At 72.2% G+C, this 57671-nt stretch carries 15 protein-coding genes (2 of these 15 only partly in view); 4 read left to right on the forward strand and 11 right to left on the reverse strand.

The window, feature by feature from the left end:
• Positions 1–1135, reverse strand: partial view of an AAA family ATPase gene (locus ACQP2Y_RS16140; RefSeq protein WP_433728932.1) — the start only. 1688 nt of this gene lie to the left of the window's left edge; only the first 1135 of its 2823 coding nucleotides appear in the window; it begins with the start codon at positions 1133–1135; the stop codon falls past the left edge of the window.
• A 321-nt stretch (positions 1136–1456) separates the two neighbouring features.
• Here ACQP2Y_RS16140 and ACQP2Y_RS16145 point away from each other — a divergent pair, with 321 nt between their 5' ends.
• The 3 genes from ACQP2Y_RS16145 to ACQP2Y_RS16155 all read left to right on the forward strand — a co-directional run bounded on the left by ACQP2Y_RS16145 (position 1457) and on the right by ACQP2Y_RS16155 (position 4611).
• Entirely contained in the window at positions 1457–2512 is a 1056-nt protein-coding gene (locus tag ACQP2Y_RS16145; RefSeq protein WP_433728934.1) for a helix-turn-helix domain-containing protein, read from the forward strand.
• Positions 2513–2953: 441 nt separating this feature from the next.
• Positions 2954–3808, forward strand: a complete 855-nt coding sequence (locus tag ACQP2Y_RS16150; protein WP_433728936.1) for an AfsR/SARP family transcriptional regulator — start codon at positions 2954–2956, stop codon at positions 3806–3808.
• 47 nt (positions 3809–3855) lie between these two features.
• Positions 3856–4611 (forward strand): thioesterase II family protein, encoded by a 756-nt coding sequence (locus ACQP2Y_RS16155; RefSeq protein ID WP_433728938.1) that lies wholly within the window; start codon positions 3856–3858, stop codon positions 4609–4611.
• A 145-nt stretch (positions 4612–4756) separates the two neighbouring features.
• Here ACQP2Y_RS16155 and ACQP2Y_RS16160 read toward each other — a convergent pair whose 3' ends face one another.
• The 10 genes from ACQP2Y_RS16160 to ACQP2Y_RS16205 all read right to left on the reverse strand — a co-directional run bounded on the left by ACQP2Y_RS16160 (position 4757) and on the right by ACQP2Y_RS16205 (position 56464).
• Positions 4757–9334, reverse strand: coding sequence for a type I polyketide synthase (locus ACQP2Y_RS16160; RefSeq protein ID WP_433728940.1), 4578 nt, complete (start codon positions 9332–9334; stop codon positions 4757–4759).
• 33 nt (positions 9335–9367) lie between these two features.
• Positions 9368–20773 (reverse strand): SDR family NAD(P)-dependent oxidoreductase, encoded by an 11406-nt coding sequence (locus tag ACQP2Y_RS16165; RefSeq protein ID WP_433728942.1) that lies wholly within the window; start codon positions 20771–20773, stop codon positions 9368–9370.
• Positions 20770–32217, reverse strand: a complete 11448-nt coding sequence (locus tag ACQP2Y_RS16170) for an SDR family NAD(P)-dependent oxidoreductase (protein ID WP_433728944.1) — start codon at positions 32215–32217, stop codon at positions 20770–20772. The genes ACQP2Y_RS16165 and ACQP2Y_RS16170 overlap by 4 nt, the downstream gene beginning before the upstream one ends.
• 44 nt (positions 32218–32261) lie before the next feature.
• On the reverse strand, positions 32262–50564 hold the full coding sequence (locus ACQP2Y_RS16175) for an SDR family NAD(P)-dependent oxidoreductase (RefSeq protein WP_433728946.1): 18303 nt from the start codon (positions 50562–50564) through the stop codon (positions 32262–32264).
• 109 nt (positions 50565–50673) lie between these two features.
• Positions 50674–51477, reverse strand: a complete 804-nt coding sequence (locus ACQP2Y_RS16180; protein WP_433728948.1) for a thioesterase II family protein — start codon at positions 51475–51477, stop codon at positions 50674–50676.
• Complete coding sequence (locus ACQP2Y_RS16185; RefSeq protein WP_433728950.1) at positions 51474–52568, reverse strand: alpha/beta hydrolase; 1095 nt, start codon at positions 52566–52568, stop codon at positions 51474–51476. Before ACQP2Y_RS16185 ends, ACQP2Y_RS16180 begins: the two co-directional genes overlap by 4 nt.
• The gene (locus ACQP2Y_RS16190; RefSeq protein WP_433728952.1) at positions 52561–53316 is read right to left on the reverse strand and encodes a 2-oxo acid dehydrogenase subunit E2; all 756 of its coding nucleotides are present in this window, start codon (positions 53314–53316) and stop codon (positions 52561–52563) included. The genes ACQP2Y_RS16185 and ACQP2Y_RS16190 overlap by 8 nt, the downstream gene beginning before the upstream one ends.
• Positions 53313–53540, reverse strand: coding sequence for a phosphopantetheine-binding protein (locus ACQP2Y_RS16195; RefSeq protein WP_433728954.1), 228 nt, complete (start codon positions 53538–53540; stop codon positions 53313–53315). The genes ACQP2Y_RS16190 and ACQP2Y_RS16195 overlap by 4 nt, the downstream gene beginning before the upstream one ends.
• Positions 53537–55429 (reverse strand): HAD-IIIC family phosphatase, encoded by a 1893-nt coding sequence (locus ACQP2Y_RS16200; RefSeq protein ID WP_433728956.1) that lies wholly within the window; start codon positions 55427–55429, stop codon positions 53537–53539. The genes ACQP2Y_RS16195 and ACQP2Y_RS16200 overlap by 4 nt, the downstream gene beginning before the upstream one ends.
• A 3-nt stretch (positions 55430–55432) precedes the next feature.
• Entirely contained in the window at positions 55433–56464 is a 1032-nt protein-coding gene (locus tag ACQP2Y_RS16205; RefSeq protein WP_433728958.1) for a 3-oxoacyl-ACP synthase III family protein, read from the reverse strand.
• A 245-nt stretch (positions 56465–56709) separates the two neighbouring features.
• Between ACQP2Y_RS16205 and ACQP2Y_RS16210 the strand changes: the two genes are divergently transcribed.
• Positions 56710–57671: the 5' portion of an aldo/keto reductase gene (locus ACQP2Y_RS16210; RefSeq protein WP_433728960.1), read on the forward strand. Its footprint extends 37 nt past the window's final position; the window shows 962 of its 999 coding nt (coding positions 1–962); its start codon is at positions 56710–56712; its stop codon lies beyond the right edge, outside the window.

Consider the following 57671-nt stretch of genomic DNA (forward strand, 5'->3'; position numbering starts at 1 on the left):
CGTCGACCATCCACGGCTCGTCGAGCTCACCGCCGAGCGCCAGGTGCCGGGCCACGAGCTCGCTGGCGGCGCCGTCGCCGTGCAGCGTGGCGGCGGCCCGGCGGTGCAATGCAGTCACCTCGCCGGCTGTCATGCTGTCCAGCACGGCCTGCTGCACCGCGTTGTGCCGGAACCAGTCGTCCCGCAGCAGCCCGGCCAGCGTGAGGGTGTCGTACGCCGCGTTCACCGTGGACATGCCCTGCCGCACCACATCGGCGACGAGTGACCGCCGGGCCCCGTCGCCGAGTACGGCGATCGCCCGGGCCGTCGCCATGACCGGGCAGTCCGCGCGGTAGAGACAGCTGAGCACGGCCCGGACGAACGCGTCACCGATCGCCGGCTCGGCCGCCGGTGCCGGGCCGGTCGCGCGATGGTCCTCGACAAGCGCTCTCACCAGCAGCGGATTGCCACCGCTGATGTCGTGGAACGCCCGCTGGAGACGATCGGCGGCGGCCCGGCCGAGGTGCTCGCCGATCAGCTCGCCGACTGCTCCCGCGGGCAGCAAGGAGAGCCGCATCAGCCGGCAGTGCGGCTGGCGGAGCAGCTCTCCCTGGAGCAACGGGTGGGTCAGCTGCGGCGGCATCCGGTCGGTGAGGATGAGCAGCATCCGCGCGCGTTGCATCCGTCGCGCGACATAGAGGATGCACTGCAGCGATAGTTCGTCGGCGTGGTGGACGTCGTCCACCGAGATCAGCACCGTGCGATCCGCCGCCAGGTCGAGAAGCTGCAAGCACAGCCCGTGCAGCACCGCCGCCAGGGCTGCCTGCGTCTGACCCGGATCGTCCGCGGCGGCCGACGCCAGCCGGATGCCCTCGTCGAGCAGGGCCACCGCCCGGCGCGCCTGTTCCGGTGCCTCGATGTGCCGCACCAACTGCCCGATCACTGCCAGGGGCAGTGCTTGTTCGTCCGCGGATGCCACGGCGCTCACCACGAGCGCACCCGACTTCTCGGCATGCTCCGACCAGCTCTGCAGCACCTCGGTCTTCCCGCTGGCGATGGGGCCACTGACGAGCACCACCCGTCCGGCGCCTTCATCGCTGTCCGCCAGCACTCTGTGCAGGAGCGCCAGCTGCTCATGTCGATCTACCAACGTCACTTCCGCGTTCCCCCATGACTGTCCATCACGCCGAGTTCTCAGTTGGATGCCGGACTTCTCCTCCGAACTCCCCTCCGCCGATGTGCGGCCCACGCGTGTGTGTCCGAGCGCGTCCGGGCGATGCCGGCCGATCGCGCTCGAGGCCTGTCGTCAGCGGCGGTCGCCGGTGAGGACAGTGGACTGTGTCAGCTGAGTGATTCTGGCATTACGCATGGTCGACATCAACGCGCTTGTCCCACCCTGCAGAGCGCGGCACCAGACTAAGATCGTCTTCTCGTCACTTGAGTCGAAAGTCCAGTGAAGTCGGCTACCGTCGCCCCCATGGGGAGAGGGCAGTCGATGCCGCCGCTCGTCGTCCGGGACGATGAGCGGGAGGTTCTGCTCAGGTGGACCCGGCAGGCCACGGTCGGGCAGTCGCTCGCCCTCCGCGCCCGGATCGTGCTGGCCTGTGCCGCCGGGGTGAGCAATCGCGAGGTCGCCGACCAGCTCGGTGTGTGGCCACAGACCGTGGGCAAGTGGCGCGCCCGGTTCGCCAAGGACGGCCTGGCCGGCCTGCGTGACGGCCCACGCGCGGGTGCCCCGCGCCGGATCTCCGACGAGCGGATCGCCGAGGTCGTCCACCGGACCCTCGATGAAGAACCGCCGGGGTCGTACTGGACGACCCGCGCCATGGCGGCGGCCACCGGGATCTCCCAGACGATGGTCAGCCGGATCTGGCGCAGCGTCGGCCTGCACCCGGCACACGCCGCCTCGTGGCGGGTGGCCGCCCATCCTCGCTACGTTGCCGCGGTACGGGGCCTTGTCGGGTTCTATCTGGACCCGCCCTGCCGGTGCCTGGTCCTCGCGCGGGACCCGGCGGCCGACGGGGATGGCGACGGTGCCCGGGCGCCGCACTGGACCTGGGAGGCGGAGCAGCAGGAACCGGGACGCCCGCGGTACGCGCCCGGCGGCGACGCCGCGCTGGAAGCCACCCGGGACCTGGCCGGACGGCGGCGCTTCCACCGTCGCCGGCAGCTGCTCGCCTTCCTGGAGGAGTGCGGCCGGCGTACGCCGGGTGACCTGGAGCTGGACCTGTTCTTCGATCCACCGCCCGCGGCGGACAGTCTCGTGCCGGACGCCTGGCTGGAGCGCAATCCGCGGTTCCGGGTGTTCGTCCTGCCCGCCGGCTCGATGTGGACCACGCTGGCGGCCTTCTGGATCGACGATCTGGCCGGGCGGCTGTCCGAGAAGCACCGCCGCCGCATCGCCGCCCTGGAGGGTGAGGTGATGGCCTGGGCCTGCGAGTGGGGTGAGCAGGCCGCTCCGTTCACGGCCGTCTGGGACTCCCATCTCGATCCCGGTAGGGCGGCAAGCCTCGACCAAGATGAACGAACTTAGGACTCAAGCGAACGGATCCGTCCCCTATTACAAACGTAAATTTTTTGCGGCCAGAAAATTTCGTGAGGGTTTAACGGGTTAATGCCGTAAAGGTCCACTGTGGCATTTCATATCTTCCTGACGCTTCGCCGGATTAAGTCGAATTCATCCATCCGACCTGTCTGAGCAAGATCAGCACGCTGTGGTGGATTTACCCTTTTCCCGGGTTGCGGGGCCGTCCCGGCTAGGGGTGGGGAGGCCGGTGATGTGGGGTTGAGGGTGCCCAGGGGCGTCGTTACTGTTCGGGCATCGACACCGGTGGACCCGTCCGCCCGCAACGGGGCCCGCGGACGAGGAGCGAGCCGGTGAGAGCAGCGTTGCCGCTGCGTCCACCGATCCTTTCCGGAGGGGGGATCGGCATGCCCGGTCCACCCGCATGACGAATTGATCCGGAGGTGCATCATGACGTCCTTCGCTGACCGGCTGTACGAATCGGCCGTCTCTCTGAAAACCGTCGACCGGGAGCACGGCGGGAGCACTCCGCGGCTGCGATACCAGATCATGGGGCCGCTGCGGGTGCTCGGCGGACGTGAGGGGTCGTCCATCAGCGCCCACAAGATGGAAGTCCTCCTCGCTGTCCTGCTCACCCGGGCCGGCCAGGTGGTGCCCCTGGATCAGCTGGTGAGCGAGGTCTGGGGCGGTAACCCGCCGTTGCGGGCCCGGGCGGCGGTGCACGTCTACGTCTCCCAGCTGCGCCGGTTCCTCAGCGTTCCGGGCCGTACCGAAAGCCCCATCGTCACCAAAGCGCCCGGATACCTGCTCGACATCGGCTCCGACGAGCTCGACCTGGAGTCCTTTCACAGCGCGGTCCGCCGCGGTCGTGGCTTCGCCACCGACGGCCGTCACGATCTGGCGACCGAGTCCTTTCACGATGCCCTGCTGCTGTGGCGCGGACCGGCGCTGGAGGGGCTCTGCGACAGCCCGGCGATCAGCGCGTTCGTCACCTGGCTGGAAGAGATCCGGCTGGATTGTGCGGAGGCCGTGGTGGAGTCCAGCTTCGCGCTGGGCCGGCACCGGGACATGGTCGGCTTCCTGCGCCAGCTCGTCGCCGAGCACCCGCTCCGGGAGACTTTCCATCGCCAGCTGATGCTCGCGCTGTACCGCTCGGAACGGCAGGCGGACGCGCTCAAGGTGTACGCCGCGGCCCGTCAGACTCTCAACCGCGAGCTCGGGCTGGAGCCGTGCCGGGCGCTGCAGCACCTGCACCGCGCGATCCTCAGCGACAACGACGATCTGCACGCCGGGGAAGCGGCTTGAACCGCGGTGCCACGCCCATCACACGCGATCTGAACGGGGGGAGTGCCATGTCGGCCACCATCAAGGAGAACGACGCCTGGGTCAGGCGTTACCACCCGATCGGCCGGCCGGGGGTGCGGCTGGTGTGCTTCCCGCACGCGGGCGGATCGGCGTCGTTCTACCGGCCGATGTCGGCGGCGCTGGCCGGAGCCGTCGACGTGTTGGCGCTGCAGTATCCCGGGCGGCAGGACCGGCGCACCACACCCTGTGTCGACAGCGTCGACGAGCTGGCGGAGCAGATCCTCGAAGCCCTGCTGCCGTGGGCCGACGAGCCTTTCGCGTTCTTCGGGCACAGCATGGGCGCGGTTCTCGCCTACGAGGTGGCAAGGCGCATGGAACAGCGGCACCTGCCGTCCCCGGTCCGCTTGATCGTCTCCGGCCGGCGCGCACCGACCCGCCGGCGTCCGGCCCGGGTGCACCTGCTCGACGACGACGGCATCGTCGCCGAACTGCGCGCCCTCAGCGGCTCGGACCCGCGGGTGCTGGGCGACGAGGAGCTGCTGCGGATGATCCTGCCCGCCGTCCGCAGCGACTATGCGGCCATCGAGACCTATGTGTGCGCCGATCCGGCCCCGGTGAGCTGCCCGGTCACGGTCCTGACCGGTGACCGGGACCCGCAGGTGACCCTCGATGACGCCCGCGAGTGGCAGTCCCACGCCCGCGGCGGCTTCTCGATGCACATTCTCCGCGGCGGTCACTTCTTCCTCATGGAGCAGCCGGACGAGGTGGTCCGCATCGTGCGGGAGTCGCTGGTGGGCCGCTGACCGTCCGCCGTACTGGTAGCCCGCGAGGCACCGGTGAGCCTGGGTGGCCGCCGGTGCCCTTTCGCGCGTCCGGGTCCGGGCCGCACACCCGGTGGGCGCCGGTGCGTTCGGCTTCACGAGCCGTCGGCACCGGCGCCCGTCGTGTTCACCGGCCGGCCGTTGCCAGGTCGTCCGGGGCCGTCGTGAGGCTGGTGTGCAGGAACTCGGTCAGGGCCAGTGGGGTGCGCAGTTCGAAGATGACCACGGGCGGCAGATCGAGTCCGGTGGAGGCGGCGAGCAGATTGCGCAGCTCCAGGGCGGTGAAGGAGGAGAAACCGAGATCGAGGAACTCGCTGCCGATGTCGATCGCCTCCGTGGAACTGTGGCCGAGGACGTTGGCGGCGTGGGTGCGTACCAGCTCGAGCAGGAGGGTCTCGCGCTCCTCGGCGCTCTCCGAGAGCGCCAGCCGGCGGCGCAGGGCCCCGGGATCGTCGATGCCCCCGGTGGGCTCGATCGCACCGGTCGGCTGGGCGGCCTCGGACAACGCACCGAGCAGCGGCGGGCAGTCGTCGGCCGGCAACGCGGGATCCAGGTCCAGCACCGCCACGTCGGGTTCGCCCTTCCCGGCCGCGTGCCAGACGAGGGGCAGACCGTGCGAGGCGTCCAGAGTCCGCAACCCCGGGTGCTCCCACGGGCCGGCGGCCGATCCCGGTGCGCTCCCGGTCCACGGGCCCCAGGCCACCGACAGGGCGGGCAAGCCGGCGAGCCGGCGTTGCCGTACCACCTCGGACAGTCGCAGGTGCGTGACATCGTCGGACAGGCCGAGGCCCAGCGCGCCGGCCGCCGCGGAGAAGACGATGAACGCCGCGACGTTGCTGTCCCGGGTGGCCTCGTCCAACCGGTACGCCTGTTCGACAGCGACGCTGTGGTCCTCGGCCGTCTGCACTCCGGTCGTGTGCACCACGGCGGTCAGCGGGCGATCGGCGGGCAGCCCGGCCAACAGGCCCTGCAGTTCCCCCGCATCGCGCAACGCGGTGGCCACCACCGTGACCGCCGAGCCGGCGGAACGCAGGTCGCCGAGCAGTTCCTCGGCCTCCGCCTCGTCCCGTTCGCTGTCGACGGTCAGCAGCAGGTGGGCGGCGCCGGCGAGTGACCGGGCCACCTGAGCGCCCAGACCGTGGATGCCCTCGGTGATCAACACCGTTCCGGCCGTCCAGGGCCGGGGCTCGTCCCCCTCGGGTTCGAGCATCGCGGGCACCAGTCGCCGGGCGTAGCTCCCGGACGTGCGTACCGCCACGTCGTCCGGTCCTGATTCCCGGACCAGCACAGCCGCGATCCGTGCGCCGGTCCGCGCGTCGAGCGGCCGAAGGGGAAGGTCGAGCAGCCCGATGCCCGGCCCGGACCGCGCGGCCTCGAGCAGCGCCGTGCGGTGGCGCGACTGCCACTGGTCGACCTCGTCCCCGCCGACCGCGGTGACCGCTCCGCGCGTCACCAACCACAGGGGAGCGTCGATGCCGGCGTCGCGCACGGACCGCGACACCAGGCCGGCCGGTTGCCACGCCGCTTCCCCGTCGGGAGCGTCCGACACCAGCAGCATGCCGGCGATCGCCGCACCGGCCGCGGCCTCCTTCACCCGATCGGCGAGACGGTCGAGATCCGGGTGCCCGGTCAGATCCAGGTGTACGACGTCGGCACCGTGCTCACGCAGGATCTGCTCGTACGGTGATCGGCCGGTGCTCGCCACCAACCAGGTGCCCGTCAGCAGGCCGGTCGCCGGCTCGTCGATCGGGACCCAGGCGAACCGGTAGCCCCAGTGCCGCCGGCGGCGCCAGGCGGACAGCGTGGGCAGCAGCGCCTTGAGGGCGTCCCGGTCGGCCGCGCCGACGCCGAGCACCGCCGCCGCCGTGGCGAGATCCTGGTTCTCCACCGCGGTCCAGAGCTGGTGCTCGGAGCTGTGCCGGGTGGCCGAACCGGTGGTGGTGGTACCCACGTCCAACCAGTAGCGCTCCCGCTCGAAGGCATACGTCGGCAGCTGCACGGCGCGCCCGGTGGCGGGCAGCGCGGGCGAGCCGGCCCACTCGATGTGCGTACCGCGGACCCACAGCTGCGCGAGGACCGCGAGCACGGTCCGGGTTTCCGGCTGATCCCGGCGCATGACCGCGGTCACCAGTCCGGGTGCCTCGTGCGGTCCGTTCGTCACACCCGACAGGCACTCCAGGGTCATGGGGGCCAGCACCGGGTCGGGCCCGAGTTCGAGATAGGTGGAGGTCCGGACTGTGGTGAGGTGGGTGATGGCGTCGGCGTAGCGGACGGTGCCGCGGAGTTGCCGGGTCCAGTACGTGGGGTCGGTCAGGTCGGTGTCCGGTTGCCCGGTCAGGGTGCTCACGATCGGGATCGCCGGTGGGTGGTAGGTGAGGGTGGCGGCGACGGTGGCGAGTTCGTCGAGCAGCGGGTCCATGTGGTGGGAGTGGAAGGCGTGGCTGACCGTGAGGACGCGGGTGCGGACGCCTTGTTCGCGGAAGGTGGCAGCGAGGGTGCGGACCGCGTCCGGATCACCGGAGATCACGGTGCTGGTCGGGCTGTTGACCGCCGCGATGCAGACGTGGTCGGTCAGGGCGGCGCGGACGGTCTGCTCGTCGGTGTTGATGGCGGCCATGAGGCCGCCGGGTGTGCTGATGTGTTGCATGAGCCGGGCGCGGGTGGTGACCAGCAGGGCGGCGTCGGTGAGGTCGAGGACGCCGGCGACGTGTGCGGCGGACAGTTCACCGATGGAGTGTCCGACGAGGTGGTCGGGGGTGACGCCGTGTGCGGTCAGGAGCCGGTAGAGGGCGACTTCGACGGCGAACAGTGCGGGTTGGGTGTAGAGGGTCTGGTGCAGCAGGTCGGGGTCGTCGGCGGTACCGAGGATCAGGGGGAGCAGCGGTTGCGGTAGGTGGGGGCCGAGGGCGGCGCACACGTCGTCGAGGGCCGTGGCATAGACCGGGTAGTGCTGGTACAGGTCGGCGCCCATCCCGGGACGCTGGGCGCCCTGCCCGGTGAACAGGAACGCGGTGCCACCGTTGTCGCTGTCGGCCGTACCGGTCACCAGATTGGGCGCGGCGCTGCCCGCGGCCAGAGCTTCCAGCCCCCAGCGGAAGCCCTCCGCATCGTCGGCCAGCACCGCGGCCCGATGGGTGAAGGCGGAGCGGGCCGTGGCCAGCGCCCGGCCGACCTCGGCCGGTGTCGCCGGTGCGTCAGGGACGGCGAACGTCTGCAACCGCTCGGCCTGAGCGCTGAGCGCGTTCCGGCTCTTGGCCGACAGCAGCCAGGGCATCAGCGGTGGCGCCGCGGCGGCCGGCACGGGCCGCGGATCCTCCGTCGCCGGTGCCTCCTCCAGGATGACGTGGGCGTTGGTGCCGCTGATGCCGAAGGACGAGACGGCGGCGCGGCGCGGCCGGTCGGCGCGGGGCCAGTCATGGGCTTCGGTGAGCAGGTTGACCGCGCCGCTGGTCCAGTCGATGTGGGGGCTGGGTTCGTCGGCGTGCAGGGTTTTCGGCAGCACGCCGTGCCGCATGGCTTGGATCATTTTGATGATGCCGGCGACGCCGGCGGCGGCTTGGGTGTGGCCGATGTTGCTTTTGATGGAGCCGAGCCATAGGGGTTGGTTGTCGGGGCGGTTCTGGCCGTAGGTGGCGAGCAGGGCTTGGGCTTCGATGGGGTCGCCGAGGGTGGTGCCGGTGCCGTGGGCTTCGACGGCGTCGATGTCGGTGGTGCTGAGTCCGGCGTCGGCCAGTGCGCGGCGGATGACGCGCTGCTGGGCTGGTCCGTTGGGTGCGGTGAGGCCGTTGCTGGCGCCGTCCTGATTGACCGCGGAGCCACGCACCACCGCCAGGACGCGGTGGCCGTTGCGCTCGGCGTCCGACAACCGTTCCAGCAGCAACAGGCCGGCACCCTCGCCGAACCCCGCGCCGTCGGCGTCGGCGCCGAACGACTTGCACCGGCCGTCGGCCGACAGCCCGCGCTGCCGGCTGAACTCCGTGAACAGCCCCGGGCCGGCCATGACGGTGACCCCGCCGGCCAGCGCCAAGGTGCACTCACCGCGGCGCAGCGCCTGCGCCGCGAGATGCACGGCAACCAGCGAGGACGAGCAGGCGGTGTCCACGGTGACTGCGGGACCTTCCAGGCCGAAGGTGTACGCCAGCCGGCCCGACGCCACGCTGCCGGCGCTGCCGTTGCCCACATATCCTTCGAGATCCTCCGGGACCTCCCGGACCCGGCTGCCGTAGTCGCTGTACATCACGCCGGTGAAGACGCCGGTGGAACTGCCGCGCAGGCTGTCCACGTCGAGCCCGGCCCGCTCGAAGGCCTCCCAGCTCGTCTCCAGCAGCAGGCGCTGCTGGGGGTCCATGGCCACTGCCTCGCGCGGGCTGATGCCGAAGAACCCGGCGTCGAACCGGGCCGCGTCGTACAGGAAGTAGCCCTGCCGGGTGTAGGTCTTGCCCGGTGCGTCCGGGTCGGGGTCGTAGAGGTTCTCCACGTCCCAGCCCCGGTCCCCAGGGAAGTCACCGATCGCATCGGTCTCCGCCGCCACCAGGTCCCACAGGTCCTCCGGAGTGCCCGTCCCGCCGGGATAGCGGCAGCTCATCCCGATGATCGCGACCGGCTCGTGCTGACGGCTCTCCGCCTCGGCGAGCCGCTCGCGGGTCCGGTGCAGATCGGCCGTCACCCACTTGAGGTAGTCAACCAGCTTTTCCTCGTTCGTCATGCCTGACTCTCCTTGACGGTGTGTCCCGGGCGATCAGCGATGGTGCCGGCCGAACTCCGTGTCGATCAGCTCGAACAGCTCGGCGGCGCCGGCCGACTCCAGCCGGACGTCGAGGTCGGCCACGACCTCCGAGGGCCGGCTCGCGTTCCACTGGTTCAGCAGCGACTGCAGGCGCGCCCCGATCTCCAGCCGTTCGTCGTCGTCCACGGTGAGCGTGGCCAGCGAGGCGGCGATCCGGTCCAGTCCCGCCAGGACGGGCAGGCCGTCGCTGCCGGGTGCCAGTTCGGTCAGCAGGTGGTCGACCAGCGCGCCGGGGTTGGGATGGTCGAAGACCAGGGTGGCGGGCAGCCGGAGGCCGGTACTGCCGTTGAGCCGGTTGCGCAGTTCCACCGCGGTCAGCGAGTCGAAGCCCAGATCCTTGAAGGCGCGGCCCGGATCGATCTGGTCGGCGGCGCCGTGCCCGAGCACCGTCGCGATCGTGCCGCGCACCAGCGACAACAGTGTGGCGTGCTGCTCCTCCGGTCCGAGGGCCGAGAGCCGTTCCACGAGCGAACCCGGATCGGTGGCACCGACCGCCGCGCGCCGGGCGGGCAGTTTGATCAGACCCCGCAGCGGTGGTGCGACCATGCCCGAGGCGGCGAGGCCACGCAGGGCGGGCAGATCCAGCCGCGCCGGTGCGAGGGTCGGCCGGTCCAGCAGCAGCGCGGTGTCGAGGAGCGTCAGCGCCTCCTCGGTGGGCAGCGGTGTCACGCCGCCGCGGTTGATCCGGGCCAGATCCGCCTCGTCCAGATGACCGGTCATCGAGCTGGCCTGCGCCCACAGGCCCCAGGCGAGAGCCACCGCGGACAGTCCCTGCGCTCTGCGGTGCAGAGCCAGCAGGTCCAGGAACGTGTTGGCCGCCGCGTAGTTGGCCTGTCCCGGGTTGCCGAGGGTGCTCGCCAGCGAGGAGAACATGACGAAGGCCGCCAGGTTCAGGTCACGCGTGAGGTCGTGCAGATGCCAGGCCGCGTCGACCTTGGGGCGCAGGACCCGGGCCAGCCGGTCCGGGGTCAGCGAGGCGAGGACCCCGTCCTCCAGCACACCGGCGGTGTGGACGACAGCGGTCAGCGGATGCTCGGGCGGTACGGTGCCCAGCAGCGCGGCGACGGCATCCCGGTCGGCGATGTCGCAGGCGGCCACGCTGACGGACGCGCCCAGCGCGCGCAGCTCGTCGGCCAGGTCGCCGGCTCCCGGCGCCTGCGCGCCACGACGGCTCACCAGGAGCAGATGGCGCACGTCGTGCCGGCGTACCAGGTGGGCGGCGACCAGCCCGCCGAGCGTGCCCGTGCCGGTGATCAGCACCGTGCCGTCGGTGTTCAGCCCCGTGGCGGAGGTTGTTGCCGTTTTCTGGTCGGTGTCGCGGGGAACCCGGGCCAGCCGCGGCACGTGGACGACGCCGTCGCGGACGGCGACCTGAGGCTCCTCGGTCGTCAGGACGGCCGGTAGCGCCCGCAGGCTCGCCGCACTCCCGTCCACGTCGACAAGGACGATCCGGCCGGGGTTCTCCGCCTGCGCGGTGCGGGCGAGCCCCCACACCGGCGCCGAGGCCAGGTCGGTGACCGTGCCACCGTCGGGTGCCGTCGCACCCTGCGTCATGAGGACCAGCAGCGTGCTCTCCAGCCGTGGCTCACTGAGCCAGCCCTGCAGCAGCGCCAGCACCCGCTGAGTACCGGCATGTGCGGCCGTCACCACGTCGGCTTCGGGATCGCCTACGTGCGGCACGAGCACCACTGCCGGGGCGCTGCCACCGGCGTCCAGCACGGCCCGCAACGCGTCCAGATCCGCGTGACAGACCAGTTCTCCCCAGTCGCCGGCTGCCCGGTCCGCCGACCCCGCCGGCCGGGAGCCGAGCAGCGACCAGGTGCGCTCCACCGCAGTGGCCACACCGTCCGGCAGCGACACCTCCGGCCAGGTCATCGTGTAGAGCGAGTCGTACGAACCGCCCCGGGCCACGGCCAGCTGGTCCTCCGCGATCGCCCGGACAGCCAGCGACTCGACGGTCACGACCGGGTTGTCGGCCTGATCGCGCACCTCGACCCGGAACGCGTCGGCACCGGCCGGGGTCAGGACGGCGCGCACCTCGCGTGCACCGGTCGCGTGCAGGGTCACCCCCGACCAGGCGAACGGCAGCTGCACCGGCCGGTCGTCGCCGGCGCCGTCGGCCACCGCGCCGGCCCCGAGGGTGTGCAGAACGGCATCGAGCAGAGCGGGGTGGACACCGAACGCGTCCGCCCGCTCGTGTTCCTCTTCCGGCAGGCGTACCTCGGCGTAGAGCCGGTCCTCCTCGCGCCAGGCGCGGTGCAGCCCCTGGAACGCCGGCCCGTAGTTCAGGCCGTGGTCGTTCATCCGTCCGTAGAAGTCCGTCAGGTCGATCGGCGACGCCTGCGGCGGCGGCCAGGCCGTGGCGGTCCGGCCGGTCACGGACGTGCGGCGGTCCGAGAGAGTGCCGCTGGCGTGCCGGGTCCAGGACCCGTCGTGGCCGGGGTCGTCCGGCCGGCTGTGGATGGTGACGCCGCGGGTGGCCGGGCTGCCGGGATCGGCGGAGACGGTGACCTGGATGGTGGTCGGGGTCTGCGGATCGAGGATGAGCGGGGTTTCCAGGGTGAGGTCGTTGAGGTGTGGCGTGTCGGTGTGCCGGCCGGCGGTGAGCGCGAGCTCGACGTAGGCGGTGCCGGGCAGCAGCGTGGTGCCCGTGACGGCGTGGTCCGCCAGCCACGGGTGACCGGTCGCCGAGAGCCGGCCGGTCAGCAGCAGGCCGTCGCCGTCGGCGAGCGACACTGCGGCGCCCGCCAGGGGATGGCCTGCGTCGGTGAGCCCCAGCCGGGCGACGTCGCCGGTGGGCACGGTCTCCTCGAGCCAGTAGCGGCGGCGCTGGAAGGGGTACGGGGGCAGCTCGGCGCGGTCGGTGCGGTCGCGGAAGTGCCCGGTCCAGCCGGTGTCGTTGCCGTTGACCCAGGTGGTGGCCAGGGAGGTGAGGAAGCGGGTGTGGTGGCCCTCGTTGCGGCGCAGGGTGCCGGTGCTGCTGATCGGGTGGTCACCGGCCTCGGCGGTGCCCTGGATGGCGGTGATCAGCACCGGGTGCGGGCTGATCTCGACGAAGTGGGTGTGGCCGTCGGCGAGCAGGTTGGCGATGGTCTCCTGGAAACGGACGGGCCGGCGCAGGTTGGTGTACCAGTAGTCGGCGGTGAGGGCGGTGGTGTCCTGCGTCGTCGTGGTGACGGTGGAGTAGAAGGTGATCTGCGCGGGCTGCGGGTGGGTGTCGGTGAGTAGCGTGGTGATGGTGGCCCGTAGCTCATCGACGTGCGGTGAGTGGGAGGCGTAGTCCACCGGGATCGCCCGGGCCCGGATGCCGCTCCTGTCGCAGTGCGCGAGCAGCTGCTCGACGGCGGTCGTGTCGCCTGACACCACCGTGGCGGTGGGCCCGTTCGTGGCGGCGATGGAGATGCGGGGCTCCCATGGACCGATGAGAGTCGCGGTGTCCGCAGGACCGAGGGTGACCGAGGCCATGGTGCCCTGCCCGGTGATGGCGTGCAGGGCCTGGCTGCGCAAGGAGACGATCCGGGCCGCGTCGGCGAGCGACAGCGCGCCGGCGATGTGCGCGGCGGCGATCTCCCCCTGGGAGTGTCCGACCACGGCGTCGGGCTGGATGCCGTGGTGCTGCCAGAGCCGGGCCAGGCTGGTCATGACGGCGAACAGCGCGGGTTGCACCACGTCGGGACTCTCCAGCGCGGGCGCGCCGTCCGCGCCGGTGATGACGTCGAGCAGGTTCCAGCCGGTGTGCGGGGCGAGGGCCGCGGCGCAGGCGTCGAGGTGCTCGGCGAAGGTGGGCGAGGTCGTGTAGAGATCGTGGGCCATGGTGGCCCACTGGCTGCCCTGGCCGGGGAACACGAAGACCGTCCCGCCACTGCGGGGCTGCTCGGTGGTGCTGAGACCCGGGTGTGGTTCGTCGTTGAGCAGGGCCGTGAGCGCGGCGCGGAAGTCGTCCAGGTCGCGGCCCAGCGCCACGGCCCGCCACGGGAGGCTCCCGCGTACCCGGGCCAGGGCCAGGCCCACGGACTGCGGGTCGGCATCCGGTTGCCGGGCGGTCAGCTCGATCAGCTGAGCCGCCTGATCCCGCAGCGCCTGCGCGGAATGCGCGGACAGGATCCAGGGCACCGGCACACCGGTGGGTTCCGGCTCGGGTTCCGCGACCGGCCCGGGGTCGGGCGCGGCCTCGAGGATGACGTGGGCGTTGGTGCCGCTGATCCCGAAGGACGAGACGGCGGCACGCCGGGGCCGGTCGGTACGGGGCCAGTCGCGAGCCTCGGTGAGCAGGCTGACCGCGCCGCTGGACCAGTCGATGTGCGGGCTCGGCTCGTCGGCGTGCAGGGTCTTGGGCAGGGTGCCGTGCCGCATCGCCATGACCATCTTGATGATTCCGCCGACGCCGGCCGCCGCCACGGAGTGCCCCATGTTGCTCTTGATCGACCCGAGCCACAGGGGCCGGTCCGCGGGCCGGTTCTGGCCGTACGTGGCCAGCAGCGCCTGAGCCTCGATGGGGTCGCCGAGCGTCGTGCCGGTGCCGTGCGCCTCGACGGCGTCCACGTCGGCGGTGCCCAGTCCGGCGTCGGCCAGCGCCCGGCGGATGACCCGCTGCTGGGCGGGTCCGTTGGGTGCGGTGAGGCCGTTGCTGGCGCCGTCCTGGTTCAGTGCCGAACCGCGGACCACGGCCAGGATCCGGTGGCCGTTGCGCCGGGCGTCCGACAGCCGCTCCAGGACCAGCAGGCCGGCGCCCTCACCCCAGCCCGCGCCGTCGGCGGCGGCGGAGAACGCCTTGCTGCGACCGTCGGGAGCCAGCACCCGCTGCCGGCTGAACTCCACGAAGCTGACCGGGCTGGCCATGACGGTGACGCCGCCGGCCAGCGCCAGGTTGCACTCGCCGCGGCGCAGCGCCTGGGCCGCCAGGTGCACGGCGACCAGGGAGGACGAGCACGCGGTGTCCACCGTGACCGCCGGCCCCTCCCAGCCCAGCGTGTACGCCACCCGGCCGGACGCGACACTCGTGGTCGTGCCGGTCGACAGGTAGCCCTCGAGCCCGTCCGGGATGGGGTAGAGCCGTGCGCCGTAGTCCGTACCGACCACCCCGGCGAACACGCCGGCGTTGGCGCCGCGCATGGTGGCCGGGTCGATACCGGCGTGTTCCACGGCCTCCCAGGCCGTCTCCAGCAGCAGGCGTTGCTGCGGGTCGATGGCCAGGGCCTCGCGTTGGCTGATGCCGAAGAAGTCCGGGTCGAACTGGTCGGCGTCGTAGAGGAAGCCACCCTGCCGGGCGTAGGACTTGCCGGCCGCGGCGGGATCCGGGTCGAACAGGTTCGCCAGGTCCCAGCCGCGATTCGCCGGGAAGTCACCGATGGCGTCCGTGCCGGTCGCCACCAGCCGCCACAGATCCTCGGCGGACGCGACGCCGCCGGGATACCGACAGCCGATGCCGACGATGGCGATGGGCTCGTCCGTGGACGCCGTCACGACGCTCTCGGCAGCGACGGCCGAGGGCGTGCCGAGCATGCGGGTCCGCAGATAGTCGCCGATGGCCGCCGGAGTCGGGTGGTCGAACACCAGGGTGGCGGGCAGGCTGGTGCCGGTCGCGACGGCGAGCCGGTTGCGGAGCTCGACGGCGGTCAGTGAGTCGAAACCCAGGTCCTTGAACGCGCGGCCGGGGTCGACCGCGGCGGAACCGGCGTGCCCCAGGACCGCGGCGACGGTACCGCGGACCAGGTCGAGCAGGACGGTCCGCTGCTCGGATTCGTCGAGCTCGGCCAGGCGCTGGGCGAACGGCCACCGGCCACCCGGGCGCCGGGCATCTCGCCGGCCGGCCGGGATCCGGACCAGGTCGCGCAGCACAGGTGGCAGCGCGTCGGCCTCCGCACTGTTGCGCAGCACGGGCAACGGTGCCGTCGCGGCCGGCGGTCCGTCGATCGAGGCCAGGGAGACGGCCGGGAAGCCACGGGCGCGACGGTGCCGGGCCAGCGCGTCCAGGTGGCCCGTGGTGGCGGCGTACCGGTCGGGACCCGTGCCCGGATCGCCGGCGACCGCGACGACGAAGACCGCCACCCCGGGCGCCGCCGCGTCCAGATCCTCGGCCGTCCGGACGTCGGCGCCGTCGCGGGCCGCCACGTGGACGACCGCGCAGACGGGGTGGTCGGCGGGAACGGTGGCGAGCAGGTCCGCGACCGCCGTCCGGTCACCGAGGTCCCGCTCGTCCCGGAGCACTTCGACGCCGGCCCGTTCCAGGTCGGCGATCATCGTCGTCGTGCGCTCTCCAGTGGAGACGCCGGCCAGGACGACCCGCCGGACGCCGGCCTCGGAGACGAGCCGCCGCACCACGGGAGCCGCATCCGCGACCGACCCGGTGAGCACCAGCGTGCCGTCCGGCGCGGGCGCGCGTGGTACGAGCAGGACCAGCGGCGCCGGGGTGTCGGCGTGGCTCAGGTGCCGCATCGCCCCGGCGGCCCGGCGGACGTCCACGGCCCGGGCCGTCACCGGCGGCAAGGAACCGTCTGCGAGAAGCGGCCGCAGGGTATCGACCAGGACAGCGAGCCGTCCCTGATCGGTGCCGGCGAGACGCAGCGCCGCCCCGGGAGCCGACCGCGGCGTGGTGCCGGACGGCGCGGCCAGCTGGTCGCGCATCGCATCGGCGGTGACCGGAACCGACAGTGAGCCGCTTCCGGCCGGGTCACCGGCGAGCTCGGCGAGAGCGCCGGCGGCATCGAGGTAGACCAGCGGTGCGGCCGCCGCCTCGGCATCCGTCCACGCCGCGGGAACGTGCACGAGCAGAGCGGCGTCGGCGATCGCGGTCGTGGCCGCGGCACTGCGGAAGACACCCATGACCCTGTCGCCGGGGGCGAAGCCGGTGACGTCGGGAGCCACCTGCGTCACCACGGCAGCGCCGGCCGAACCGACGTGCGGCAACTCCGCCGATCGCGCGAAGGCGAGGAAAGCCTCGTGCGCGCTGACTGCTGCCGCGCGCACCTGCAGCCTGACCTGTCCCGCCGCGAGCGGCTCCGGGGTGAAGGGGGACAGGGTGAATGCGACGTCCTCCGTACCGGTGAGCAGGGTCAGCCGCCACTCCTGCGCGCCGGTCGGCACGGCTAGCAGATCCACGCCGGCCGGGCTCACCCGCCCGGCGAGCACCTCGCCCGCGCGGACGGCGACGCGGGATTCCCCGGTACGCAACGCAGCAGACACGCTCTCCGCCGTCACGCTGTCGTCCACGTCGAGCAGGACGAAGCGCTCGGGGCGCCGTGACTGGGCGGCCCGTACGACCGCGCACGCCGCGGCCCGGATCGGCGCGGGAGACTCGGCGTACTCGTCGACCGCGACGGCCTCGCGGGTCATCACGACCAGCCGTGAGCCGGACGGGAGGTCGGCCGCCTCGCCCGCGCGCAGCAGTGCGTCCAACTGGTCCAGTGCCTCCGGTGCTGCTCCGGCCGCGCAGTCCCACGGGATGAGGACGACGTCGGGAACCGCGTTCCCGGGGCGGAGGGCCGCTGCGAGTGCTTGCGCGTCCGTGATCGGCAGGAGCGGGGTGTCCGGCGTGGTCGCCGTCCATCCGGGTGCCGCCACCGGCGTCCCGTCCGGAGCCGCACCGACCACGACGCACCGGGACAGGGCGGAAACCTCCGCCGGCACCGCGGCGGGCACCCATTCCAGGGCGGTCAGGAAGTCGTGGCGGGCCCCCGAGCGCTCGAGGTCCGACACCGTGACCGGGCGCAGGGTGAGAGCGTCGACGGCCAGGACCGGCGTGCCTTCGGCATCGGTGGCGTGGACCGACGCCGTCGCGTCGCCGATGGGTGATACCCGGACCCGGAGTGCGGTGCGGCCGGTGGCGTACAGCTCGGCCCCTCGGACGTGGGACGGCAGCCGGCACACGTGCCGGTCGGCCCCCGACGGCAGCAGGGCCGCCGGCAGGAGCGCGGCGTCGAGCAGGGCCGGGTGTACGCCGTACCCGCCGGTGGCATCGCCGTTCTCCGGTAGCGCCACCTCCGCGTACAGGTCTTCGCCCGCCCGCCAGAGCGCGTCAGGAAGTGGCAGCCAAGCGGCACGGGTGATGCCCTGTTCCGCCAGCACGGCCTCCAGCTCGGCCGGATCCACCGGCACCGCGTCCGGGGGTGGCCACGGCATCGCGGCCGGCCGGGTGGCCGGCTCCGCGGTCAGTTCCCCGGTCGCGTGCAGTGACCACGGACGGTCCTCGGTCCCGTCGTCGTCGCCGCGTGCGTCGTCGCCGGTCTCGGGGCGGGAGTGGAACCGCACCGAGCGGCGCCCCGACTCGTCGGGACCGACCACGAGTTGCAGTTGCAGACCGCGACGCGCCGGGAGCACCACGGGCAGGGTGATGTCGAGTTCCGCAACCCGCGGGTAGCCGAGCCGGCCGCCCGCGTGCAGCGCCATCTCGACCAGCACGCTCTCCGGCAGGACGCTGACCCCGCCGACCGTGCGGTCCTGGTCGTCGGCGGCGATCCGGCCGCTGAACAGCAGCTCCTCGTGGTCGGCGAGGGCGACCGTGGCGCGCAGCACCGGGTGGTCGTTGGCCTCGAGACCGAGGTCGTCCGGGCGCCCGGACGACGCGGCGGCCAGCAGCCAGTAGCGCTGGTGGTCGAACGGGTAGGTGGGCAGCCCGGGGGTGATCTCGGCGGCGGGTGTGCCGGCGGGCGGGTTGGGCAGCGCGGCGGCCGGGTGCCGGGCGTGCAGCGTGGCCAGCGCGGTGTGCAGGGCGTGGGCGTCGGACTGCTTGCGGTGCAGCGTGGGCAGCACGGTGCCCGGGAGCTCGTGGTGGGCCAGCGTGTCGGCGGTCATGGTGGTCAGCGCCGCGTCGGGTCCGACCTCGAGGTAGGTGGCGACCTGGTGGGTGGCGAGGTGGGTGACGGCGTCGGCGTAGCGGACGGTGCCGCGCAGCTGCCGGGTCCAGTAGGCCGGGTCGGTCAGGTCCGTGTCCGGTTGTCCGGTCAGGGTGCTGACGATGGGGATGGCCGGTTGGTGGTAGGTGAGGGTGGCGGCGACGTCGGCGAGCTCGTCGAGCAGCGGATCCATGTGGTGGGAATGGAACGCGTGGCTGACGTTGAGCGTGTGGGTCCGCCGGCCCTGTTCGCGGAAGAGCGTGGTCAGCGTCGTGATGGTGTCCGGGTCGCCGGAGATGACGGTGCTGGTCGCGCTGTTGACCGCGGCGACGAACGCCCGGCCCTCGTAGCCGTCGAGGGCGGCCCGTACCGTCTGCTCGTCGGTGTCGACGGCGGCCATCAGCCCGCCCGGGGTGCTGCGGTGCTGCATGAGCCGGGCGCGGGTGGTGACCAGCACGGAAGCGTCGGCGAGGTCGAGGATCCCGGCCACGTGCGCGGCCGACAGTTCACCGATCGAGTGCCCGACGAGGTGGTCCGGGGTGACGCCGTGTGCGGTCAGGAGCCGGTAGAGGGCGACTTCGACGGCGAACAGTGCGGGTTGGGTGTAGAGGGTCTGGTGCAGCAGGTCGGGGTCGTCGGCGGTGCCCAGGATCAGCGGGAGCAGTGGCTGCGGCAGATGCAGATCCAGGGCGGCGCACACTTCGTGCAGCGCGGCGGCGTAGACCGGCTCCTGCCGATAGAGCTCCGCACTCATCCCGGAACGCTGGGCGCCCTGCCCGGTGAACAGGAACGCGACGCCACCACCCGCGTCCGTGGCGCCGGCCGAGGTGACCAGATTGGCCGCCTGCCCGCCGTGCGCCAGGGCCGTCAGAGCGGTACGCAGCTCGTCGACGTCCGCACCCCAGAGGACCGCCCGATGTTCGAACCGGCTGCGGGCGTTCAGCGCCGCGCCGACCGACGCCAGGTCGATGCCGGCGCCGGCACTCAGATACTCCAGAAGCCGGGCGGCCTGTCCCTGCAACGAGGCGGGGCTGCGCGCCGACAGCCGCCAGAACACCACGGATCCCTGCTCCGGCCGGGACGTGGCCGCCGCCGCGGGCCCCTCCTCCAGGATGACGTGGGCGTTGGTGCCGCTGATGCCGAAGGACGAGACGGCGGCGCGGCGCGGCCGGTCGGCGCGGGGCCAGTCATGGGCTTCGGTGAGCAGGTTGACCGCGCCGCTGGTCCAGTCGATGTGCGGGTTGGGTTCGTCGGCGTGCAGGGTTTTCGGCAGGACGCCGTGCCGCATGGCTTGGATCATTTTGATGATGCCGGCGACGCCGGCGGCGGCTTGGGTGTGGCCGATGTTGCTTTTGATGGAGCCGAGCCATAGGGGTTGGTTGTCGGGGCGGTTCTGGCCGTAGGTGGCGAGCAGGGCTTGGGCTTCGATGGGGTCGCCGAGGGTGGTGCCGGTGCCGTGGGCTTCGACGGCGTCGATGTCGGTGGTGCTGAGTCCGGCGTCGGCCAGCGCGCGGCGGATGACGCGTTCCTGGGCGGGTCCGTTGGGCGCGGTGAGGCCGTTGCTGGCACCGTCCTGATTGACCGCCGAGCCACGGATCACCGCGACGATCGGGTGCCCGTTGCGCTCGGCGTCCGACAACCGTTCCACCACCAGCAGGCCCACGCCCTCGGCGAACCCCGTCCCGTCGGCGCCCGCCGCGAACGAGCGGCACCGGCCGTCCGCCGACAGCCCGCGCTGCCGGCTGAACTCGACGAACAGTCCCGGATCACCCATCACGGTCACGCCGCCGGCCACCGCCAGCGTGCACTCACCGCGGCGCAGCGCCTGCACGGCCAGGTGCAGGGCGACCAGTGACGAGGAGCAGGCGGTGTCCACGGTGACTGCGGGACCTTCCAGGCCGAAGGTGTACGCCACCCGGCCCGACGCCACGCTCGTCGTGTTGCCGGCCAGCAGGTAGCCCTCGTACTCGGCGGGAACCCGGCCGGTGGGCGGCGCGTAGCCCTGCGCGATGGCACCGACGAAGACTCCGGTCTGGCTACCACGCAGCGACTCCGGATCCAGCCCGGCCCGCTCGAACGCCTCCCAGGTGCCCTCGAGCAGCAGCCGCTGCTGAGGGTCCGCGGCCATGGCCTCGCGCGGGCTCATACCGAAGAAGTCCGCGTCGAACAGGTCCGCGTCGTGCAGGAAACCACCGGCCGTGACGTACGAGCGGCCGGGCCGGTCGGGATCCGGGTCGTAGAGCTCCGCCACGTCCCACCCGCGTCCCTCGGGGAACGCCGAGATGCCGTCGCCGCCCCGGGCCACCAGGTCCCAGAGCCCGTCGGGCGAGCTGACGTCGCCCGGGAAGCGGCAGCTCATGCCCACGACAGCGATCGGCTCGTGGGCCTTGGCCGCCAGGTCGTGCAGCTGGGTCCGGGCCTGCCGCAGATCGGTGGTGGCCCGCTTCAGATAGTCGCGGAGCCGGTCTTCATTCCCCATGGACGCGTTCCCCTTGCTCGCAGAGTCCGGTGCGTTCATCGCTGTCACGACAGTCCGAGTTCGTTGTCGAGGGCCTCGAACAGCTCCTCGTCGGTTGCCTGGTGCAGGTCCTCGGCGTCGGCCGGGCCGCCACCGGCCGTCACCCCGCTCCAGCGCCGCAGCAGCGTCTGCAGCCTTACGGCCAGCTCCGACCGGTCCGGTGCCTCCCACGAGACCGTGGCCAGCGCCGCGTCCAGCCGATCGAGCTCGCCGATCAGCGCTGACGTGCTGTCGGCGGGCGCCGGCCCCAGCTCGGCCAGCAACAGGTGGGCGAGCGCCGCCGGAGTGGGATGGTCGAAGACCAGGGTGGCCGGCAACCGCAGTCCGGTGGCGGCGTTCAACCGGTTGCGCAGCTCCACCGCGGTCAGCGAGTCGAAGCCCAGCTCCTTGAACGCCCGCTCGGCGCCCAGATCATCGCCGTTGCTGTGGCCCAGCACCGCGGCGGCCTGGTCGCGTACCAGCCTGAGCACCAGGGCGAGCTGGTCCGGGCCGGTGAGCCCGATCAGGCGGTCGGCCAGCGGCACGCCGCCGGCGCGCGAGACGCCGGCCGCCACCGGCCGTGCGGTGCGGACCAGGCCGGACAGCAGGGCCGGGACCGGTGTGTCACCGGCCCGGCTCAGCGCCGCCACGTCGAGCTTCATCGGTACGAGCACGGCCCGGGCGAACTCGGCTGCGGCGTCTAGCAGGGCGAGCCCCTCGTCGGTGCTGAGGGCCGCCGTACCCTCCCGGCCCAGCCGCCCACGGTCGGTGCCGTCCAGATGCCCGGTCATGCCGCTGGCCTGCGCCCACAGTCCCCAGGCGAGCGACACCGCGGGCAGGCCGGCGGCCCGCCGGTGCAGGGCGAGCGCGTCGAGGAACGCGTTGGCCGCGGCGTAGTTGCCCTGACCGGGATTGCCGAACGTGCCGGCGGCCGAGGAGAACAGGACGAACGCCGCGAGATCCAGGTCGGCGGTCAGCTCGTGCAGGTGGCAGGCCGCGTCCAGCTTGGGGCGCAGGACCTCGTCGAGGCGCTCGGCCGTGACGGCCGTGACGGTGCTGTCGCTCAGTACCCCCGCCGCGTGGACCACCGCCGTCAGCGGATGCTCGGCCGGGACCGTCTTGAGCAGACTGGCCACCGCCTCCCGATCCGCCGTGTCACAGGCCGCCACGACGACGGTCGCGCCCAGCCCGGTCAGCTCCGCCCGCAGCGCGGCCGCATCCGGGGCGTCCGGGCCCCGGCGGCTGGTGAGCAGCAGGTGCCGTACGCCGTGCCGCTCGACGAGATGCCGCGCCACCCGGCCACCCAGCGTGCCGGTGCCGCCGGTGAGCAGCACCGTGCCGCCGGGACGCAGCGGGGCCGGCACAGTGAGGACCACCTTGCCCACGTGCCGCGTCTGGCTGAGGTAGCGGACGGCCTCGGGAGCCCGCCGGATGTCCCAGGCGGTCACCGGCAGTGGCCGCAGGACGCCCCGGTCGCACAGGTCCCGCAGTTCCACCAGCATCTGCTGGATCCGCTCGGGGCCCGCATCGAGCACGTCGTAGGCCTGGTAGCGGATCCCGGGCCAGCGGGCCTGCGTGGCGTCCGCGTCACGGATGTCGGTCTTGCCCATCTCCAGGAACCGTCCACCCGGACCCTGCAGCGCCAGCGACGCGTCGATGTACTCCCGGGCCAGTGAGTTGAGCACCACGTCGATCGTGCGACCGCCCAGCACCGCGCGGAACCGGTCGGCGAAGTCCAGCGTCCGGGAGGAGGCGATGTGCGTGTCGGGGACTCCCTGCCCCCGCAGGGTCTCCCACTTCGCCGGGCTCGCGGTGCCGAACACCTCCACCCCCCAGTGCCGCGCGAGCTGCACCGCCGCCATGCCCACGCCGCCGGTGGCGGCATGGATCAGCAGGGACTCGCCGCGCCGGATGCCGGCCAGGTCGACCATGCCGTAGTACGCGGTCATGAAGACCACCGGCAGGCCCGCGGCCTGCGCGAACGACCAGCCCCGGGGCATCCGGGTGAGCAGCCGCTGATCGGTCACGGACACCGGCCCGATACCGCCGGTGAGCAGGCCCATGACCCGGTCGCCGGCCGCCACCGAGGTCACCTCGGCGCCGACCTCCAGCACCACCCCGCTGGCCTCGCCACCGGTGGGCCGCTCGTCGTCGGGGACCATGCCGAGCGCGATGAGGACGTCACGGAAGTTCAGCCCGCAGGCGCGCACGGCGACCCGGACCTCACCCGCGCCGAGCGGTCGTTCCGCGTCGTCGCTGGGCAGCAGCGCCATGCCGTCCAGCGCGCCCGCGCCGGTCAGCTCCAGCCGCCAGCTGGTGCTGTCCGGGACGGCCAGCATCCCGGTGCGGTCGGCGCGGGTCAGGCGGAACGCCAGGACCTGGCCGTCCCGTACGGCCAGCTGCGGTTCGCCTGACGCGACGGCGTCCACCAGCGCGCCGGCCGCGGCATCCGGGGCCGGCCCGCCCATCTCCAGGTCCACGAGGACGAACTGCCCAGGGTTCTCGGTCTGGGCCGTACGCACCAGCCCCCAGCTCGCCGCCCCCGCGAGATCGCGGGGGTGGTCGCCCGTCCGGGCCGCCATCGCGCCCCGGGTGACCAGGACCAGCCGGGAATCGTGGAAGCGATCACCGGCCAGCCAGTGCTGGACGAGGGTGAGCGTGCCGTGCAGGGAGGCCCGTACCGTCTCCGGCAGATCACCGCCCGCGGACGTGCCGGCCTCCGCGGCGAGGGTGACCACGACGACGTCGGGTGCCGCCTCGGCGGAGGCCGCCAGAGCGGCCAGGTCGGCGTGCCCGGTGACCCGCGCACCGCGGGCGCGGAGGGCATCGGCGAGCCCGGTGTCGTCCGCCCCCAGCACGGCCCACGTGCCCGCCCCGGGCGAGGCGGCCACGTCCACCGGCATCCAGTCGTGCTCGAACATGTCCTGACGGTCCGCGTCCGGCCGGAGCCGGTCGAGCGACACCGGGCGCACGGCGAGGGCCGACACCGTCAGCACGGGCGCACCGTCCGGATCGCCGGCGTGGATCGAGACCGTTCCCGTCTCCGACCGGGACATCCGGACCCGCAACACCGTGGCGCCCGTACGGTGGGCGGTGACGCCGCTCCACGAGAAGGGCAGCGGAACCGTCCCGTCCGGCCCGGTCTGCCCGGCCCCGGCCAGCGGGTGCAGCGCCGCGTCCAGCAGGGCCGGATGGACGACGAAGTCGCGCGCGGACTCGTGCAGGTTGGGCGGCAGGGCCACCTCGGCGAGCAGGTCCTCGCCGTCGCGCCAGACCCGGCGCAATCCCTGGAACGCCGGACCGTAGTCCAGGCCGTACGCGGCGAGCTGCTCGTACAGTCCGTCCACCCCGACCGGTTGCGCCGTGGCCGGTGGCCAGTCACCCACCGGCACCGAGGCCGGCGCCGGGGTGCGGGAAAGGGTCCCGGTGGCGTGCCGGGTCCAGGCGCCGTCGCGGTCGTTGTCCGGCCGACTGTGGATGGTCACGCCGCAGGTGCCGGCGTCGGCCCGGGTCACCGCCACCTGAATCGCGGTCGGGCCGGTGAGGACGAGTGGAGCCTCGATGGTCAGCTCGGTCACGTGCGGGGTGCCGGTGTGCTGGCCCGCGGCGAGGGCGAGCTCGACGTGAGCGGTGCCGGGCAGCAGCGTGGTCCCCGCGACGGCGTGGTCGTCCAGCCACGGGTGGGTGGCGGCCGAGATGCGCCCGGTCAGCAGCACGCCGTCGCCCTCGGCGAGCGGGACCGCTCCGGTCAGCAACGGATGCCCGGTACGCGCCCCCGAGGCGTCCGCCGCCGGCGCATCGAGCCAGTAGCGGCGGCGCTGGAAGGGGTAGGTGGGCAGCTCCGTGGGCCGGCTGTGCGGGTGGTGGTGGGCCCAGGAGGTGTCGTTGCCGTTGACCCACGTGGTCGCCAGCGAGGTCAGGAAGCGGGTGTGGTGGCCCTCGTCGCGGCGCAGGGTGCCGGTGACGCCGGCGGTGTGCCCGGTGACCTCGGCGATGTCCTCGACGGCGGTGGTGAGCACCGGATGCGGGCTCACCTCCACGAAGTGGGTGAACCCGTCGTCCAGCAGGGTGGTGACGGTCTCCTGGAAGCGGACGGGTTGCCTCAGGTTGGCGTACCAGTAGTCGGCGTCGAGGTTGGTCGTGTCGAGTGGTCCGGCGGTGACAGTGGAGTAGAAGCCGACGGTGGCGGCCTGCGCGGCCGTGCCGGCCAGCACCTCGGTGATCGTGGCGTGGAGCTGCTCGACGTGCGCGCAGTGGGAGGCGTAGTCGACGGGGACCCGGCGGGCGCGGATACCGGCCGCCGCACAGTGGGCCAGCAGTTCGTCGACGGCGGTGTGATCGCCGGAGACGACGGTGGCCGCAGGCCCGTTGGTCGCCGCGACGCTCAGCCGTGGCTGCCATGCGGTGAGCAGCTCCGTGGCCTCCTGTGGGCCGAGGGTCACCGACGCCATCCCGCCCTGGCCGGTGATCGCGTGCAGCGCCCGGCTGCGCAGGCTGACGATGCGGGCGGCGTCGGCGAGGGTGAGGGCCCCGGCGATGTGGGCGGCGGCGATCTCCCCCTGGGAGTGCCCGACGACGGCGTCGGGGTTGATGCCGTGGTGCGCCCAGAGCCGGGCGAGGCTCACCATGACGGCGAACAGGGCGGGCTGCACGACGTCCGGGGACTCCAGGGCGGGCGCGTCCGGCGAGCCGCTGATCAGGTCGATGAGGTCCCAATCGAGGTGCGGGCGCAGGGCCTGCGCACACGCGTCCAGGTGGCCGGCGAACACCGGCGAGGTGCGGTAGAGCTCGTGTGCCATGCCGGCCCACTGGCTGCCCTGCCCGGGGAACACGAACACCGTTCTGCCGGTGACCGGCCGGCTCGTGACAGTCAGCAGCGGGTGCGGCAGCCCATCGGCGAGGGCCGCGAGAGGTGCGGAGAAGTCGGCGAGGTCCGTGCCCAGCACCACGGCGCGGAACGGCTGACCGGTGTCCCGGGCCGAGGCGAGCGTGAGGCCCACATCACCGGGCGCCTGCTCGGGACGGGCGGTGACAAGGTCGTGCAGCTGCCGTGCCTTGTCCCGCAGTGCACCCTCGGTACGCGCGGAGATGACCCACGGCAGTCGCCCGCCGGGCGTACCGGCCTCCGGCTCGACCGGTCCGACCGGATCCGCTGGGGCCTGTTCGAGAATGACATGGGCGTTGGTGCCGCTGATCCCGAACGACGACACCGCCGCCCGGCGGGGCCTGCCGGTCTCGGGCCACGGCCGCGACTCGGCGAGGAGACTCACCGCGCCGCTGGTCCAGTCGATGTGCGGGCTGGGTTCGTCGGCGTGCAGGGTTTTCGGCAGCACGCCGTGGTGTATGGCTTGGATCATTTTGATGATGCCGGCGACGCCGGCGGCGGCTTGGGTGTGGCCGATGTTGCTTTTGATGGAGCCGAGCCATAGGGGTTGGTTGTCGGGGCGGTTCTGGCCGTAGGTGGCGAGCAGGGCTTGGGCTTCGATGGGGTCGCCGAGGGTGGTGCCGGTGCCGTGGGCTTCGACGGCGTCGATGTCGGTGGTGCTGAGTCCGGCGTCGGCCAGTGCGCGGCGGATGACGCGCTGCTGGGCTGGTCCGTTGGGTGCGGTGAGGCCGTTGCTGGCGCCGTCCTGATTGAGGGCGGAACCCCGGACCACGCCCAGGATTCGGCGGCCGTTGCGCTGGGCGTCCGACAACCGCTCCAGCAAAAGCAGACCGGCTCCCTCACCCCAGCCGGTGCCGTCCGCGTCCGCGCCGAAGGCCTTGCACCGCGCATCCGCGGACAACGCCCGCTGCCGGCTGAACTCGATGAACAACCCCGGAGAGGCCATGACCGTGACGCCGCCGGCCAGGGCCAGCGTGCACTCACCGCGGCGCAGCGCCTGCGCGGCCAGGTGCAGGGCGACCAGGGACGAAGAGCAGGCGGTGTCCACGGTGACCGCAGGCCCGGCCAGCCCCAAGGAGTACGCGACCCGGCCGGTCGCCACGCTGCCGGCACTGCCGTTGCCGATGTACCCGTCGAACGACGCCGGGTCGTGGTGCAGGCGGGAACCGTAGTCGTTGTACATGACGCCGGCGAAGACGCCGGTGTCCGAGCCGCGCATCGCGGCCGGATCGATCCCGGCCCGCTCGAAGGCCTCCCAGGCGGTCTCCAGCAGGAGGCGCTGCTGCGGGTCCACGGCCAGCGCCTCACGCGGGCTGATGCCGAAGAACTCCGGATCGAACTCGTCCGCCCGGTAGAGGAAACCGCCCTGCCGGGTGTAGGACTTGCCGGCCGCGGCGGGGTCCGGATCGAAGAGGTTCTCCAGGTCCCAGCCCCGGTTCGCCGGGAAGTCACCGATGGCGTCGGTGCCGGCGTCGATGAGCCGCCAGAGCTCCTCGGGCGATTCCACACCGCCGGGGTACCGGCAGCCGATCCCCACGATCGCGATCGGCTCGTCGGTGGCGGTCGCCCTGACCAGCTCGGCCGCGGCGGCCCGGGGACGGATCTGCCCGGCGAGGTGCTCCACCAGGGCCGCCGGTGTCGGGTGATCGAAGACCAGAGTCGCCGGCAGCCGCAGTCCGGTCGTGGCGGCGAGGCGGTTGCGCAGTTCGATGGCGGTGAGCGAGTCGAAACCCAGATCCTTGAACGCCCGGGCCATGTCCACGGCTGCCGCGCTCTCGTGACCCAGGACCGCCGCGACGGCGGTGCGGACGAGGTCTGGAAGAGCCTTCTCCTGGGCCACGACCGTTGCGGCGGTGGCTCGCCGGGTGGGCGTGCGTACCAGGCTGTGGAGTGGTGCGGGGAGGTTGCCGGTGGTGGCGTGGGTGCGCAGGGTGGGTTGGTGGAACGAGGCGGCGGTGATGGTGGGGTGGTTCTGGCGTAGTGCGGTGTCGAGCAGGTTGAGGGCTTCGGGGGTGGGGAGGGCGGTGACGCCGGTTCGGTGGTGGGTGTTGGTGAGCTGTCCGGTCATGTCGCTGTTCTCGGCCCACAGTCCCCATGCGATGGAGGTGGCGGGTAGGTCTTGGTGGTGGCGGTGTTGGGCGAGGGCGTCGAGGTAGGTGTTGGCGGCGGCGTAGTTGGCTTGTCCGGGGTTGCCGAGGATGCCGGCGATGGACGAGTAGAGGACGAAGTGGGTCAGGGGTAGGTGTCGGGTTTGCTGGTGTAGGTGCCATGCGGCGTCGGCTTTGGCGGTGAGCACGGTGTGCAGGGTTTCCGGGGTTTGGTTGGTCAGTGCGGCGTCGTGCAGGACACCGGCGGTGTGGATGACCGCGGTGATCGGGTGTTGGGTGAGGAGGCGGGCGAGGGCGTCGGGGTCGCTGGTGTCGCAGGCGGCGATGGTGACGGTGGCGCCGAGTGTGGTGAGGTCGGCGGTCAGCGTGTCGGCGCCGGGGGCGTCGGGTCCGCGGCGGCTGGTCAGCAGGAGGTGCCGGACGCCGTGGTGGGTGATCAGGCGGCGTGCGGTGAGGGCGCCGAGGGTGCCGGTGCCGCCGGTGATGAGCACCGTGCCGTCGGGATCGAATCGTCGGTCGCCGTCGACGGTGGCTGGGGTGAGGCGGGGGATGTGCAGGGTGTTGTCGCGGATCGCCAGTTGGGGTTCGCCTGAGGCGGCTGCGGTGAAGATGAGGTCGGTGTCGCCGTCGGTGTCGATGAGGGTGATGCGGTCGGGGTGTTCGTTCTGGGCGGTGCGGAGCAGGCCCCAGACGGGTGCGGTGGTGAGGTCGGGATCGTCGGTGGTGGCGTTGCGGGTGACCGCGACGATGCGGGTGTCCTCGGCCAGGAGCTCTTGAAGGGTGGCGAGGCTGCGGTCGAGGTGGTCGTGCATCGCCTGCAGAGAGCCCCCGGAAGTGGCTGCGGTGAAGTCGATGACCCTGAGGTTCGGGTCCGGTGACTGAGGTTCGGCTACGGATAGGGGCTGCCACTGCAGGGTGAACAGCGTGGACGATTTCGGCGGTGACACGTTTGCCGGGCGCAGGGCCAGAGACTTGATCTCGGCAATGGGCGTGCCATCCACACCGGACACCACAATGGAGACGGCGCCCTGATCCTCGCGGTGCAGTTGTGCGCGGAAGGCACCACCCGCGGCGGAGAACAGGGTCACTGAGCCGAAGGAGAACGGCAGCTCCACCGTGTCACCCGAGGCCGCGAGAGGGTGCAGCGCCGCGTCGAGCAGCGCCGGATGCAGGCCGTACCCGTCGGCGCCGGTCGTCTCCTCGGGAAGCGCCACCTCGACGAAGTAGTCGTCGCCACGTCGCCACGCCGTACGCAGGCACTGGAAGGACGGGCCGTAGTCGAGGCCCCGGTCGGCCAGCACGTCGTACAGGGCGTCGACGTCCAGCTCCTCCGCGCCCGAAGGTGGCCACTGTGTTTCTCCGGCCGGAAGGCCGGCGGGCGTGTCGGTGAGGAAGCCGTCGGCGTTGCGGACCCACGGCGCGTCGGCGTCATCCCCGGTGGGCCGGGTGTGGATGTGAATGGGACGCCGGCCGGTGGCGTCGGGCGCGTCGACGGTGATCTGCAGCTGGAGAGCGTCGGCGACCGGAAGGAGCACAGGGTTCTCGAGGACGAGCTCGTCAACGTGGTGGTGACCGGTGTGTCCAGCGGCGTGCACGGCGAGGTCGAGCAGCGCGGTGCCGGGCAGCAGGGTGGTGCCGCCGACGGTGTGGTCGGCCAGCCACGGCTGGGTGTGACGGTTCAGCTGCGCGGTCAGCAGCAAGGCGTCGTGCTGGGCCAGCTCGGTGCAGGCGCCCAGCAGCGGGTGCTCGGCGGTACGCAGGCCGAGCCCGGTGGCGTCCCGCAGACCTTCCGGTGCGTCGAGCCAGTACCGCTGCCGGTCGAAGGCGTAGGTGGGCAGATTCGCGTGGTGCCCGGTGGCAGTGTGCGGCGGGGGAAGGTGGCCGTGCACGTGCAGAGTGGCGAGGGCGACGTCCAGTCCGTTGGGGTGGTCGCGGCGTAGCAGCGGCAGGACGGTGTGGTCGGTGGTTTCGCGGGTGGCGGGGGTGAGGGCGGCATCAGGTCCGAGTTCGAGGTAGGTGTTGACCTGGTCGGCCAGGTGGGTGATGGCGTCGGCGTAGCGGACGGTGCCGCGTACCTGTCGGGCCCAGTAGCCGGGGTCGGTCAGGTCCGTGTCGGACAACCCGGTCAGGGTGCTGACGATCGGAATCGTCGGCGCGTGGTAGGTCAGGGTCGAGGCGACCGCGGCCAGCTCATCAAGCAGTGGGTCCATGTGGTGGGAGTGGAAGGCGTGGCTGACCGTCAAGACGCGGGTGCGGATACCGGCCTCGCGAAAGGAGTCGGCCAGGGCGGTGACCGCGTCGGGATCCCCCGAGATCACGGTGCTGGTCGAGCTGTTCACCGCCGCGATGTGCACCCGGTCGGTCAGGGCGGCGCGCACGGTTTGTTCGTCGGTGTTGATGGCGGCCATCAACCCGCCCGGAGTGCTGTGGTGCTGCATCAGCCGAGCCCGGGTGGTGACCAGCAGAGCGGCGTCGGCGAGGTCGAGGATCCCGGCGGCGTGTGCGGCGGAGAGTTCACCGATGGAGTGCCCGACCAGGTAGTTGGGGGTGACGCCGCGCGCGGTGAGCAGCCGGTACAAGGCCACTTCGACGGCGAACAACGCCGGTTGGGTGTAGAGGGTTTGGTGCAGCAGGTCGGGGTCGTCGGCGGTGCCCAGGATCAGCGGCAGCAGAGGTTGCGGCAGGTGCGGGTCGAGGGCGGCGCAGACCTGGTCGAGGGCAGCGGCGTAGACGGGTTGGTCGGTGTAGAGGTCGGCGCTCATGCCGGGGTGTTGGGCGCCTTGGCCGGTGAACAGGAACGCGACACCACCGGGCGTGGCCGTTCCCGTGACGGCGTTGGCAGCGTCCTGGTTGGCGGCGATGGCAGTCAGGCCGCGGCGGAGATCGTCGAGGGTGTCGCCCCAGATGATCGCGCGGTGTTCGAACTGGGTGCGGGTGGTGGTCAGGGCGTCGGCGATCGCGGTGGGGTGCAGGTGTGGGTGGGTCTCGATCCAGCTGTCGAGCCGCTCGGCCTGGGCCCGAAGTGCCGCCTTCGTCTTGGCGGACAGCACCCAGTGCACGGGGTCGGTGTGATCCGGGGCGGCCGGCGCGTCGGCGGTGTCGGCTTGTTCGAGGATGACGTGGGCGTTGGTGCCGCTGATCCCGAACGACGACACCGCGGCGCGGCGGGGTCGTCCGGTCTCGGGCCAGGACTGCGGCTCGGTGAGGAGGCTGACCGCGCCGCTGGACCAGTCCACGTGCGGGCTCGGTTCATCCGCGTGCAGAGTCTTGGGTAGCAGGCCGTGTTGCATGGCCAGGACCATTTTGATGACGCCGGCGACGCCGGCGGCGGCCTGGGTGTGGCCGATGTTCGACTTGAGCGAGCCCAGCCACAGCGGCTGGTCCGCGGGCCGGTCCTGGCCGTAGGTGGCCAGCAGCGCCTGGGCCTCGATCGGGTCACCGAGCGTGGTGCCGGTGCCGTGTGCCTCGACTGCATCGATGTCGCCGGTGCCGAGCCCGGCATCCGTGAGCGCCTGACGGATCACCCGCTGCTGCGATGGACCGTTCGGTGCGGTCAGCTGACTGCTGGCACCGTCCTGGTTGACCGCCGAACCGGTCAGGACGGCCAGGACCCGGCGGCCGTTACGCCGCGCGTCCGACAACCGCTCCAGCAACAGCAGGCCGGCGCCTTCACCCCAGCCGGTGCCGTCCGCGCCGGCACCGAACGACTTGCACCGGCCGTCCGGGGCCAGCCCCCGCTGCCGGCTGAACTCCACGAAGCTGCGCGGGCTCGCCATCACCGTCGCGCCGCCGGCCAGCGCCAGCGTGCATTCGCCGCGGCGCAGCGCCTGAGCGGCCAGGTGCAAGGCGACCAGCGACGACGAACAGGCCGTGTCCACCGTGACGGCGGGACCTTCGAAGCCGAATGTGTACGCCACCCGACCCGAGGCGATACTCCCGGCGCTGCCGCTGCTCAGGTACGCCTCAAACCCGTCCGGCGCGACGGGCAACCGCGACGCGTAATCGTGGTACATCACGCCCGCGAAGACACCGGTACGGCTGCCACGCAGTGCCGTGGGGTCGATGCCGGCCCGCTCACACGCCTCCCACGCGGTCTCCAGCAGGAGCCGTTGCTGCGGGTCCACGGCCAGGGCCTCGCGCGGGCTCATGCCGAAGAACTCCGGATCGAACCGGTCGGCGTCGTGCAGGAAACCCCCGTGCCGGGTGTACGACTTGCCCGCCACGTCCGGATCGGGATCGTAGAGGCCGTCCACGTCCCAGCCCCGGTTGTCCGGGAACTCGGAGACGGCATCGCGGGCCTCCGTCACCAGGGACCACAGCTGCTCCGGTGAGTGCACGTCGCCGGGGTACCGGCAGCCGATGCCGACGATCGCGATCGGCTCCCGCGCGTCGGCCTCCACCTCGCGCAGCCGCTGACGGGTCTGCTGAAGGTCGGTCGTGACACGCTTGAGGTAGTCGCGAAGCCTGTCCTCGTTCGACATCGGGAACCGCTCCTCTTCCTTGGTCGCTGGCCGTTTCGTGGACATCAGGCGATGCCGAGTTCGTTGTCGATGAACGCGAAGATCTCGTCGTCCGAGGCGTCGGTGAGTTCCGGTCCGGCGGAGGCCCCATCCGGGTCCGGCTCGGTGGTCAACCGGGTCAGCAGGTCCTGGAACCGCGCCGCGAGACGCGTACGGGTCTCCTCGTCCGTAGGCAGACCCGGCAGAGCGTCCGCGATCCGGTCGAGGCTCGCGAAGACCGGCGCCGCCGCGGCCGGACCCGTGGGGACGAGTTGCGTGCGCAGATGGTCGGCGACCGCGTTGGGATTCGGGTAGTCGAAGACGAGCGTGGTGGGCAGGCGCAGGCCGGTGGCCGCGTTGAGGCGGTTGCGCAGCTCGACGGCGGTCAGCGAGTCGAACCCGAGATCCAGGAAGCCCCGGTCCATGTCGACCGTCCGCGGATCGCTGTGTCCGAGCGCGGATGCGGCCTGAGTTTGGACGAGTTCGAGGAGCACCTTGCTCTGGTCCGCCTCGTCGAGGCCCGCCAGGCGCTGGGGCAGCGACTCTGGTGCCGTTACGGCGGTGGACCGGCGGGCGGGTGTCCGCACCAGGCTGTGGAGTGGTGCGGGGAGGTTGCCGGTGGTGGCGTGGGTGCGCAGGGTCGGTTGGTGGAAGGTCGCGGCGGTGATGGTGGGGTGGTTCTGCCGTAGTGCAGTGTCGAGCAGGTCGAGCGCCTCGGGACTGGGCATGGCCGTGACACCGGATCGGTGGTGGGTGTTGGTGAGTTGGCTGGTCATGTCGCTGGTTTCGGCCCAGAGTCCCCAGGCGATGGAGGTGGCGGGTTGGCCCCGGTGGTGGCGGTGTTGGGCGAGGGCGTCGAGGTAGGTGTTGGCGGCGGCGTAGTTGGCTTGTCCGGGGTTGCCGAGGATGCCGGCGATGGAGGAGTAGAGGACGAAGTGGGTCAGGGGTAGGTGTCGGGTCTGCTGGTGCAGGTGCCAGGCGGCGTTGGCTTTGGCGGTCAGCACGGTGTGCAGCGTTTCGGGGGTTTGGTTGGTTACCGCCGCGTCGTGCAGGGTGCCGGCGGTGTGGATGACCGCGGTGATCGGGTGTTGGGCGAGTAGGCGGGCGAGGGCGTCGGGGTCGCTGGTGTCGCAGGCGGCGATGGTGACGGTGGCCCCGAGCTGGCTGAGATCGGCGGCCAACGCGTCGGCGTTGGGTGCGTCCGAACCGCGACGGCTGGTCAGTAGGAGGTGGCGGACGTCGTGGTGGGTGATCAGGCGGTGTGCGGTGAGGGCGCCGAGGGTGCCGGTGCCACCGGTGATGAGCACGGTGCCGTCAGGGTCGAACCGTTGGCTGTCGTCGAAGGTGGCTGGGGTGAGGCGGGGGATGTGCAGGGTGTTGTCGCGGATTGCCAGTTGAGGTTCGCCTGATGCGGCTGCGGTGAGGATGAGGTCGCTGCTGCCGTCGGTGTCGCCGTCGGTGTCGATGATGGTGAGCCGGTCGGGGTGTTCGCTCTGGGCGGTGCGGAGCAGTCCCCAGACGGGTGCGGTGGTGAGGTCGGGGTTGTCGGTGGTGGCGTTGCGGGTGACCGCGACGATCCGGGTGTCCTCGGCCAGGAGCTCTTGAAGGGTGGCGAGGCTGCGGTTGAGGTGGTCGTGCATCGCCTGCAGAGAGCCCCCGGAGGTGGGTGCGGTGAAGTCGATGATGCTGAGGTCAGGATCGGGTGACTGAAGTTCGCTCGCGGGCAACGGCTGCCACTGCAGAGTGAACAGCGTGGACGGTTTCGGCAGTGACACGTCCATCGGGCGCAGCACCAGGGAGCCGACCGACATGACCTCGTGGCCGGTGTCGTCCCACATCGTCACCGCTACCGCGTCGGTGCTCGTGTGCGACACCCGTACCCGGGCCGACGCCGTCCCGGCGACCCCGAGCGTCACGTCGTGCCAGGCGAACGGCAGCCCGGGCGGACCTGCAGTCTCGGTGCTCCCGGCGACGGCGTGGAGGGCCGCGTCGAACAGGGCGGGATGGATGCCGTACCGGTCGGCGGAGATCCGGTCCGCGTCGCCGAGGGAGACCTCGGCGAACAGGTCCTGACCGCGGCGCCAGAGCGCCCGAACGTTCTGGAACGCCGGCCCGTAGTCGTAGCCGCGATCGGCCAGGCTCTCGTACATCGGATGGACGTCTACGCCGGTCGCTCCCGCCGGTGGCCACTCGACCGGGACGTCCGATGCGCGTGGCGTCGACGGCGCCAGGACACCGGCAGCGTGCCGTGTCCAGGTGGCGCCGTCATCGTCGTCATCGGGTCGGGAGTGGATCGTCACCGACCGGCGCCCGTTCCCGTCCGGCGTTGCCACCGCGAGCTGAACCAGCGCACCGGCCCGGCCCCGGAGCACCAGCGGGTGCTCCAGGACGAGCTCCTCGACAGCCGGGCAGCCGAGCCGGGCACCGGCTTCCAGGGCCATGTCCACCAGCGCGGTACCCGGCAGCAGGGTGACGCCGGCGACGGCGTGATCAGCGAGCCACGGCTGCGCGCTGACGGAGATCCTCCCGGTGAGCAGCAGCTCGTCGCGTCCCGCCAGCTCCGTTACGGCCCCCAGCAGCGGGTGGTCGGTGGTCCTCATCCCGAGCCCGGCAATACCCCGCGAGCCCTGGGGTGCGTCGAGCCAGTACCGCTGCCGGTCGAAGGCGTAGGTCGGCAGAGTGACGTACTGCCCGGTGGGTGTATGTGGCGCGGGGATGTGACCACGTGTGTGCAGGGTGGCGAGGGCGACGTCCAGCCCGTGGGGGTGGTTGCGGCGTAGCAGCGGCAGGACGGTGTGGTCGGTGGTTTCGCGGGTGGCCGGGGTGAGGGCGGCATCAGGTCCGAGTTCGAGGTAGGTGTTGACCTGGTCGGCCAGGTGGGTGATGGCGTCGGCGTAGCGGACGGTGCCGCGTACCTGTCGGGCCCAGTAGCCGGGGTCGGTCAGGTCGGTGTCGGGCGACCCGGTGAGGGTGCTGATGATCGGGATGGTGGGTGGGTGGTAGGTCAGGGTGGCGGCGACGGCGGCCAGCTCGTCGAGCAGTGGGTCCATGTGGTGGGAGTGGAAGGCGTGGCTGACCGTCAGGATCCGAGTGCGGATACCGGCCTCGCGGAAGGAGTCGGCCAGGGCGGTGACCGCGTCGGGATCCCCCGAGATCACGGTGCTGGTCGAGCTGTTCACCGCCGCGATGTGCACTCGGTCGGTCAGGGCGGCGCGCACGGTTTGTTCGTCGGTGTTGATGGCGGCCATCAACCCGCCCGGAGTGCTGTGGTGCTGCATCAGCCGAGCCCGGGTGGTGACCAGTACAGCGGCGTCGGCGAGGTCGAGGATCCCGGCGGCGTGTGCGGCGGAGAGTTCACCGATGGAGTGCCCGACCAGGTAGTTGGGGGTGACGCCGCGCGCGGTGAGCAGCCGGTACAAGGCCACTTCGACGGCGAACAACGCCGGTTGGGTGTAGAGGGTTTGGTGCAGCAGGTCGGGGTCGTCGGCGGTGCCCAGGATCAGCGGCAGCAAAGGTTGCGGCAGGTGCGGGTCGAGGGCGGCGCAGATCTGGTCGAGGGCGGCGGCGTAGACGGGTTGGTCGGTGTAGAGGTCGGCGCTCATGCCGGGGTGTTGGGCGCCTTGGCCGGTGAACAGGAACGCGACACCGCCGGGGGTGGCTGTTCCGGTGACGGCGTTGGCAGCGTCTTGGCCTGAGGCGACGGCGGTCAGGCCGCGGCGCAGATCGGTGAGGGTGTCACCCCAGACGACAGCGCGGTGCTCGAACAAGGCCCGGCTGACGAGCGTGTCTGCGACAGCCGCGGGGTTCGCCTCCTGGTGCTCGTCGACCCACTCACCGAGTCGGTTCGCCTGAGCCCGCAGGGCCGGCTTACTGCGTGCCGACAGTGACCACATCACCGGACCCGCAGGAGCAGCCTGTTCGACCGGCGTCACCTCGGTGTCACCCTGCTCGAGGACGACGTGGGCATTGGTGCCGCTGATCCCGAACGACGACACCGCCGCCCGGCGGGGCCGGCCGGTTTCGGGCCAGGGCCGGGCTTCGGTGAGCAGGCTGACCGCGCCGCTGGACCAGTCGACGTGCGGGCTCGGCTCATCCGCGTGCAGGGTTTTCGGCAAGGTGCCGTGCCGCATCGCCTGGACCATTTTGATGATGCCGGCAACACCCGCCGCAGCCTGCGTGTGACCGATGTTGCTCTTGATGGAACCCAGCCACAACGGGCGATCCGCGGGCCGGTCCTGACCGTACGTGGCCAGCAGCGCCTGGGCCTCGATCGGGTCGCCGAGGGCGGTGCCGGTGCCGTGCGCCTCGACCGCATCGATGTCACCGGGTTCAAGACCGGCGTCCGCGAGCGCCCGGCGGATGACGCGTTCCTGCGCGGGCCCGTTGGGTGCGGTGAGCCCATTGCTGGCACCGTCCTGGTTGACCGCCGAGCCACGCATCACCGCGAGCACCGGATGCCCGTTGCGCCGCGCGTCCGACAGCCTTTCCAGCAGCAGCAGGCCGGCGCCCTCACCCCAGGCGGTGCCGTCGGCGCCGGCGCCGAAGGCCTTGCACCGGGCGTCCGGGGCGAGACCACGCTGGCGGCTGAACTCGACGAACACGTCCGGGGTCGCCATCACAGTGACGCCGCCGGCCAGCGCGAGCGTGCACTCGCCGCGGCGCAGAGCCTGTGCGGCCAGGTGCAGCGCGACCAGCGACGACGAGCAGGCCGTGTCCACCGTGACGGCGGGACCTTCGAAACCGAAGGTGTACGCCACCCGGCCCGAGGCGATGCTGCCGGTGCTGCCGGTGGCGAGATAGCCCTCCAGCTCGGCCGGCGCGACCGGCAGCCGGGACGCGTAGTCGTGGTACATGAGGCCGGCGAAGACGCCGGTGGGGGTGCCGCGCAGGGTGGTGGGGTCGATGTGGGCGTTTTCGAGGGTTTCCCAGGCGGTTTCGAGGAGGAGGCGTTGTTGGGGGTCGATGGCGAGGGCTTCGCGGGGGTTGATGCCGAAGAAGGTGGGGTCGAAGTCGGCGGCGTGGTGCAGGAAGCCGCCGTGGCGGGTGTAGGTCTTGCCGGTGGTGGTGGGGTCGGGGTCGTAGAGGTGGTCGGTGTCCCAGCCGCGGTTGTCGGGAAATCCGGTGATGGCGTCGGTGGCGGTGGTGACGAGGTTCCAGAGTTGTTGGGGTGTGGCGGTGTCGCCGGGGTAGCGGCAACCCATCGCGACGATCGCGATCGGTTCCACCGACGCCTCCGCGGCCGGGCCGGTGGCCGGAGCCGGTGGGGCCTCCGCGAGCATCGCGGTGCGCAGGTATCCGGCGAGCACGGCGGGATTCGGGTAGTCGAAGACGAGCGTGGTGGGCAGGCGCAGGCCGGTGGCCCCATTGATCCGGTTGCGCAGCTCGACGGCGGTCAGCGAGTCGAACCCGAGATCCTTGAAGGCGCGGTCGGCGGCGACGGCCTCTGTGTCCGCGTGTCCGAGCACCAGCGCGACCTGCGAGCGGACCAGCTCCAGCAGCATCCGGTCGCGTTCCTCCGCGGAGGCGCCGAGCAGGCGCCGGCGCAGATCAGCTCTGGCGTTCCCCGCCCGCACGGGCCGCCTGGTGGACGTTCTGACCAGGCCGTGCAGCAGGGGCGGTAGGTCCGCGCCGTGACGCAGAGCCGGCTGGTGCAGGTGAGTGGCGGTGATGGTCGGCTGGTTCTGGCGCAGAGCGGTGTCGAGCAGGTGGAGGGCGTCGGCGGTGGGGATGGCCGCGATGCCGCTGTGGTGCAGACGTTCGTGGTGGGTGCTGGTGAGCTGTCCGGTCATGCCGCTGTTCTCGGCCCACAGCCCCCAGCCGATGGAGGTGGCGGGTAGGCCCCGGTGGTGGCGGTGCTGGGCGAGGGCGTCGAGGTAGGTGTTCGCGGCGGCGTAGTTGGCCTGTCCAGCGGTGCCGAGGACGCCGGCGATGGAGGAGTAGAGGACGAAGTGGGTCAGGGGCAGGTGTCGGGTCTGCTCGTGCAGGTGCCACGCCGCGTCGGCTTTGGCGGCCAGCACAGTGCGCAGGGTTTCCGGGGTCTGGTTGGTCAGCGCCGCGTCGTGCAGGACACCGGCGGTGTGAATGACCGCGGTGATCGGGTGTTCGGCGAGCAGGCGGGCGAGGGCGTCGGGGTCGGAGATGTCGCAGGCGGCGATGGTGACGGTGGCCCCGAGCTGGCTGAGGTCGGCGGTCAGCGTGTCGGCGCCGGGGGCGTCGGGTCCGCGGCGGCTGGTCAGCAGCAGGTGCCGGACGTCGTGGTGGGTGATCAGGCGGCGTGCGGTGAGGGCGCCGAGGGTGCCGGTGCCGCCGGTGATGAGCACCGTGCCGTCGGGATCGAATCGTCGGTCGCCGTCGACGGTGGCTGGGGTGAGGCGGGGGATGTGCAGGGTGTTGTCGCGGATCGCCAGTTGGGGTTCGCCTGAGGCGGCTGCGGTGAAGATGAGGTCGGTGTCGCCGTCGGTGTCGATGAGGGTGATGCGGTCGGGGTGTTCGCTTTGGGCGGTGCGGAGCAGGCCCCAGACGGGTGCGGTGGTGAGGTCGGGATCGTCGGTGGTGGCGTTGCGGGTGACCGCGACGATGCGGGTGTCTTCGGCCAGGAGTTCCTGGAGGGTGGCGAGGCTGCGGTTGAGGTGGTCGTGCATCGTCTGCAGAGAGCCCCCGGAAGTGGCTGCGGTGAAGTCGATGATGGTGAGGTCAGGATCCGGCGGTGAAGGTTCGGTGGCGGGTAGCGGCTGCCACTGCACGGTGAACAGAGACCGGTCGAGCGGCGACGAACCCAGTCGTGAGATGTCCACCGGGCGCAGCACCAGGGCGGCCGCGGACATCACCGGCTCGCCGTCCTCATCCGTGGCGAGCAGACTCATCGTGTCGGCGCCGGCCGGTGCCAGCCGTACCCGCAGCGCCGTCGCCCCGCTCGCGTGGACCGACACCCCGGACCACGAGAACGGCAGCAGATCACGGCCCGGCGAGTCCGGGGAGGGCAGCAGGAGGCTGTGCAGAGCCGAGTCCAGCAGGGCGGGATGCACCGCGTACCCGTCGGCCCCGGTGACCTCTTCGCCCAAAGCGACCTCGGCGAACAGCTCCGCACCGCGGCGCCACAACGCCCGCAGGTTCTGCAACGCCGGCCCGTAGTCGTAGCCGCGCTCGGCCAGCCCGTCGTAGAGAGCCTCGACGTCCAGCTCCTCCGCGCCCGAGGGCGGCCACTGCGTTCCCCCGGTCGGCAGGTCGGCGGGATCGTCGCTCAGGTAACCGTCGGCGTTGCGCACCCACGGCGCGTCCGCCTCGCCGCCGGCGAGCCGGCTGTGGACGTGGATCGGCCGCCGGCCGGTCGGGTCGGGCGGGTCGACGGTGATCTGCAACTGAATGTTGCCGTTCGCCGGCAGGACGAGCGGACTCTCCAGCATGAGCTCGTCGACGTAGCCCTGACCGGTGTGGGCAGCGGCGTGCAGAGCCAGATCGAGCAAAGCAGTACCCGGCAGCAGGGTGGTGCCGCCGACGGTGTGATCGGCCAGCCACGGCTGGGTGTGACGGTTCAGCTGCGCGGTCAGCAGCAGCGCGTCGTGCTGGGCCAGCTCGGTCGTCACGCTCAGCAGTGGGTGGGTGCTGGCCTGCAACCCGGCATGGGCGACGTCCCCGGCGTCCGGGCTGATCCAGTACCGCTGCCGGTCGAACGGGTACGTGGGCAGCGCGACGTGCCGCCCGGTCGAGGTGTACGGGCTGGGTGCGCGACCGAGGGTGTGCAGGACGGCCAGGGCGGCATCGACTCCGTGAACGTGGCCGCGGCGCAACAACGGCAGGACGGTGTCGTCGACGGTCTCGCGGGTGGCCGGGGTGAGGGCGGCATCAGGTCCGAGTTCGAGGTAGGTGTTGACCTGGTCGGCCAGGTGGGTGACGGCGTCGGCGTAGCGGACGGTGCCGCGTACCTGCCGGGCCCAGTAGCCGGGGTCGGTCAGGTCCGTGTCGGACAACCCGGTCAGGGTGCTGACGATCGGAATCGTCGGCGCGTGGTAGGTCAGGGTCGAGGCGACCGCGGCCAGCTCATCAAGCAGTGGGTCCATGTGGTGGGAGTGGAAGGCGTGGCTGACCGTCAAGACGCGGGTGCGGATACCGGCCTCGCGGAAGGAGTCGGCCAGGGCGGTGACCGCGTCGGGGTCGCCGGAGATGACGGTGCTGGTCGGGCTGTTGACCGCGGCGATGTGCACTCGGTCGGTCAGGGCGGCGCGCACGGTTTGTTCGTCGGTGTTGATGGCGGCCATCAACCCGCCCGGGGTGCTGTTGTGTTGCATGAGCCGGGCGCGGGTGGTGACCAGCAGAGCGGCGTCGGCGAGGTCGAGGATCCCGGCGGCGTGTGCGGCGGAGAGTTCACCGATGGAGTGCCCGACCAGGTAGTTGGGGGTGACGCCGCGCGCGGTGAGCAGCCGGTACAAGGCCACTTCGACGGCGAACAACGCCGGTTGGGTGTAGAGGGTTTGGTGCAGCAGGTCGGGGTCGTCGGCGGTGCCCAGGATCAGCGGCAGCAAAGGTTGCGGCAGGTGCGGGTCGAGGGCGGCGCAGATCTGGTCGAGGGCGGCGGCGTAGACGGGTTGGTCGGTGTAGAGGTCGGCGCTCATGCCGGGGTGTTGGGCGCCTTGGCCGGTGAACAGGAACGCGACACCGCCGGGGGTGGCTGTTCCGGTGACGGCGTTGGCAGCGTCTTGGCCTGAGGCGACGGCGGTCAGGCCGCGGCGCAGATCGGTGAGGGTGTCACCCCAGACGACAGCGCGGTGCTCGAACAGAGCCCGGCTGACGAGCGTGTCAGCGACCGCGGTCAGGTCCACGTCACCTTCCCGCGCGTCGACCCACTCACCGAGCCGTTCGGCCTGAGCGCCAAGCGCCGCCTCCGTCTTGGCGGACAGCACCCAGTGCACAGGCCCGGGCTTCGGAGCGGCCGGCACGTCGGCGGTGTCGGCCTGCTCGAGGACGACGTGGGCGTTGGTGCCGCTGATCCCGAACGATGACACCGCCGCCCGGCGGAGTCGTCCGGTCTCGGGCCAGGACTGCGGCTCGGTGAGCAGGCTGACGGCGCCGCTGGACCAGTCGACGTGCGGGCTCGGCTGATCCGCGTGCAGGGTCTTGGGTAGCAGGCCGTGTTGCATGGCCAGGACCATTTTGATGACGCCGGCGACGCCGGCGGCGGCCTGGGTGTGGCCGATGTTCGACTTGAGCGAGCCCAGCCACAGCGGCTGGTCCGCGGGCCGGTCCTGGCCGTAGGTGGCCAGTAGCGCCTGGGCCTCGATCGGGTCACCGAGCGTAGTGCCGGTGCCGTGCGCCTCCACCGCGTCCACCTCGGTGGCGCTCAGCCCGGCATCGGCCAGCGCTTGACGGATGACACGCTCCTGGGCAGGCCCGTTGGGTGCGGTGAGCCCATTGCTGGCACCGTCCTGGTTGACCGCCGACCCACGGATCACCGCGAGCACCGGGTGCCCGTTGCGTTCCGCGTCCGACAGCCGCTCCAGGAGCAGCAGACCCACACCTTCGGACCAGGCGGCACCGTCCGCGCCCGCGCCGAACGACTTGCACCGGCCGTCCGGGGCCAGCCCGCGCTGCCGGCTGAACTCCACGAAGATCTCCGGGCTGGCCATGACGGTGACCCCGCCGGCCAGCGCCAGCGTGCTCTCGCCCTGCCGCAGCGAGCGCACCGCCAGGTGCAGCGCCACGAGCGACGACGAGCAGGCCGTGTCCACCGTGACGGCGGGACCTTCGAAACCGAACGTGTACGCCACCCGGCCGGACGCCACGCTGCCCTGGTTGCCGGTCGTCATGTATCCCTCGAGGCCCTCCGGAGCACGGACGAGGCGACCGGCGTAGTCGTGGTACATGAGGCCGGCGAAGACGCCGGTGGGGGTGCCGCGCAGGGTGGTGGGGTCGATGTGGGCGTTTTCGAGGGTTTCCCAGGCGGTTTCGAGGAGGAGGCGTTGTTGGGGGTCGATGGCGAGGGCTTCGCGGGGGTTGATGCCGAAGAAGGTGGGGTCGAAGTCGGCGGCGTGGTGCAGGAAGCCGCCGTGGCGGGTGTAGGTCTTGCCGGTGGTGGTGGGGTCGGGGTCGTAGAGGTTGTCCGTGTCCCAGCCGCGGTCGTCGGGGAAGTCGCCGATCGCGTCGGTCTCCGCTGCCACCAGGTCCCACAGGTCCTCCGGGCTGCCCGTCCCGCCAGGGTAGCGGCAACCCATCGCGACGATCGCGATCGGCTCCGTGGACATACCCGTGTGGGCCGCGGACGACGTGGCCGGAGCCGCGCCGGTCAGCATCCGGTCCAGGAACGACACCACCGCCAGCGGGGACGGGTGGTCGAAGACCAGGGTCGCGGGCAGCCGTACGCCCAGCGCCACGCCCAGCCGGTTACGCAGCTCCACCGAGGTGAGCGAGTCGAAGCCCAGGTCCTTGAAGGCCCGGTCCGCGACCACCTCGTCGTCGGCCGAGTGACCGAGGACCGTCGCGATCTGGCTGCGTACCACTGTCAGCAGAGCGGCCCGCCGCGCGCCGGCATCCAGGCCGGCCAGCCGCTGAGCCCACCCCGCCGACGCCTGGGCCGGACCGGCCGCCGCCCGCCGGACCGGTGTTCTGACCAGGCCGTGCAGCAGCGCGGGCAGACCGGTTCCGTGACGCAGGGCCGGCTGGTGCAGCCGCGCCGCCGTGACGGTGGGCTGCGGCTGCCGCAGGGCCGTGTCCAGCAACTCGAGGGCGTCGGCGGTGGGGATGGCCGCGATGCCGCTCTGGTGCAGACGTTCCTGGTGAGTGCTGGTGAGCCGACCGGTCATGCCGCTGCTCTCGGCCCACAGCCCCCAGCCGATCGAGGTGGCCGGCAGGCCCCGGTGGTGGCGGTGCAGGGCAAGGGTGTCGAGGTAGGTGTTCGCCGCGGCGTAGTTGGCCTGCCCGGCATTGCCCAGCGAAGCCACGATGGACGAGTACAGGACGAAGTGGGTCAGGGGCAGGTGTCGGGTCTGCTCGTGCAGGTGCCAGGCCGCGTCGGCTTTGGCGGCCAGCACGGTGCGCAGGGTTTTCGGGGTCTGGTTGGTCAGCGCCGCGTCGTGCAGGACACCGGCGGTGTGAATGACCGCGGTGATCGGGTGCTCGGCGAGCAGGCCGGCAAGGGCATCGGGATCGGAGATGTCGCAGGCGGCGATCGTGACGGTGGCTCCGAGCTGGCTGAGGTCGGCGGTCAGCGTGTCGGCGTCGGGTGCGTCGGGTCCGCGGCGGCTGGTCAGCAGCAGGTGCCGGACGCCGTGGTGGGTGATCAGGCGGCGTGCGGTGAGGGCGCCGAGGGTGCCGGTGCCGCCGGTGATGAGCACCATGCCGTCGGGATCGAATCGTCGGTCGCCGTCGACGGTGGCCGGGGTGAGGCGGGGGATGTGCAGGGTGTTGTCGCGGATCGCCAGTTGAGGTTCGCCTGAGGCGGCTGCGGTGAAGATGAGGTCGGAGTTGCCGTCGGTGTCGATGAGAGTGATGCGGTCGGGGTGTTCGCTTTGGGCGGTGCGGAGCAGACCCCAGACGGGTGCGGTGGTGAGGTCGGGATCGTCGGTGGTGGCGTTGCGGGTGACCGCGACGATGCGGGTGTCCTCGGCCAGGAGTTCCTGGAGGGTGGCGAGGCTGCGGTCGAGGTGGTCGTGCATCGCCTGCAGAGAGCCCCCGGAAGTGGCTGCGGTGAAGTCGATGATGGTGAGGTCAGGATCCGCCGGTGAAGGTTCGGTCGCGGGCAACGGCTGCCATTCGACCCGGAACAGGCCTCCCGTACCCGTCGTTGTCGGCAGCGCCTCGGCGGCCATCTCCCGCAGCGCCAACCCGCCGACCCGGGCGACCGGCTGACCGGCCGGGTCGGTCAGCGTCAACCGGACGCGGTCCGGCCCCTCCGGCGAGATCGACACCCGCAGCGCGGTCGCACCGACCGCCAGGACCTCCACATCGGACCAGATGAAGGGCAACCGCGGCCGGACGTCAGCTGTCTCGTCAACCGGCCGGGGCAGGAGATCCACCACGGCGTGCAGCGCCGAGTCCAGCAGAGCCGGGTGCACGCCGAACCGCCCTGCGTCGGCGTGCTGCTCTACATCGAGAGTCACCTCGGCGAACAGTTCCTCGCCTCGGCGCCACACCGCCCGCACTCCCTGGAACACCGGGCCGTACCCATAACCCTGGTCCTCCAGCCGGGGGTACAGGTCCGTGACGTCCACGGGCGTGGCATCCCCGGGCGGCCACTCTCCGGAGCGGGTGGGAGTCGCCGCGGTCGTCGTTTCGCCACCTGACATCGATCCGGACGCGTGCCGGGTCCAGGCGGCTTCCGCGCCGGTGTCCGGACGTGAGTAGAGCGAGACCGCTCGTGGACCGTCCGTCTCGGCGCCGGTGACCACGACCTGGATCTGCACCCCGCCCCGGTCCGGCAGCGGCAGCGGCGCCTCCAGCGTCAGCTCCTCCAGCCGGGGGCAACCGGCCGACAGCCCCGCCTGAAGGACGAGCTCCACGATGGCGGTGCCGGGCAGCAGGACCCGGCCGAGCACCGCGTGATCGGCCAGCCAGGGATGCGACTGCACCGCGAGCCGGCCGGTGAGTACGACTCCCTCGCCGTCGGCCCGGGACACCATGGCACTGAGCAGCGGGTGGTCGACGGTTTCCAGGCCGGCGTCACCGAGCCCGGCACGGGTCGCGGGGGTCTCCAGCCAGTACCGCTGTCGCTGGAAGGCATACGTGGGCAGCATGACCGGCCGGTGGGACGGCTCCGGCATCGCGGCCGTCCAGTCGACCGTGGCCCCGCTGACGTACGCCTGCGCGAGCGAGCTGCGGAACCGCGCGAGGTCACCCTCGTCACGGCGCAGCGACGGTACGGCCACGGCGGCGGTCCCCGCGTCCTCGAACGTCTCCTGCATACCCAGGGTCAGCACCGGGTGCGGGCTCGACTCCACGAAGATCCGGAAGCCCCGGTCGAGCAGGCTGCGGGTGGCCCGTTCGAACTCCACGGTCTGCCGCAGGTTGCGGTACCAGTAGTCGCCGTCGAGGGTGCTGGTGTCCAGCAGATCACCGGTCACTGTCGAGCAGAACAGGATGTCGGCCGACATGGGGGTGATGCCGGCCAGCAGTTCGGCCAGCTCCTCGCGGATCCGCTCCACCTGGGCCGAGTGCGAGGCGTAGTCGACCGGGATGCGGCGCGCCCGTACCTCGTCGGTGGCGCAGGCGGCGAGCAGTTCGTCCAGCGCCCCGGGCTCGCCGGACACCACGGTCGAGGACGGGCCGTTGACAGTGGCGACGCTCAGCCGGCCGTCCCAGCCGGCGATCCGGCGCCGTACCTCGTCCGCGGGCAGGGCCACGGAGACCATGCCGCCGTGACCGGCCAGGACGCCGAGCGCGCGGCTGCGCAGGGCGACCACGCGGGCGGCGTCCGCGAGGGAGAGGGCACCGCAGACGTACGCCGCGGCGATCTCACCCTGGGAATGCCCCATGACCGCCGCCGGACGCACACCGTACGACCGCCACAGGTCCGCCAGCGACACCATCACCGCGAACAGCGCCGGCTGGACGACGTCGACCCGGTCCAGGGTCGGTGCGCCGTCGACCCCCTCCAGCACGTCCACCAGGGACCAGTCGGTGTACGGGGCCAGTGCCTCGGCGCAGCGTTGCAGGTGCTGGGCGAACACCGGTGATGACGCGAGCAGGCTCCGAGCCATGCCGGCCCACTGCGAGCCCTGGCCGGGGAACACGAACACTGTCCGGCCGTCGCCGTGGACCGTCCCACGGATTCCCGCCGCGTCAGCCGTGTCCAGGGACAGGGCTTCCAGCGCGTTCCGGAGCTCCGTACGGTCGGCGGCGAAGGCGACAGCGCGGTGCTCGAACGCGGTCCGCGTGGTTGCCAGCGCGTACGCGACATCCGCCGGCCGGTGTGCCGGTTCGGCGTCGACGAAGCCGCGCAACCGTGCCGCCTGGGCTCGCAACGCCGCCGCATTGCGCGCCGATACGACAACGGGCAGCGGGACATGACCGCCGGTTCCGGCCTCCGCCTCCTCCGCCGGGACGTCCTCGATCGGCGGGACACTCTCCAGGATCAGGTGACCGTTGGTGCCGCTGATGCCGAAGGACGAGACGGCGGCGCGGCGGGGCCGTCCGGTCTCGGGCCAGGGACGCGCCTCGGTGAGCAGGCTGACGGCGCCGCTGTCCCAGTCGATGTGCGGGCTCGGCGTGCCGGCGTGCAGGGTCTGCGGGAGGACACCGTGCCGCATCGCCTGGACCATTTTGATGACACCGGCGACACCGGCGGCGGCCTGGGTGTGGCCGATGTTCGACTTGAGCGAGCCCAGCCACAACGGCTGATCCTCCGGCCGGCCCTGGCCGTACGTGGCGAGCAGTGCCTGGGCCTCGATCGGGTCGCCGAGCGTGGTGCCGGTGCCGTGGGCCTCGACCGCGTCGACGTCGGTGGCGTCGAGCCGGGCGTTGGCGAGGGCCTGGCGGATGACGCGTTCCTGGGCGGGGCCGTTGGGTGCGGTCAGGCCGTTGCTGGCACCGTCCTGGTTGACGGCCGAGCCGCGGATCAGCGCCAGCACCGGGTGCCCGTGGCGCCGGGCGTCCGACAGCCGCTCCAGCACGACCAGGCCGACGCCCTCGGCCCAGCCGGTGCCGTCGGCGTCCGCGGAGAACGCCTTGCAGGTCCCGTCGGTCGACAGGCCCCGCTGCCGGCTGAACTCCACGAACATGCCGGGATTGGCCATCACGGCCGCGCCGCCGGCCAGCGCCAAGCTGCACTCGCCCTGGCGTAGCGCCTGCACGGCGAGGTGCAGGGCGACCAGCGACGAGGAGCACGCCGTGTCGATGGTGACGGCGGGACCGTGCAGGCCGAGGGTGTACGCCAGCCGCCCGGACGCGACGCTGGCCGTGGTGCCGGTCAGCAGGTACCCGTCGAAGCCGTCCGCCGGGTCGTGCAGCCGCGGCCCGTAGTCCTGGGTCACCGCACCGACGAACACGCCGGACTGGCTGCCGCGCAGGGTCGACGGGTCGATGCCGGCCCGCTCGACCGCCTCCCACGCCGTCTCCAGCAGCAACCGCTGCTGCGGGTCCATGGCCGCGGCCTCACGCGGGCTGATGCCGAAGAACGCCGGGTCGAACTGCCCGGCGTCGTGCAGGAAGCCGCCGCGCCTGGTGTACGTCCGCCCGGGCGTGCCCGGGTCCGGGTCGTACAGGGAGTCGATGTCCCACCCACGGTCCACGGGAAAGTCCGAGACGGCGTCGCCCCGCTCGGCGACCAGCCGCCACAGGTCCTCGGGCGTCCGTACGTCGCCGGGGTACCGGCAGCCCATCGCGACGATCGCCACGGGTTCGTCGCCGGCCACCGCCGCGACGGCCTCCGGCGCCCGTGCCGGCGAGGAGGTGGCCGCCACCAGGTACGCCGCCACGGCAGCCGGCGTCGGGTGGTCGAAGGTGAGGGTCGCCGGCAGGGGCAGGCCGGTCACGCCGGCCAGCCGGTTGCGCAGGTCGACCGCCGAGTACGAGTCGAAGCCCAGGTCCTTGAACGTCCGGCTGGTGTCGACCGTGCCGGCGGTGACGTGCCCGAGGACGATCGCGACGCTGGTCCGGACGAGGTCGAGGGACCGCTGCTCCCGTTCGGCCGGGCTGCCGGTCGCCCACACCGGCTCGTCATCCGGGACGACCGCGTCCTCGACGCCGGCGACCGGGCGGCCGGGTGCCGCCGGGGTCACGGCTTCGTCGAGCCAGTACCGCTGCCGGTCGAAGGCGTAGGTCGGCAGGGCTACGTGCGGCCCGCCGGAGGTGTGCGGTGGCGCGAAGTGGCCCTGCACGCGCAGGGTGGCGAGGGCGACGTCCAGCCCGTGGGGGTGGTTGCGGCGTAGCAGCGGCAGGACGGTGACGTCGACGGTCTCCCGGGTGGCCGGCGCAAGCGCGGCGTCGGGTCCGAGTTCGAGACAAGTGCCGACTCGGTCGGCCAGGTGGGTGATGGCGTCGGCGTATCGGACGGCGCCGCGTACCTGCCGGGCCCAGTACGTCGGGTCGGTCAGATCCGTGTCGGACAACCCGGTCAGGGTGCTGACGATCCGAATCGTCGGCGCGTGGTAGGTCAGGGTCGAGGCGACCGCGGCCAGCTCATCAAGCAGCGGGTCCATGTGGTGGGAGTGGAAGGCGTGGCTGACGGTCAAGATCCGGGTGCGGATACCGGCCTCGCGGAAGGAGTCGGCCAGGGCGGTGACGGCGTCGGGGTCGCCGGAGATGACGGTGCTGGTGGGGCTGTTGACCGCGGCGATGGACACCCGGTCGGTCAGGGCGGCCCGCACGGTTTGTTCGTCGGTGTTGATGGCGGCCATGAGCCCGCCCGGAGTGCTGTGGTGCTGCATCAACCGGGCCCGGGTCGTGACCAGCACGGCGGCATCAGCAAGGTCAAGAACCCCGGCGACGTGGGCGGCGGACAGTTCACCGATGGAGTGCCCGACCAGGTAGTCCGGGGTGACGCCGCGGGCGGTCAGTAGCCGGTACAAGGCCACCTCAACGGCGAACAACGCCGGCTGCGTGTAGAGGGTCTGGTGCAACTGGCCGGGGTCGTCGGCGGTGCCCAGGATCAGCGGCAGCAAAGGTTGCGGCAGGTGCGGGTCCAGGGCGGCGCAGACTTCGTCGAGGGCAGCGGCATAGATGGGCTGGTCGGTGTAGAGGTCAGCGCCCATCCCGGGGTACTGGGCGCCCTGGCCGGTGAACAGGAACGCGACACCACCGGGCGTAGCCGTTCCCGTGACGGCGTTGGGAGCGTCCTGGCCGGCGGCGACAGCGGTCAGGCCGTGACGGAGATCGTCGACGGTGTGACCCCAGACGACGGCGCGGTGCTCGAACTGGGTGCGGGTGGTGGTCAGGGCGTCGGCGATCGCGGTGGGGTGCAGGTGTGGGTGGGTCTCGATCCAGCCATCGAGCCGCTCGGCCTGGGCCCGCAGGGCCGGCTTGCTGCGGGCGGACAGTGACCACATCACCGGCCCCGCCGAAGCGGCCGGCTCGACCGGTTCGGCGCCGGCCGGCGGCGCCGCTGCGAGCACGACGTGGGCGTTGGTCCCGCCCATGCCGAACGAGCTGACGCCGGCGATCAGCGGCTCGTCCGGCCGCGGCCACGGCTCCAGCTCACCCTGGACCCGCAGCCGCAACTCGGCGAGCGGGATCCGCGGGTTCGGCCGGGCGAAGTTGAGGCTGGGCGGCAGCTGGCCGTACCGGAGGCTGAGGGCCGCCTTGAGGAGCCCGACGATGCCGGCCGCCCCCTCCAGATGCCCGACGTTCGTCTTCGCCGAGCCGACCCGCAGCGGCTCGTCGTCGGTGCGCGCGGCGCCCAGGACCGCGCCGACCGCGGCGGCCTCGATCGGGTCGCCCACCGGGGTGCCGGTGCCGTGCAGTTCCACGTACTGCACGGCGGCGGGGGAGACCCCGGCCCGGCGGTACGCCAGCCGCAGCACCTCCTCCTGGGTGGCGACGCCCGGGACGGTGAGGCCAGCGGTGGCACCATCGTTGTTGACCGCGCTGCCCCGGATCACGCAGTGGATCGGGTCACCGTCCGCGACCGCCCGCGACAGCGGCTTGAGCACCACGGCTCCGCCGCCCTCGCCGCGGACGTACCCGTTGGCGCGTTCGTCGAAGGTGTAGCACCGTCCGTCCGGCGACAGACCGCCGAACCGGGCGCACGTCTCGGTGCTCTGGTACAGGATGTTCAGGTTGACGCCACCGGCGACGGCGAGACCGGCCTCACCCCGGCGCAGGCTCTCGCAGGCCAGGTGGACGGCGACCAGGGACGAGGATTGTCCGGTGTCGACCACGGCGCTGGGCCCGTGCAGCCCGAGCAGGTAGGAAACCCGGTTGGCGATGATGCCGCGGTGCAGGCCCGTGATGGTGTGCGGGGTGGTCGCACCCGCACCCCGGTAGTGCAGATGCGCGTAGTCGTCCCAGATCGCACCGACGAACACCGCCGTGTCGCTCCCGGCCAGCGCTCCGGGCAGGATCCGCGCGTCCTCCAGTGCCTCCCAGGCCAGCTCCAGCATCAAGCGCTGCTGCGGGTCCATGGTGGTGGCCTCCCGCGGCGAGATGCCGAAGAACGCCGGATCGAAACTGTCGATCTGATCGAGGAACCCGCCGTGTTCCACCTCCGCGGTGCCGCCGGCAGGCGCGCCGTCCGCCCAGCGGCCCTCGGGGACCCGCGTCACTGTGCTCTCGCCTGAGCGCAGCACCCGCCAGAACGCCTCCGGATCGGGGGCCCCGGGCAGCCGGCAGGACAGGCCGATCACCGCGATCGGCTCGTCGGCCACCGGCCCACCGGCGTGGGCGGGAACTTCGTGCGCACTCGACATCGGGTCTCCCTCATCGACCAAATCGAGACCTACTCGGGGGCGCGGGAAGGCGCCGTCCGGGCTCCCGATCGAGGGTGGCCCGGCGGGCTAAGGCTTTCCTTCCCGCGGTCTAAAGCGCGGTGACCAGACCGGACGATCCGGCGGCCGGGGTACCGGCCGGCACGGGCGTCAGCACGGCGGTCAGCGTGCTGTGCAGCGCGGGCGCCGAGTCACGGTGGAAGAAGTGGCCGCCGGCCATGCCGTGCACGGTGCAGCCGCGGCTGGTGTGCTGTTCCCAGGCGCGGGCGTCCGCCGCCGAGACCAGCGGATCGTCCGCCGCGTGGAAGACGTCGACGGGGCAGGACAACGGCCGCCATGCTTCGGTCAGCCCGCCCCGGCACAGCGCCAGGTCGTCGCGGACCAGCGCGGCCACGGCCCGCAGCCACTCCGGATAGTTCAGCAGCTCGGGTGAGACACCGCCGATGTCGCGCATCCAGCGCACCAGCACGTCGTCCGGCTGATCGGTGGCCGGCACAGTCGCGGCCGGCCGGTGCGGCGCCGGAAATGCGCCGACCAGCAGCCGCTGCGGCAGGGACCGGCCGGTGGTCTGCCGCAGCCGGGCGAGGTGGTACGCCACCAGCGCGCCCATGCTGTGACCGTAGAACGCGTACGGCCGGTCCAGCAGCGGGCCGAGGTGCCGGTCGAGCTCGGCCACGAGCGCCGGCATGTCGCGGATCCGCGGTTCCCTGATGCGGTTCTCCCGGCCGGGCAGTTGCACCGGGAGAACCGAGACGTGCTCGCCGAGTGCGCCGCGCCAGCCGGAGAACGTGGACGCCGCGCCGCCCGCGTGGTGGAAGCAGAACAACCTCAGCACGTCGTCCCCGCGCGGCTCACCGGACAGGTAGCGCCCGAACCGGGTGGCCGGGGCAGTCATGCCGCCGTCCGCCGCAGCCGGGCCCGGAGCCGCGCGGCGCGCCACAGTGAGCCGACGACCAGCCGTTGCGGGCCACGGACGTCCCGCATCCGGAGCAGGGACAGGGCAACCCACAGGCGGGACTCCGTCACGTGCCGGGGCGAGCCGTGCACGTCGTCGTTCTCCATCAGCCGCAGCTGTCGTACGCGCTCACGCAGCCGGGCCGGATCACCGGCCGGGATGATTTCGTCGCGGCTGCTGGCCAGGTAGCACACGGGGATGTCGAGCCCGGTGAGCTCGTCGTCGCCGAGCCGCCAGCCGGGCAACCGGGCCGCGAGGGCCTGCTGCTCGACCCCGGTCAGATGGGCCAGGGTGTCGACGGTGATCCGGGGCAACCGGCTCTGCCACTCCCGGTCGGTGAAGAAGTCGGAGACCGGCGCCCCCGAGGTGGCGATCCCCCGGATCCGCGGGTCCACCGACGCGCAGCGCAGCGCCAGGTGCCCGCTGAAGCTCAGTGCCACCGCGTACGTGTGCGACACGTCGGCGCGGTCCCGGACGGCGTCCAGGATCGCCGGCAGCATCCGCCAGCTCTCGGCGCTGTAGGGCAGGGTGTTCTCCCCGACGCCGGGCATCTCGGTGACCAGACCGGCCATGCCGAGCCGGCGGGCCTGCCGCAGGATCGGTGCCCACTGCTCCTTGACCGCGACGATGCCACCCATGACCAGCAGCAGCGGCCGCCGGGCGGTGCTGGACAGGCCGCTCGTCCAGCAGCCGACGGTCCCGTCCGGCAGGGTGATGTCGAGGCGCTCGATGCCGGTGTCGTTGTCCTGCCGCCAGCTCTCGAACGCCGAGACGCACTGCCGCTGCGCGTCCTGGCGGGCGGGGCCGTCCGGGAACGGGAACCGTGCCATGGCGTAGTACCGGCAGGCACCCAGTGGATCGCCGGCGTGCAGCCGGCCGGTCGCGGCAGCGGACCACTCGTGGACCCAGGAACCGGGTCCGTCACCGTCGGTCCGGATGCGGTCGAGCAGCGGCCGGTAGACGTGCGGCAGGAGGTTCTGGGTGCGGGCGTGCACGGTCACGAACTGCTTGAGCTCGGCGACGTCATTCACCGTACGCCTCCAGGCCGTCCTTGATCTCGGTGAGCACGTCCGCCGCCTCGGCGCCGTCGATGACGCGGTGGTCGAAGCTGAGGCTGAGCCGCATCAGCGGTGCCACGGCGAGGACGCCGTCGCGGACCACCGGCCGGTCGCTCACCTGGCCCAGGCCCAGGGTGATCGTCGTGCCGCCGACGGAGTGGAAGCTCTGCACCGGACGGTGCCCGAGGGAGGTGACCGCGAAGGTGCCGACGCGTTCGGCCCGGTTGCGCAGCGGCCGTACGGTCCGCCGGAAGGCGAACGCGCCCAGGAGCGCGGGCAGCCGGTGCAGTGCCCGGACGCCGGCGAACTCCGGCATGTCGGCCGCGTCGCCGTCGCGGTAGTGGCTCACCTGCCGCTGGACGCCGTCGAGGTCGGCCAGGTGCAGGTCCGGCAGGACCGCGGCCAGCACGACGCGCCGGCCGCCCAGGTCGCGGTCCAGCGCGAGCTTGGCGTGGACCCGGTCGTGGTAGGCGAGCCGTGGCCGGACCCGGCCGCTGATCGCGGCGTTGGCGTCGGGATGCAAGGCGAGGACGCGGCTCGCGGTGTGCAGGACGTAGCTGACCGTCGAGTAGCGCAACGACCGTTCCCGGGCCTCGCGGCGATGCCGCTGGACGGCGGTCATGTCGATGTCCGTGTCCAGGAACACCGGCGAGAACTGCCGAATCTCCCGGAGGAAGTAGTAGGTGTGCCGGCGTTGCGGGGCCAGCGCGGCCGGCCTCATGCGGCGGTCGCCAGCGTGTATATCTGGTGCAGGCTGTCCGCCTGCAGCACGTCGGGCATGGAGATGCGCCGGCCGGTCGTCCGCTCCAGCACCACCAGCAGGGTCAGCAGGTGCAGCGAGTTCCAGCCGGGTACGTCGTCCAGGCTCAGCGCGGCGTCCTGGGTGCCGACCGGCAGTCCCAGTTCGTTGCGCACGATCTCGACGAAGTCGTCAAGGCTGTTCACGGGTGGGCCCCTTCCAACGAGGTGACCAGTCGGACGTGGTCCGCCGGTGCGGGCAGCTCGCCCAGGTCGTGACAGGTCGTGGTGGTGACCCCGTCGTCAGCGGTGACGGTGAAGCCGTACCGCTGGTAGAGGTTGTGGACGCCGCCGTTCTTCGCGGTCGCGACGTAGCGGCCGCGCACCGCGCGGACCCCGGTGGCGGCGGCGTGCCGGAGTACCGCCGCCAGGCACGTCTGTTCGATCCCGCGGGCGAACACCCGGCAGCTGAGCAGCATGTTGTCGATGTGCAGGTCGGCACCGGAGCGGTGCGCGAACACCGCACCGACCAGGCCGTTGTCGCCGAACCGGTCGCCGGCGCCGATGGCCAGCACCAGGTGCGCCGGGTCCTCGGCGAGGGCGCGCACCTGGTCCGGCTGCAGCCGGACGGTGGTCAGATTGAACTGGTTGGTACGCAGGGTGAGCTGGGAGAGCCGGGCGAACTGGTCCGGCGTCACCCGGTCGAGGCGTACGGTCACGTCGAGGTTGCGCAGGTAGTCGTCGAGCGAGTCGAAGCTGTGCAGGAAGCTGCGGCGGTTCGCCTCGTCCCGGTACAGCACCGTGCGGCTGCGGTCCTCGGCGGTCACCTCCCGTACGTCGAACCAGCCGTCGCCCAGCAGCGCGGCCACGTGCCCGGCGGGTTCGTCGTCGACCACGACGACGGTGACCTCGGGCAGCTCCTGGCGTACCAGGCCGCGTTCGTAGGGGCTGTCGTCGACGAACACCATGCTGTCCAGGCCGATGTTCAGCGTGGCGGCCAGCTCGCGCAGGTTCTCGTGCTTCGGCCGCCAGTTCGCCACGACGGCGACGAAGTCGTCCTCGCGCAGGGTCATCCGCGAGTGCTCCCGCAGCACCTGCCGGACCGGTTCCACGTCGTTCTTGCTCACCGCGGCGAGCAGTACGCCCTGCGAGCCGAGCTGGCGCACCACGCGCTGGAAGGCCCGGAACGCCTCACCGCGGTAGCTGTCGGCCACCTCGATGCCGTCCGCCCCGTCGTCGCCGAGCACTCCGCCCCAGACCGTGTTGTCCAGATCCAGCACCAGGCATTTGCGCGTGCGACCGGCCATGCCGCGGCAGAGATGACCCACCTGCCGGGCGTAGGCGGACAGCAGAGCGTCCGAGAGGTGTGCTTTGGCGTAGACGCTCAGCCGTGGGTCCATGACCGGCGCGCCGTCGGCGACCAGCGGGTCCAGGTCCAGCACGACGATCCGCGATGATGTCGCGGCCAGGTCGAGCAGCCGGCTGTTGGCCGTGCGCCAGAGGACACCCAGCCGGGCCCGGGAGGCGTGGTCGACCAGCTGGGCCGGGTAGTGCCCGGGCAGGGGCATGGTGTTCAGGACCAGGGTGCCGCGGGCCGTGGCGGTGAACCGGGCGGCCAGCGCGGTCAGGCGCCCGACCACCTCGTCGAGTGCGCCCTCGAGCCCGTCCACGGTCCACGGGGCGGGGAGCTGGTCGAAGACCTCGACGGCGTCCACCACGCACAGCACGAGATCGGTGTCCGCCGCATAGAGCGCACTGGCCGGATCGCCGAGGTCGGTGACGTAGCCGCCGAAGTCGCTCATCAGCGTCGTCAGCAGGACGCCGTGTCGGGCCGCCTCCGCGGTCAATGCCGGCGGCAGGGCCGCGAGCGTGCCGTGCCCGGTGATGGCCACCGAGACAGTCGGCGTCGCGGGGTGGGCGCGGCGCACCTCGGCCGGGTCCAGGCGGGTCAGCAGCCGGCCGGCGCGGAGCAGGTCCGCCGGGTCGAGGCCGGCGAGCAGGGGCGCCACCGTCGGATACCGGCCGGCGAGGTCACCACCGCGGGCGAGTGCGGTCAACTCGTCGATCGGCGCGGGAAGCACGGTGGGCGTGACCATTGCTCACACCCTTTCCAGGGCGAAACCGGACTTGATCCACTTGCTCGACTCGATCGCGATGCCGAGCGCCCGGTCACCGGGCGCCATCTTGGCCAGCACGCGCTCGAGCTGGAGGAAGGGCAGCGCGTTGCCGTTGTTGCCGGTCTCCTCGACGCAGGAGATCTCGGTCGCCACCGGCAGCGCCAGCTGCTCCACGATGCGGGCCGTCATCCGTCCCGACAGCTGCGGCGGCAGCAGGTAGTCCACGTCCGTGGGCCGCCAGGCCAACCGGTCCAGCAGTTCGGCCAGGACCTCCGCGGCCATGGCGGGCACGTGCTGCTCGATGGCCTTGAAATCCTCGCGGGCGCCGGGCCGCTCGGAGAGGCGGTCGGCCGGGCCGAACCAGTCGAGCACGTGGCCCGGGGCGCGATCCTTGCCGGTGAGCCGGTTGAGCAGCCCCCGCAGCGCGGTCGAGCCGGGCACCGGATCGCTGGTGAGGACGGCGGCGCCGGCACCGTCGCCGAAGAGCACGACGTTCACCAGCTCCGCCGGCGGCAGCTTGCGCAGGTCGAGATCGAGGTCGAAGTACTTGGTGGAGACGTCGCCGGCGAGCACGAGCGCGGTCCGGCTGCCGCCGGCCCACAGCATGTGACGCGCGACGTCCAGCGCCTGCACCGCACCCGCACAGCCCGACTGCAACTGGTACGTGGGCACGCCGTCGATGCCCAGCCGGTCCGCGACGACGTTGACGGTCGCCGGCATCAGGGTGTCCGGCGTGGCCGTGCCCATGACGACGAGGTCGATGTCCGCGCCGTCGATCCCGGCCCCGGCCAGCGCGCGGTGGCCGGCGGTGACGGCCAGGTCGGCGAGCGTCTGCCGCACCTCCCCGGTCTGCAGGTCGACGGACAGATGCCGGCTGCGGGTGCCGACGAAGGCGTCGACCCACTGCTCCCAGACGGAGTCCATGCGGAACCGTCGGGCCAGGGCGGCGTTGTCGATGGGATGGCCGGGCAACGCCGTTCCGGCCGAGAGGATGCGGATGTCCGAGATATCCATCCTGTGCCTTCCTGGGAGCGATCGCGGACGCCCGCACACCGGTCGTCCCGCTCGCGCCATCGTCGATCGCGGCGCTAAAGCTGTCCCAAAGACGTGCTTGCCCGGCCGGACCCGGACCGGCCGCGGGGGAGGGACGTTTTAGCGGCGGCCAAGGTCTCGGTAAGCCCCGCCTGCCAACCTGCCTGCGGCGGCGCGTGTGCCGCCGGGACCTTCCGTCCCGACCACCAGCCGGAAAGGACTACCGCATGCGTACCGTCACACTGGGGAAGGTGGGGCCGGAGGTTTCCGCTCTCGGCCTGGGCTGCATGGGCATGAGCGAGTTCTACGGGCCCGCTGACGCAAGCGAGTCGCTGGCCACCCTCGGCCGCGCGCTGGAACTCGGCATCACCTTCTTCGACACCGCGGACACGTACGGGATCGGGGACAACGAGCGGCTGGTGGGCCGCTTCCTGAGCACGGCCGAGCGCGACCGGGTGGTGCTGGCCACCAAGTTCGGGCCGGTCCGGGACCCGGAGAGCCGCGGCCTGCGCGGGCTGCGCGGTGACGCCGCCTACGTCGCGCAGGCCTGCGACGCCAGCCTGCAGCGGCTCGGCGTGGACCACATCGACCTCTACTACCTGCACGTGCCTGATCCCAAGGTGGCGATCGAGGAGACCGTCGGGGCCATGGCCGAACTGGTGCGCGCCGGCAAGGTGCGATACCTGGGGCTGAGCAACCTCGACGCGGAGCAGATCCGCCGGGCGCACGCCGTGCACCCGATCACCGCCGTGCAGAAGGAATGGTCGCTGTTCACCCGGGACGACGAGGCCGACGTGGTTCCCGCGTGTGCCGAGCTGGGCATCGGCTACGTGCCGAACTGCCCGCTGGGCCGCGGTTTCCTCAGCGGCGCCTACACCGCCGCCAGCGAGTTCGGTGCCGGTGACGTCCGCGGGACGGTGCCGCGGTTCATCGGCGAGAACGCCGACCACAACCAGCGCCTGGTGGACGTGGTGCGCGGCGTGGCCGCCCGGCACGACGCGACCCCGGCCCAGGTCGCCCTGGCCTGGCTCATCCATCGGGACGGGGTGCACGACGTGCCGGTGGTACCGATCCCCGGCACGAGCCAGCGCTCGTACCTGGAGGAGAACGCCGGCGCCGCGGAGCTGTCCCTCACCGCGGACGACCTCGCTGAACTCGAGCCGATCGCGGCTCAGGTCGCCGGCACCAA

The sequence above is a fragment of the Actinoplanes sp. CA-051413 genome (assembly GCF_050955795.1).
Taxonomy (GTDB): Bacteria; Actinomycetota; Actinomycetes; order Mycobacteriales; family Micromonosporaceae; genus Actinoplanes.

Coding starts and splice junctions, on each gene's coding strand:
- ACQP2Y_RS16145 (WP_433728934.1), top strand. CDS start 1,457: ATGGGGAGAGGGCAGTCGATGCCGCCGCTCGTCGTCCGGGACGATGAG.
- ACQP2Y_RS16150 (WP_433728936.1), top strand. CDS start 2,954: ATGACGTCCTTCGCTGACCGGCTGTACGAATCGGCCGTCTCTCTGAAA.
- ACQP2Y_RS16155 (WP_433728938.1), top strand. CDS start 3,856: ATGTCGGCCACCATCAAGGAGAACGACGCCTGGGTCAGGCGTTACCAC.
- ACQP2Y_RS16160 (WP_433728940.1), bottom strand. CDS start 9,334: ATGACGAACGAGGAAAAGCTGGTTGACTACCTCAAGTGGGTGACGGCC.
- ACQP2Y_RS16170 (WP_433728944.1), bottom strand. CDS start 32,217: ATGTCGAACGAGGACAGGCTTCGCGACTACCTCAAGCGTGTCACGACC.
- ACQP2Y_RS16175 (WP_433728946.1), bottom strand. CDS start 50,564: ATGTCGAGTGCGCACGAAGTTCCCGCCCACGCCGGTGGGCCGGTGGCC.
- ACQP2Y_RS16180 (WP_433728948.1), bottom strand. CDS start 51,477: ATGACTGCCCCGGCCACCCGGTTCGGGCGCTACCTGTCCGGTGAGCCG.
- ACQP2Y_RS16190 (WP_433728952.1), bottom strand. CDS start 53,316: ATGAGGCCGGCCGCGCTGGCCCCGCAACGCCGGCACACCTACTACTTC.
- ACQP2Y_RS16200 (WP_433728956.1), bottom strand. CDS start 55,429: ATGGTCACGCCCACCGTGCTTCCCGCGCCGATCGACGAGTTGACCGCA.
- ACQP2Y_RS16205 (WP_433728958.1), bottom strand. CDS start 56,464: ATGGATATCTCGGACATCCGCATCCTCTCGGCCGGAACGGCGTTGCCC.